General features: G+C 70.6%; 36 protein-coding genes, 6 tRNA genes and 1 riboswitch. Of the genes, 22 read left to right on the top strand and 20 right to left on the bottom strand.

Annotated elements, in window-relative coordinates; all coding sequences use genetic code 11:
- The 4 genes from ACZ7M3_RS46910 to purM all read left to right on the top strand — a co-directional run.
- Positions 1-181 (top strand): hypothetical protein (locus tag ACZ7M3_RS46910; protein WP_472072107.1); only part of this gene is annotated, 181 nt, incomplete at its 5' end.
- A gap of 84 nt (positions 182-265) precedes the next feature.
- The gene (locus ACZ7M3_RS46905; RefSeq protein ID WP_472072105.1) at positions 266-1,057 is read left to right on the top strand and encodes an META domain-containing protein; all 792 of its coding nucleotides are present in this window, start codon (positions 266-268) and stop codon (positions 1,055-1,057) included.
- A 61-nt stretch (positions 1,058-1,118) separates the two neighbouring features.
- Positions 1,119-2,645 carry an amidophosphoribosyltransferase gene (gene purF, locus ACZ7M3_RS46900; RefSeq protein WP_067377097.1) on the top strand — a complete coding sequence of 509 codons (1,527 nt, stop codon included), beginning with the start codon at positions 1,119-1,121 and terminating at the stop codon, positions 2,643-2,645.
- Between the two features lie 43 nt (positions 2,646-2,688).
- Positions 2,689-3,786 (top strand): phosphoribosylformylglycinamidine cyclo-ligase, encoded by a 1,098-nt coding sequence (purM, locus tag ACZ7M3_RS46895; RefSeq protein WP_472072103.1) that lies wholly within the window; start codon positions 2,689-2,691, stop codon positions 3,784-3,786.
- A 144-nt stretch (positions 3,787-3,930) separates the two neighbouring features.
- Here purM and ACZ7M3_RS46890 read toward each other — a convergent pair whose 3' ends face one another.
- Both ACZ7M3_RS46890 and ACZ7M3_RS46885 read right to left on the bottom strand, forming a co-directional pair.
- On the bottom strand, positions 3,931-4,182 hold the full coding sequence (locus ACZ7M3_RS46890; protein ID WP_067377246.1) for a DUF3073 domain-containing protein: 252 nt from the start codon (positions 4,180-4,182) through the stop codon (positions 3,931-3,933).
- A 321-nt stretch (positions 4,183-4,503) separates the two neighbouring features.
- On the bottom strand, positions 4,504-5,592 hold the full coding sequence (locus ACZ7M3_RS46885) for a Leu/Phe/Val dehydrogenase (RefSeq protein WP_261688647.1): 1,089 nt from the start codon (positions 5,590-5,592) through the stop codon (positions 4,504-4,506).
- A 245-nt stretch (positions 5,593-5,837) separates the two neighbouring features.
- Here ACZ7M3_RS46885 and ACZ7M3_RS46880 point away from each other — a divergent pair, with 245 nt between their 5' ends.
- Both ACZ7M3_RS46880 and bldC read left to right on the top strand, forming a co-directional pair.
- Entirely contained in the window at positions 5,838-6,686 is an 849-nt protein-coding gene (locus ACZ7M3_RS46880) for a DUF8083 family protein (protein ID WP_095853840.1), read from the top strand.
- Between the two features lie 705 nt (positions 6,687-7,391).
- A complete protein-coding gene (bldC, locus tag ACZ7M3_RS46875) occupies positions 7,392-7,598 on the top strand; it encodes a developmental transcriptional regulator BldC (protein WP_003949541.1) in 207 nt (68 codons plus the stop codon).
- Positions 7,599-8,046: 448 nt separating this feature from the next.
- Here bldC and ACZ7M3_RS46870 read toward each other — a convergent pair whose 3' ends face one another.
- The 9 genes from ACZ7M3_RS46870 to ACZ7M3_RS46830 form a co-directional block, all read right to left on the bottom strand.
- Positions 8,047-8,235, bottom strand: coding sequence for a DUF6274 family protein (locus ACZ7M3_RS46870; protein WP_452963847.1), 189 nt, complete (start codon positions 8,233-8,235; stop codon positions 8,047-8,049).
- A 370-nt stretch (positions 8,236-8,605) separates the two neighbouring features.
- Positions 8,606-8,680 (bottom strand) — tRNA-Asp (locus tag ACZ7M3_RS46865).
- 93 nt (positions 8,681-8,773) lie between these two features.
- Positions 8,774-12,751, bottom strand: coding sequence for an ATP-dependent RNA helicase HrpA (gene hrpA / locus ACZ7M3_RS46860; protein WP_472072100.1), 3,978 nt, complete (start codon positions 12,749-12,751; stop codon positions 8,774-8,776).
- A gap of 267 nt (positions 12,752-13,018) precedes the next feature.
- Complete coding sequence (locus ACZ7M3_RS46855) at positions 13,019-13,363, bottom strand: hypothetical protein (protein ID WP_472072098.1); 345 nt, start codon at positions 13,361-13,363, stop codon at positions 13,019-13,021.
- Positions 13,364-13,523: 160 nt separating this feature from the next.
- A complete protein-coding gene (locus tag ACZ7M3_RS46850; protein WP_472072096.1) occupies positions 13,524-15,152 on the bottom strand; it encodes a hypothetical protein in 1,629 nt (542 codons plus the stop codon).
- Positions 15,153-15,220: 68 nt separating this feature from the next.
- Positions 15,221-15,294 (bottom strand) — tRNA-Phe (locus ACZ7M3_RS46845).
- A gap of 24 nt (positions 15,295-15,318) precedes the next feature.
- Positions 15,319-15,393: transfer RNA gene (locus ACZ7M3_RS46840), tRNA-Asp, on the bottom strand.
- Between the two features lie 47 nt (positions 15,394-15,440).
- Positions 15,441-15,513 (bottom strand) — tRNA-Glu (locus tag ACZ7M3_RS46835).
- 80 nt (positions 15,514-15,593) lie between these two features.
- Positions 15,594-17,207: a metallophosphoesterase family protein gene (locus ACZ7M3_RS46830; protein WP_472072094.1), complete on the bottom strand. Its 1,614-nt coding sequence runs from the start codon at positions 17,205-17,207 to the stop codon at positions 15,594-15,596.
- Positions 17,208-17,301: 94 nt separating this feature from the next.
- Between ACZ7M3_RS46830 and ACZ7M3_RS46825 the strand changes: the two genes are divergently transcribed.
- From ACZ7M3_RS46825 to ACZ7M3_RS46805, 5 genes are all read left to right on the top strand, one after another.
- Complete coding sequence (locus ACZ7M3_RS46825) at positions 17,302-17,652, top strand: metallopeptidase family protein (protein WP_067377126.1); 351 nt, start codon at positions 17,302-17,304, stop codon at positions 17,650-17,652.
- Between the two features lie 1,015 nt (positions 17,653-18,667).
- The gene (locus ACZ7M3_RS46820) at positions 18,668-20,932 is read left to right on the top strand and encodes a DEAD/DEAH box helicase (protein WP_472072092.1); all 2,265 of its coding nucleotides are present in this window, start codon (positions 18,668-18,670) and stop codon (positions 20,930-20,932) included.
- A gap of 248 nt (positions 20,933-21,180) precedes the next feature.
- A complete protein-coding gene (locus ACZ7M3_RS46815; protein WP_472072090.1) occupies positions 21,181-24,267 on the top strand; it encodes an FG-GAP repeat domain-containing protein in 3,087 nt (1,028 codons plus the stop codon).
- Positions 24,268-24,325: 58 nt separating this feature from the next.
- A complete protein-coding gene (locus tag ACZ7M3_RS46810) occupies positions 24,326-25,861 on the top strand; it encodes an amino acid permease (protein ID WP_472072088.1) in 1,536 nt (511 codons plus the stop codon).
- Positions 25,862-25,970: 109 nt separating this feature from the next.
- Positions 25,971-26,043, top strand: a tRNA-Lys gene (locus ACZ7M3_RS46805).
- Between the two features lie 72 nt (positions 26,044-26,115).
- On the opposite strand, the gene ACZ7M3_RS46800 is transcribed toward ACZ7M3_RS46805, so the two are convergent.
- Complete coding sequence (locus ACZ7M3_RS46800; protein ID WP_351708955.1) at positions 26,116-26,742, bottom strand: GTP cyclohydrolase II; 627 nt, start codon at positions 26,740-26,742, stop codon at positions 26,116-26,118.
- Positions 26,743-26,948: 206 nt separating this feature from the next.
- Complete coding sequence (locus tag ACZ7M3_RS46795) at positions 26,949-27,452, bottom strand: MarR family winged helix-turn-helix transcriptional regulator (RefSeq protein ID WP_351312095.1); 504 nt, start codon at positions 27,450-27,452, stop codon at positions 26,949-26,951.
- Positions 27,453-27,524: 72 nt separating this feature from the next.
- Here ACZ7M3_RS46795 and ACZ7M3_RS46790 point away from each other — a divergent pair, with 72 nt between their 5' ends.
- From ACZ7M3_RS46790 to ACZ7M3_RS46765, 6 genes are all read left to right on the top strand, one after another.
- Positions 27,525-28,667: a dihydrofolate reductase family protein gene (locus ACZ7M3_RS46790; protein WP_351708961.1), complete on the top strand. Its 1,143-nt coding sequence runs from the start codon at positions 27,525-27,527 to the stop codon at positions 28,665-28,667.
- Between the two features lie 73 nt (positions 28,668-28,740).
- Positions 28,741-28,814, top strand: a tRNA-Met gene (locus tag ACZ7M3_RS46785).
- 149 nt (positions 28,815-28,963) lie between these two features.
- On the top strand, positions 28,964-29,155 hold the full coding sequence (locus ACZ7M3_RS46780; RefSeq protein ID WP_452963871.1) for a hypothetical protein: 192 nt from the start codon (positions 28,964-28,966) through the stop codon (positions 29,153-29,155).
- A gap of 176 nt (positions 29,156-29,331) precedes the next feature.
- A complete protein-coding gene (locus ACZ7M3_RS46775) occupies positions 29,332-30,459 on the top strand; it encodes a PP2C family protein-serine/threonine phosphatase (protein ID WP_472072162.1) in 1,128 nt (375 codons plus the stop codon).
- Positions 30,460-30,715: 256 nt separating this feature from the next.
- Positions 30,716-30,873: riboswitch (cyclic di-AMP (ydaO/yuaA leader) on the top strand.
- An 11-nt stretch (positions 30,874-30,884) separates the two neighbouring features.
- Entirely contained in the window at positions 30,885-31,922 is a 1,038-nt protein-coding gene (locus ACZ7M3_RS46770) for a M23 family metallopeptidase (RefSeq protein ID WP_452963873.1), read from the top strand.
- Positions 31,923-31,980: 58 nt separating this feature from the next.
- Positions 31,981-32,925, top strand: coding sequence for an aldo/keto reductase (locus ACZ7M3_RS46765; RefSeq protein ID WP_472072084.1), 945 nt, complete (start codon positions 31,981-31,983; stop codon positions 32,923-32,925).
- Between the two features lie 3 nt (positions 32,926-32,928).
- On the opposite strand, the gene ACZ7M3_RS46760 is transcribed toward ACZ7M3_RS46765, so the two are convergent.
- From ACZ7M3_RS46760 to ACZ7M3_RS46745, 4 genes are all read right to left on the bottom strand, one after another.
- Entirely contained in the window at positions 32,929-34,326 is a 1,398-nt protein-coding gene (locus ACZ7M3_RS46760; protein WP_388515164.1) for a PrsW family intramembrane metalloprotease, read from the bottom strand.
- A 67-nt stretch (positions 34,327-34,393) separates the two neighbouring features.
- Positions 34,394-35,233 carry a tRNA (guanosine(46)-N7)-methyltransferase TrmB gene (gene trmB, locus ACZ7M3_RS46755; RefSeq protein WP_472072082.1) on the bottom strand — a complete coding sequence of 280 codons (840 nt, stop codon included), beginning with the start codon at positions 35,231-35,233 and terminating at the stop codon, positions 34,394-34,396.
- Positions 35,234-35,629: 396 nt separating this feature from the next.
- Entirely contained in the window at positions 35,630-36,835 is a 1,206-nt protein-coding gene (gene lhgO, locus ACZ7M3_RS46750) for an L-2-hydroxyglutarate oxidase (protein ID WP_472072080.1), read from the bottom strand.
- Between the two features lie 173 nt (positions 36,836-37,008).
- On the bottom strand, positions 37,009-38,433 hold the full coding sequence (locus ACZ7M3_RS46745) for a hypothetical protein (RefSeq protein WP_060901701.1): 1,425 nt from the start codon (positions 38,431-38,433) through the stop codon (positions 37,009-37,011).
- A gap of 747 nt (positions 38,434-39,180) precedes the next feature.
- Here ACZ7M3_RS46745 and ACZ7M3_RS46740 point away from each other — a divergent pair.
- On the top strand, positions 39,181-41,280 hold the full coding sequence (locus ACZ7M3_RS46740) for an asparagine synthase-related protein (protein ID WP_472072078.1): 2,100 nt from the start codon (positions 39,181-39,183) through the stop codon (positions 41,278-41,280).
- A gap of 457 nt (positions 41,281-41,737) precedes the next feature.
- Positions 41,738-45,295, top strand: a complete 3,558-nt coding sequence (locus ACZ7M3_RS46735; protein ID WP_472072076.1) for an AfsR/SARP family transcriptional regulator — start codon at positions 41,738-41,740, stop codon at positions 45,293-45,295.
- A gap of 50 nt (positions 45,296-45,345) precedes the next feature.
- On the opposite strand, the gene ACZ7M3_RS46730 is transcribed toward ACZ7M3_RS46735, so the two are convergent.
- Together ACZ7M3_RS46730 and ACZ7M3_RS46725 are read right to left on the bottom strand one after the other, a co-directional pair.
- Positions 45,346-47,370, bottom strand: a complete 2,025-nt coding sequence (locus tag ACZ7M3_RS46730) for a sigma-70 family RNA polymerase sigma factor (RefSeq protein WP_472072074.1) — start codon at positions 47,368-47,370, stop codon at positions 45,346-45,348.
- A gap of 241 nt (positions 47,371-47,611) precedes the next feature.
- Positions 47,612-48,391, bottom strand: a complete 780-nt coding sequence (locus tag ACZ7M3_RS46725; RefSeq protein WP_472072072.1) for a TetR/AcrR family transcriptional regulator — start codon at positions 48,389-48,391, stop codon at positions 47,612-47,614.
- A gap of 374 nt (positions 48,392-48,765) precedes the next feature.
- On the opposite strand from ACZ7M3_RS46725, the gene ACZ7M3_RS46720 reads away from it, so the two are divergent.
- Positions 48,766-50,145, top strand: a complete 1,380-nt coding sequence (locus ACZ7M3_RS46720; RefSeq protein WP_382248789.1) for an NAD(P)/FAD-dependent oxidoreductase — start codon at positions 48,766-48,768, stop codon at positions 50,143-50,145.
- 242 nt (positions 50,146-50,387) lie between these two features.
- A complete protein-coding gene (locus ACZ7M3_RS46715; RefSeq protein WP_472072070.1) occupies positions 50,388-52,043 on the top strand; it encodes an ATP-binding SpoIIE family protein phosphatase in 1,656 nt (551 codons plus the stop codon).
- Positions 52,044-52,141: 98 nt separating this feature from the next.
- Here ACZ7M3_RS46715 and ACZ7M3_RS46710 read toward each other — a convergent pair whose 3' ends face one another.
- Positions 52,142-53,419, bottom strand: a complete 1,278-nt coding sequence (locus ACZ7M3_RS46710; protein ID WP_472072068.1) for an MFS transporter — start codon at positions 53,417-53,419, stop codon at positions 52,142-52,144.
- Between the two features lie 144 nt (positions 53,420-53,563).
- On the opposite strand from ACZ7M3_RS46710, the gene ACZ7M3_RS46705 reads away from it, so the two are divergent.
- Positions 53,564-54,124, top strand: coding sequence for a MarR family winged helix-turn-helix transcriptional regulator (locus ACZ7M3_RS46705; protein WP_472072066.1), 561 nt, complete (start codon positions 53,564-53,566; stop codon positions 54,122-54,124).
- Positions 54,125-54,616: the final 492 nt, after the last annotated feature.

Below are 54,616 nucleotides of genomic sequence, written 5' to 3'. Positions count from 1 at the left end.
TCCACCGGCTGGCTCCGCCCGCTGTCCTCACCTGCTGATCCCACCGGCCGACTCCACCCGGCGGCTCCACCGGCTGGCTCCGCCCGCTGTCCTCACCGGCTGGCCCCACCCGCCGACTCCACCCGCTGTCCTCACCCGCAGACTCCACCCTCTGACCTCACCCACCGACTCCACCCGCTGACCCCACCCACCGACTCCACCGGCGGAGCCCACCCGCACCGCCCCGGAGGGGAACCGGCCACCCCACCCCTCCCGTCACACCGTCATGGACAAGCAGCGACTGACCCTCAGCGTCCTGACCCTGCTTCCGCTCGCCGTGGCCTGCGGCACCGAGACGGCGGGCGGGGGCTCCGTGGGGACCGGATCGTCCCCGGTCACCGGCGTTCACTGGAGTGTCGACACCCTCACCACGCACGGCCGGACCCGGCAGGCCCCGGACAGCGCGTATCTGCGGATCGGCGAAGACGGTCGCGTCAGCGGCAACCTCGGCTGCAACACTTTCGGCTCGACCGTCACCCTCAAGGGTGACCGTGTGGACTTCGGGGAGATCGAGGCGACCGACATGGGCTGCCAGAAGGACCCCATGAGCTTCGAGCAGAGCCTCAGCCGCGCCTACGTCGACAACACGTTCACCAGCGAGGTCAAGGGCGACAAGCTGACGCTCACCACCGACGGCGGCGACCGCGTCGATCTCACCAAGGAACCGGACGCGCCCCTGTACGGCACGAAGTGGACGGTCACCTCCCTCGGGGACGGTGACGTGGCCCAGTCCCTTCCCGAAGTGGCCGACGCCCACTTCACCCTCGACAAGGCGAACGGCACCCTTTCCGGCCGTCTCGGCTGCAACCACGTCACCGCCAAGGCCACCGTCCGCGACGGACATATCACCCTCGGCGCCGCCAAGACCACCCGGATGATGTGCGACGGCTCACTCATGGACACCGAGAGGACCTTGCTGGGCCTCTTCGACAGCACGGTCGTATACGAGTTGAACCACCGATCCATCGCGCTGACCAGCACAAACGGAAAAACCGTCCAAGCCGTCGCCGACGAGTGATCCGTCAAAGATCCGTATCCCCAATTCGGACCAGTGGTCGATCTCGCCTACACTCGGTGGCGTGCCACGTGGTGACGGTCGACTCAATCATGATCTGCTCCCCGGCGAGAAAGGCCCCCAGGACGCTTGCGGCGTCTTCGGAGTCTGGGCCCCCGGTGAAGAGGTCGCCAAGCTCACTTACTTCGGGCTCTACGCCCTCCAGCATCGAGGCCAGGAATCCGCGGGTATCGCGGTAAGCAACGGCTCCCAGATCCTCGTCTTCAAGGACATGGGCCTCGTGTCCCAGGTCTTCGACGAGACCTCGCTCGGTTCGCTCCAGGGTCATATCGCGGTCGGTCACGCCCGCTACTCGACCACCGGCGCCTCCGTGTGGGAGAACGCCCAGCCGACGTTCCGTGCCACCGCGCACGGCTCCATCGCGCTCGGCCACAACGGCAACCTCGTCAACACGGCGCAGCTCGCCGAGATGGTCGCCGACCTCCCCAAGCAGGACGGCCGCACCACCCGCGTGGCCGCCACCAACGACACCGACCTGCTCACCGCGCTCCTCGCGGCCCAGGTCGACGACGACGGCAAGCCGCTGACCATCGAGGAGGCCGCTCACGCGGTCCTCCCGCAGGTCAAGGGCGCCTTCTCGCTCGTCTTCATGGACGAGCACACCCTCTACGCGGCCCGCGACCCGCAGGGCATCCGCCCGCTGGTCCTCGGCCGCCTGGAGCGCGGCTGGGTCGTCGCCTCCGAGTCCGCCGCCCTCGACATCTGCGGCGCGGCCTACGTCCGTGAGATCGAGCCGGGCGAGTTCGTCGCCATCGACGAGAACGGCCTGCGTACGTCCCGATTCGCGGAAGCGAAGCCCAAGGGCTGTGTCTTCGAGTACGTGTACCTGGCCCGCCCGGACACGGACATCGCCGGCCGGAACGTGTATCTCTCGCGTGTCGAGATGGGCCGCAAGCTCGCCAAGGAAGCCCCTGTCGAGGCCGATCTGGTGATAGCGACCCCGGAGTCCGGAACGCCCGCCGCGATCGGTTACGCGGAGGCCAGCGGCATCCCGTTCGGCGCCGGCCTGGTCAAGAACGCGTACGTCGGCCGGACCTTCATCCAGCCTTCACAGACCATCCGCCAGCTGGGCATCCGTCTGAAGCTGAACCCCTTGAAGGAAGTCATCAAGGGCAAGCGCCTGGTCGTCGTCGACGACTCGATCGTGCGCGGCAACACCCAGCGGGCCCTGGTGCGCATGCTCCGCGAGGCGGGTGCGGCGGAAGTCCACATCCGGATCTCCTCTCCCCCCGTGAAGTGGCCCTGCTTCTTCGGCATCGACTTCGCGACCCGCGCCGAGCTGATCGCCAACGGCATGACCATCGAGGAGATCGGCACCTCGCTCGGCGCCGACTCCCTCTCGTACATCTCCATCGACGGCATGATCGAGGCGACCACCATCGCCAAGCCGAACCTGTGCCGCGCCTGCTTCGACGGCGAGTACCCGATGGAGCTCCCGGACCCGGAACTGCTGGGCAAGCAACTTCTGGAGACCGAGCTCGCGGCGGGTCCCGCCGCCACGGCCGCGGCCGACGCGATCCGTCGCCCGTAAACGCCGCAGAGCCCCGTATCACCAACCCGAAAGATCTCAGGCAATGTCTGCTGTATCTGATCAGTCGACTGCGTCGACGGGCACATCCGGTGCTTCCTACGCGGCTGCCGGCGTCGACATCGAAGCGGGCGACCGCGCCGTGGAACTGATGAAGGAGTGGGTGAAGAAGACGCAGCGCCCCGAGGTCCTCGGTGGCCTCGGTGGCTTCGCCGGCCTCTTCGACGCCTCCGCCCTGAAGCGTTACGAGCGCCCGCTGCTCGCTTCTGCCACGGACGGCGTGGGCACCAAGGTCGACCTCGCCCGCCGACTCGGCGTGTACGACACCATCGGCCACGACCTGGTCGCGATGGTCATGGACGACATCGTGGTGTGCGGCGCCGAGCCGCTCTTCATGACCGACTACATCTGCGTCGGCAAGGTCCACCCGGAGCGCGTGGCGGCCATCGTGAAGGGCATCGCCGAGGGCTGTGTGCTCGCGGGCTGCGCCCTGGTGGGCGGCGAGACGGCCGAACACCCGGGCCTGCTCGGTCCGGACGACTTCGACGTCGCGGGCGCCGGTACGGGCGTGGTGGAGGCCGACCGGCTGCTCGGCCCGGATCGCATCCGTACGGGTGACGCGGTGATCGCCATGGCGGCCTCCGGTCTTCACTCGAACGGGTACTCGCTCGTCCGGCACGTCCTCTTCGACCGGGCGAACCTCAGCCTGGACCAGCACGTGGAGGAGTTCGGCCGTTCGCTCGGCGAGGAGCTCCTGGAGCCCACCAAGATCTACTCGCTGGACTGCCTGGCGCTGACGAGGACCACCGACGTGCACGCCTTCAGCCACATCACCGGCGGCGGGCTCGCGGCCAACCTGGCCCGGGTGATCCCGGACGGGCTGCACGCGATCGTGGACCGCGAGACCTGGACGCCGGCCCCGGTCTTCGACCTCGTCGGCAGGACGGGCGAGGTCGAGCGTCTGGAGCTGGAGAAGACGCTGAACATGGGCGTGGGCATGATCGCGATCGTCCCCGAGGAATCGGCGGACGCGGCGCTGGCCACCCTCGCGGACCGCGGCGTGGACGCCTGGGTCGCCGGTGAGATCACCGAGCGCGGCGAGCACGCGACGGGCGCTGCCCTGATCGGCGACTACGCGAGCTGAGGCCCTCGGGGCAGCACAAAACCCGGTCCGGCGTTGAGGCCCCGGACCGGGTGAAGTGCGGTTGCTACGAGAAATCCGCCAACAGAGATCTGCTCACCGCTACAGCTACGAGAGATCGCGGAAACCGCGAGGGACGCTGGTGCGTCAAGCGCCGCGACGTTGAGACTGTGGACCGGACTCGTCCTCATCCTCATCGTCGTCGTTGTAGAGATCCGCGTACTGGGCGTACGGGTCGTCTTCCTCGTCGTCGTCCTCGAACGGCTCGCCATTCGGCGGCTGGCTCGAAGTCGAAGCGCCCAGCTCATTGGCCAGACGCGAGAGGTCAGTCCCGCCGCTGCTGTACTTCAGCTGGCGGGCGACCTTCGTCTGCTTGGCCTTTGCCCGGCCGCGCCCCATGGCTCGACCCCCTCGGATACGGGGCTCGGTGGCCCCAGAGTCTTGACACGCGTTCATGATCTGGAACGGGCTCTCCATGGAGAGACCGGTCCGTAGGGCTTCCACGGTACCTGAGCCCGCGCCCATACGGTACGTCGCCCGCAGGACGCGCCTAGGCCCAGAACCTGCGAGGTGCCCTGTCCCCGCTGGTCAACCGCGATTTTAACCTCTTCTTGGCGGACGACCCGCCGACGGGAGTGAGAGTTCTCTCGAAGTGTCCCCTCGGCGGGTCCCTGACAAGCGTCGAGACACGCGTGGAATGCGACGGAACGGAGGGTTCCGTTATCCGCGGCGGCGCGCCTCCGCCATCCGCTGCTCGGCGATCCGGTCGGCCGCGGCGGCCGGCGGAATCCCGTCCTCCTTCGCACGTGCGAAGATGTCCAGCGTGGTGTCGAAGATCTTCGTGGCCTTCGCCTTGCACCGGTCGAAGTCGAAGCCGTGCAGCTCGTCGGCGACCTGGATGACACCGCCCGCGTTCACCACGTAGTCGGGCGCGTAGAGGATCCCGCGGTCCGCGAGGTCCTTCTCGACGCCCGGGTGCGCGAGCTGGTTGTTGGCGGCGCCGCACACGATCCGCGCGGTGAGCACCGGCACGGACGCGTCGTTCAGCGCCCCGCCCAGCGCGCAGGGGGCGTAGATGTCCAAGCCCTCGGTGCGGATCAGCGCCTCGGTGTCCGCGGCGGCCGTGACGCCCGTCGGGTGCTTGTCCAGGATCCGCCGTACGGACTCGTCGCGTACGTCCGTGATCACGACCTCGGCGCCGTCCTCGCGCAGATGGTCCACCAGGTGGTGTCCCACCTTGCCGACGCCCGCGATGCCGACCTTGCGGCCACGCAGCGTCGGGTCGCCCCACAGGTGCTGGGCACTGGCCCGCATGCCCTGGAAGACCCCGTAGGCGGTCAGGACCGAGGAGTCGCCGGCGCCGCCGTTCTCGGGCGAGCGGCCCGTCGTCCAGCGGCACTCGCGCGCCACGACGTCCATGTCGGAGACGTACGTACCGACGTCGCACGCGGTGACGTAGCGCCCGCCGAGCGAGGCCACGAACCGGCCGTAGGCGAGGAGCAGCGCCTCGCTCTTGATCTGCTCGGGGTCCCCGATGATCACGGCCTTGCCGCCGCCGTGGTCGAGACCGGCCATGGCGTTCTTGTACGACATCCCGCGCGAGAGGTTCAGCGCGTCGGCGACGGCCTCCTCCTCGTTCGCGTACGGGTAGAAACGCGTCCCGCCCAGGGCGGGGCCCAGAGCGGTGGAGTGGATGGCGATGACGGCCTTGAGGCCACTGGCCCGGTCCTGGCAGAGCACGACTTGCTCATGACCCCCCTGGTCCGAATGGAACAGGGTGTGCAGGACGCCGTCGGTTACGTCGGTCACGGTGGTGACTCCCAGGTAAGTAGCGGCGGTTGTGGACGGTGCCCGTGCGGATGGCGGGCTTCCGTGGGCATGAGATTAGAGCCTGTGCCCGGTGGCCATCCGCGCAGTGTTCAGGATCACCTCCTCCCGGAGTACGTTTCCGCACGGTCGTGGGACGATTTGCAGTGATTTCCCGGTCGCCCGTGTGCCGCTCGCCCGGGATCCCGTCCGGGTTTCGTGTCCGGTCCGTTGGGGAGGGAGCAGGGGTGCCCAAGGTGTCCTCGGTGATCGTCCCGTACGCGTCTTATCTGCGCGTGTACGAACCGCTGGCCGCCTTCCCGGAGCCTGAGCGAACCCACTGGGCGCGTTACGCACGGCGCGCCGAGCGTCCGTCGTACCAGGACGAGTTGCGCCGCTCCCTGGCCGACCTGCTGCCCACTCCGCCGATCCCCGTGCCGGTGCACGAGAGCGCGGACGCGTTCGTGCTGAGCGTCGACGGAGTGCTCTGCGTCTGTCCCTGGCGCACCCGGCTGCGTGGCTGGCAGGCGCTGGAGGAGCTGGCCGACGAACTGCCCGTGTCGGTCCTGGACGCGGTCCTGCCGCCGCTCGTACGCCGCCAGGCGGCCCTCGACTACGAGCGCTGGCTGGCCCGCAACCCCGACGCCCGCCCGTGGATCCGCACCTCGACCTGGCAGGTGCCGCTGAACTGGTTCGTGCTCGTCACCGACGAGGAGCGGCGGTACGAGAAGGGGGCGGGCGGCGACGGAGCCGCGCCCGCGCTGCGCTACCGGACGCCGATGGTGCAGGCGCGGCGGCGGACGGCACGCGCCCTGAAGACCCTGCGGGACACCCTGGACGAGGGACCCCTCATCGACGGCCTGGTGGACGTGGGGCGCTGGCTGGAGGAGTTCCATCCGCGCTCGCTGGTCGAGCTGGACTACGGAGGGCTCGTGCACGCCCTGCCGGCCGGGGACCTCGAGGACGACCACTCGGCGGCCGACGTCGCCGAGGGCATCGAGGCGCTGCGTCATGGGGACGGGGCGGCGGCGGGCGAGGCGTACGGACGGCTCGTGGAGCGCTGGCGCTCGGTCCGGGACCGGCGCTCGGCGAACTGAGGGGCGTCCAGGGCCTTCGGGCCCGCGGGGCGCGTGGGTCCTGTGTGTCGCGTGGGTTCTGTGCGCCCTGTGGGACCTGTGCGTCCTGTGGGGTGTCTGAGTACTTCGGGGTGTCTGAGCGCCTCGGGACGGCTGGGGTGGGTTTGCCGCACGAGAAGTGTGATGTGCTTCTCACTGGTGTTCGCCCGAACTGACGTATGGTCCTCGCACGCTGAAGAACCCTCACTGCGGGAGAAGACCACACAGGGCGGGACCTAGGTCCTGATCCGGTCTTTTGTGTCAACGATGCGTCAAGCGTGACGTATGGCACTTACCTGTCTCTTGCATCGCTTGCCCCTCCTCGTGCCAAAATAGGACAAGGAGCCCGGGGGAGGGCTCCATCCGTCCATGTCTGGGCGGGAATCTCGGTATTGCGCGCTATGGGGGGTCTGACGACTCCTGATCGTCCTGTGACTGATCGTCACAGTGGCGTGACTGTCCGCTATGGCATGGTCCATCGGCTTCCGTCGCTGATGAACACCTGGGAGGGCAATTCCATCGGTTTGGCCGACGCGGCTGGACGGATGGTGTAGTTGTAGTGCCGAGGACAAGCCGTTCGTCCTATAACCGACTCGACTCGCGTCCGCCATTTCGGGCAACGCGGGTCAAGGTGCAGAATTTAGAGGAAAGAACCGAGAAGGTTCGGTTCTCCCGAGGAGGCCGCTCATGACCGCTCGCACCCCTGATGCCGAGCCGCTGCTGACCCCCGCTGAGGTCGCCACGATGTTCCGCGTCGACCCCAAGACGGTCACGCGGTGGGCGAAGGCCGGCAAGCTCACATCCATCCGCACGCTCGGCGGGCACCGCCGCTACCGCGAGGCTGAGGTCCGCGCGCTACTCGCGGGTATCCCGCAGCAGCGCAGCGAAGCCTGAACAATCGCATAACCGGGCAATTCGGCGGGTCCCCCAACCTGTCAAGACGCCCGAACCACAGCTCCAAGCGACGCGGGTCCTGCCCCAACAGGGCTCACGCCCGACCCAGTTACACATGCGACAAGGGTGCGTCGTCGATCGCGCTGGACTCCGCCGGGTCCAGCGCGATTTTTTTGTGCCCTGCTCAGGCACCGAAGAGGCGCGGGTGTGAGTCGTGCGGTGGGTCTGTGAGCGGCCTTGTCGGAGTCTGGGGAGGGCTGTCGGATCTCCTGTGGGAGCCCTCGGAGAGTGGTGCAATTGCACATATTAAATTGACCAGTTGTAGGTGGGGTGTAAGTTCTGCCCTTCTGAAAACTTATGCGGTGACACCCGTCACACGCCAGAGTCCTTGTTGCCTGTGACGCGTCTGCGCTAAAGGAGTTGGGCGGATGTGCCCTCCCTCGTGAGGTCACGCATGGGAGGGGGTTTCGTCCTCGGCCGCCGTCTCGTCCTCCTCGCCGTGCGCGGAGGGCTCCATGGCCAGTCTCAGGAGCTGGTGGCAGATCGGGCAGTGCCGCGTCAGATGGCGATACCCGGAGGCGGCCGACAGATGGGCGCGGAGCAGAGCGCGCGTCTCGTGCCGAGCGAACGCCGCCATGAACCACCTCCGGGAGGTCGAGTGCCCTGGATTCCGGGGTACCCGCCGAATGTGACGGCGTCAAGGTGCGGGGAGCTCCGCCGGTGGGGGCGGGACTGCGTCCGGCGCTCGGTGGGAGGGCCTGGGGAGCGGCCGTGTGGTGGTGGGGGCGCGTGAGGCGCGTGAAGGGGCGTACGCGGCGCTCGGAGTCTGTGGATGCGCGCCCGGGGACCCGAACGTGCGCTGCCGGGCGCTCGGTCCGCGTGGGGGTGGTTCGCGCGCGGGTGGTCCGGGAGTCCAGAGGCGCGAGGGGTCCGTGAGTTCGTACGGCTGCGCGGAGCGCGTACGCACGAAAGCCCGGGTCCGAAGACCCGGGCTCTCGTATCTCTTGCGGTCCTGACGGGATTTGAACCCGCGGCCTCCACCTTGACAGGGTGGCGAGCACTCCAAACTGCTCCACAGGACCAGGTTTCGCAGTCACTTTCTTGCGTTGTGCTGCGAGAAGAGACTGTACAGGAGGGTGAGCCCGGGGTCGAACTCACCCACCGTGCAGGTCCCGTTACGGCACCGCCGCGTCGATCGCCTTCACGATGCGCTTGTCGGAGACCGGGTACGCCGTGCCGAGCGCGTGGGCGAAATAGCTGACCCGGAGCTCCTCGATCATCCAGCGGATGTCCAGGACCTGCTGCGGGACCGGCCGGCCCTGCGGCATCTGCTCCAGGAGCCAGGCGTACTCGTCCTGCATCTCGTGGACCTTCTCCATGCGGGTGGTGTCCCGCTGGACGCCGGTCGGCATCTGCTGCAGGCGACGGTCGGCGGCGACCAGATAGCGCATCAGGTCCGGGAGCCGGCGCAGGCCGGTCGCCGTGACGAAGCCAGGCTTCACCAGGGCGTTCAGCTGCGTCCGTACGTCCGTGAGGTTTGCCAGCAGGGTGGGGCTGCTGGTGGCCTTCAGACGGCGCTCACAGGCCTGCCAGGCGGCGAGGACCTGCTGCACCTGGCCCACCGTCCGGACCGTCGTGTCGACGATCTCGGCGCGCACCTTGTCATACAGCTTCCGGTACGACTCCTCGTCCCACGCCGGGCCCCCGAAGTCGACGATCAGCTTGTCCGCCGCCGCCATGGCGCAGTCGTCGAACAGGGCCTGCACGGAGCCGTGCGGGTTGGCGGACAGGGCGAGCTTCTGGGCGTTGGTGAGCTTGTCCGAGGCGAACTTGGCAGGGTTCACCGGGATGTTGCGCAGGATCAGCCGCCGGGTGCCCGTCCACATGGCCTGCGCCTGCTCGGCCTCCGTGTCGAAGAGACGTACGGAGACGGTGTTCGCCGTCGGGCCGTCGTCGACCAGGGCCGGGTACGCCTTCACCGGCTGGCCGGCCCGGCGCGTCTCGAAGACGTGCGTCAGCGTGCCGATCGTCCAGTCCGTGAGGCCCGTGCGTTCCAGGGACTCGCCGCCCTCGCGCTCCGCCGTCGCCGCCGCGGCCTGCGAGATCGCCTTGCGCGCCTTCGGCTTCAGCTGGAGCTGGAGGGTCGAGAGGTCCTTGTCCTCGGCCAGCTTGCGGCGCCGCTCGTCGACGATCCGGAAGGTGATCTTCAGGTGGTCGGGGAGGCGGGACCAGTCGAAGTCGTCGGCCGTGACCGGGACACCGACCATCCGCTTGAGCTCACGGGCGAGGGTCGTCGGCAGCGGCTCCTGAAGGGGCACCGCCTGGTCGAGGAACCGCTTCGCGAAGTTCGGGGCGGGGACGTAGTTGCGGCGGATGGGCTTGGGGAGGGAACGGATGAGCTCGGTGACCACCTCTTCGCGCAGACCCGGGATCTGCCAGTCGAAGCCCTCGTCCGTCACCTGGTTCAGGACCTGGAGCGGGATGTGGACCGTGACGCCGTCGGCGTCCGCGCCCGGCTCGAACTGGTAGGTCACCCGGAACTTCAGGCGGCCCTGACGCCATGAGTCGGGGTAGTCGTCCTTGCTGACGTCACCAGCTCGCTCGTTGATGAGCATCGAGCGCTCGAAGTCGAGGAGCTCGGGCTCGTCGTGGCGCTTGTGCTTCCACCAGGAGTCGAAGTGCGCGCCGGACACGACGTGGGCCGGCACCCGCTGGTCGTAGAAGTCGAACAGCGTCTCGTCGTCGACCAGGATGTCCCGGCGGCGGGCACGGTGCTCCAGCTCCTCGACCTCGGTCAGAAGCTTGCGGTTGTCGGCGAAGAACTTGTGGTGCGTGCGCCAGTCGCCCTCCACGAGGGCGTTGCGGATGAAGAGGTCGCGGCTCGTCTCGGGGTCGATACGACCGTAGTTGACCTTGCGTTGGGCGACGATCGGGACGCCGTAGAGGGTGACCTTCTCGTACGCCATCACGGCCGCCTGGTCCTTCTCCCAGTGCGGTTCGCTGTACGTGCGCTTGAGGAGGTGCTCCGCCAGGGGTTCGACCCACTCGGGCTCGATCCTGGCGTTCACCCGGGCCCAGAGACGGGAGGTCTCCACCAGCTCGGCCGACATCACGAAACGCGGCGGCTTCTTGAAGAGGGCCGAGCCCGGGAAGATGGCGAACTTGGCGTTGCGGGCACCGAGGTACTCGTTCTTGCCCGTGCTGCGCCCGCTCTCGCCCCCGGTCTCCTTCACGTCCTTCATGCCGACGTGCGAGAGCAGGCCGGCGAGGAGGGAGACATGGACGCTCTGCTCCGCCGCGTCGTCCTCGTTGAGGTGGATGCCCATCTGCTTGGCGACCGTGCGCAGCTGGGTGTAGATGTCCTGCCACTCGCGGATGCGCAGGAAGTTGAGGTACTCCTGCTTGCACATGCGACGGAAGGCCGACGAGCCTCGTTCCTTCTGTTGTTCGCGGACGTAACGCCAGAGGTTGAGGAAGGCGAGGAAGTCGCTCGTCTCGTCCCTGAAGCGGGCGTGCTGCTGGTCCGCCTGCGTCTGCTTGTCCGCGGGGCGCTCGCGCGGATCCTGGATGGAGAGGGCCGCGGCGATCACCATGACCTCACGCGCACAGCCGTTCTTGTCGGCCTCCAGGACCATGCGGGCCAGCCGGGGGTCGACGGGGAGCTGGGCGAGCTTGCGGCCGGTGTCCGTGAGGCGCTTGCGTACGTCCTTTTCGGACGGGTCGAGTGCGTTCAGTTCCTGGAGGAGCTGGACGCCGTCTCGGATGTTGCGGTGGTCCGGCGGGTCGATGAAGGGGAACTTCTCGATGTCGCCGAGGCCGGCCGCCGTCATCTGGAGGATGACGCTCGCCAGGTTCGTACGGAGGATCTCCGCGTCCGTGAACTCCGGGCGGGTGTCGAAGTCGTCCTCGGAGTACAGGCGGATGCAGATGCCGTCCGACGTACGGCCGCAGCGGCCCTTGCGCTGGTTGGCGCTGGCCTGCGAGACCGGCTCGATGGGCAGACGCTGGACCTTGGTGCGGTGGCTGTATCTGGAGATACGGGCGTTGCCCGGGTCGATGACGTACTTGATGCCCGGGACGGTGAGCGAGGTCTCGGCGACGTTGGTCGCCAGGACGATCCTGCGGCCGGTGTGGGGCTGGAAGACGCGGTGCTGCTCCGCGTGGGAGAGGCGGGCGTAGAGGGGGAGGACCTCGGTGAAGCGGTAGTTCTTTTTCGTGAGTGCGTCCGCCGTGTCGCGGATCTCGCGTTCGCCGGAGAGGAAGACCAGGATGTCGCCCTTGCCCTCGGCCTGCAGTTCCTCGACCGCGTCCGTGATCGCGGTGATCTGGTCGCGGTCGGCGTCGTCCCCTTCCTCCTCGAGGAGCGGACGGTAGCGGACCTCCACGGGGTACGTACGGCCGCTGACCTCGACGATCGGGGCGTCGCCGAAGTGGCGGGAGAAGCGCTCCGGGTCGATCGTGGCCGACGTGATGACGACCTTGAGGTCCGGGCGCTTGGGGAGCAGCTGGGCGAGGTAGCCGAGCAGGAAGTCGATGTTGAGGGAGCGCTCGTGGGCCTCGTCGATGATGATCGTGTCGTAGGCGCGCAGCTCGCGGTCCGTCTGGATCTCGGCGAGCAGGATGCCGTCCGTCATGAGCTTGACGAAGGTGCCGTCCGGGTTCACCTGGTCGGTGAAGCGGACCTTCCAGCCGACGGCCTCGCCCAGGGGGGTGTCCAGCTCCTCCGCCACCCGCTCGGCGACCGTGCGGGCGGCGATGCGGCGGGGCTGGGTGTGGCCGATCATGCCGCGGACGCCGCGGCCCAGTTCGAGACAGATCTTGGGGATCTGGGTGGTCTTTCCGGAGCCGGTCTCACCTGCGACGATGACGACCTGGTGGTCGCGTATGGCGTCGGCGATGTCGGACTTCTTCTGGCTGACTGGGAGCTGCTCGGGGTAGGTGACGGCGGGCACGCGGGTGCGGCGCTCGGCCATGCGGGCCTCGGCCTTGGTGACCTCCGCGTCGATCTCGGCGAGCACGGCGGTGCGGGCTTCGGGTTTGCGGATCCGGCGCGCGCCCTCGAGCCTGCGGCCGAGCCGGTGCGCGTCGCGCAGGGACAGCTCGGCCAGGCGGGGGGCGAGGTCGCCGAGGACGGGGGCAGGATGCGTAGACATACGCCGTCCAGGATCTCACCTCGCCGAAATTACTGGCGAGTGCTTTATCCGGGGACCCTGTGGGGTGCCTTGCGCCGGGTGCGCCGTCCGTCGGGGGCGGGGCCGTGGCGGTACGTCGAGCCCGTCGCCGCTGGATCAGACATGGGCCGGGCATGCGAGCCGCTGCTCGATCCGAACGTGAGCGACGGGCTTGCGACGCACCGCCACGGCCCCCTCGCGTCGTACGGCGACTGCGGGTGAGTGGGGCGAGCGGTCTGTGGTGGCGGGTCAGGGCGCGCGCGGGGACGGGGGTGTGGGGGTCGGGGTCTCGGTCGGGGGTGCTGGTGTCTCGGGGGGTGTCGGGGTGCGAGGGGAGGCGCCCCGGGCCATGGACTGGGCGGTGTTGGAGACGGCCTTGATGCCCAGGTAGGCGGTGGTCATGCCGCTCACCGCGGTGAACGCGGCGGTGAGCACGCCGACGATCACGGCCTTGTCGCCGTCGAGCCGCCAGACGCCGAAGATCGCGACGGCCGAGATCGCGAGAATGCTGACGACCACGGCGAACAGCCCGTACCGGGCCCGGTCCTTCTCCAATTCGGTGTCCTGAATCACTCTGGCCACGTTCCGGCTCATGTCTTCCCCACCCCGAAGAAACCTGCTGGACCGGCCAGAACATAGCGGCGGTCGAGCGCCGGTGCCAAGCGAGCCGCCCATCACCGGTCGCGCCCGTCCCGGCGCGAAGAAAGGGGCGGACCCCTTAGGGCCCGCCCCTCCTCAGCTGTCCGCGCGGGTGTCATCGCACGTCGACGTAGTCCTCCGTGCCGTCGCCCACGAAGTGCTTGCTGTCGGGATACAGGAAGACGGGTACCCAGGTGCCGTCCTGCTGGGCCTTGAAGCCCTTGCTGAAGGATCCGTTCGATTTCGTGGTGACGGTGGACATCAGGTACCAGGTCTTCTTGCCCTTGGGCCGGAAGAGGATCTCCACCTTCTTGGCGCCGTACGCCTTCCAGGAGGTGGTGCCGGCCTTGCGCTCCTGGAGCACGCCCTTGACGGTGATCGTCCGGCCCTTGGAGACAGGCTCGGGGGACGCGTTGGCGTCCTTGATCCGGGTGAGGGCGCGGTTCCTGCGCAGGCTGCCGCTGACGCCGCCCTTGATGTCCTTGGCGGTGGAGCCCGCGTAGTGCAGCCGCCAGTAGCCGTCCGTGTAGCCCGGCAGCTTCTCGACGATGAACTGCGAGCCGACGGAGGTCTGCACCGTCTTCTTGGTGCTCCAGTGCGTCCTGCCGTCGGGCGAGTACTGGATGTCGACGCCGATCCGGTCGTTGCTGTCGCGTCCGACCAGGTCGACGCTGCCGGTGATGTCCAGCTGTGCGTACTCGTCCAGTTGCGCCGTGAACTCGGTGAACTTCGTCGTGGCGGTGGCCGCGACGGTGACGTCGGCCTTCGCGGTGCGCTGGACGAAGGGGGTGTACGGGTACGGCGGGAAGCCGACCTGGTAGACCACCTTGCTGCCGTACGCGTACTTCGAGAAGGAGAAGCGGCCGTTCGCGTCGGTGGTCGACTGGACGGGGTTGCAGGTGGTGCAGTCCTTGTAGTCCATCTGCAGCGCGATGCCGGACAGCGGCTTCCACTCCGTGCCGCTCTGGTACTGGAGCGTTCCGGTGACGTTGAACTTGTCGTTCGCGGTGACGTGGAGGCTGCTCTTGTCCAGGACGATCCGGGTCGGCGCGGCCTTCGGGCTGACAGTGATCCAGGAGCTGTCGGCGTAGCCCAGGTCGCTCCGGTACTCGGCGAAGGTCCAGCCGCCCGACTTCGTCTCGTGGGAGGCGGAGAAATGGCCCGCGTCGTCCGTGACGGCCGTCGTGTCGATGTTCCCGTCGAACGTGAGGTTCACGGTGGCGCCGGGCAGCGGCACCGTCTCACGGGTGCTGGGGTCGCGGACGACCATGTCGCCGTTGGCCGTGACGGTCCTGTGCTCGATGTCGGGCTGCGTCGGGGTGACGGAGTAACCGGTGAACACGGGCTGCTTCTTGTAGTGCAGCGTGCCCGCGTCCTGCCGGACGGTGGTCCCGCCCGAGGAGTCCGTGGCCTCGATGTCGACCGTGTAGTCGCCCAGGGTGTCCAGATGGATGGGCTGCGAGGCCCAGGTGCCGTCCCACGAGCTGGTGAAGTACTTGTACGTGAAGTCGGTGATCGTGGCCACGGGCGCGGCCGACGGGTCGCTTCCGGCCGGGCGGAGCCTGGCCGTGATCTTGTCGATCGAGCCGCTGTAGTTCAGGCGGACGTCGAGCACCGACCAGTCGGCCTGGTCGCTGTAGGCGTCCGTGACGTTCGGCCCTGCGGCGTGGGCCGTGCCGGGTATCGCGAAGGTGCCGACCAGGACGGCACCGGCCGTCACCAGTCCTCTGGCGATATGTCTCAAGAACCCCCCTGGGTCTTGTGAGCGACGAAAACCCCCTCCAGTCGACCCGGAGGGGGTTTTCGTTCTTGTGGCTGGGGCCGGGGTCGAACCGGCGACCTATCGCTTTTCAGGCGATCGCTCGTACCAACTGAGCTACCCAGCCACGAGGTTTCCTGGGAAACCTCAGCGGTCCTGACGGGATTTGAACCCGCGGCCTCCACCTTGACAGGGTGGCGAGCACTCCAAACTGCTCCACAGGACCAAGCTGTTGCGTGCGACGCGTAAAACAGTGTCGCACACGGTGTTGCGTGCCCCCAACGGGATTCGAACCCGTGCTACCGCCTTGAAAGGGCGGCGTCCTAGGCCGCTAGACGATGAGGGCTATCGGCCCGCCTGGGCGCTTCTCAGCGCGTCGGGGACGTCTGAAGCATATGGGATGGCGGGAGGTATCGCCAAAACGGTTTACGGGGTGCTCGTGGAGGGGGTCGGGGAGGGGGTGGACGACTGGGGCGCGCCTGGTTGGTTCTCCTTCGGGAGGTGGCGGCTGACCTCGGCCGTCGTCAGGCCCAGACCGCCCAGTTTGATCTCGTCCCAGGCCTGGAGACGGCGGGTGTCACGGTCGACGTAGAGGACCGAGGCCTCGATGGGATCGGGGTACTTGCCCTCGATCGCGCGCAGGCCGCTGCCGCCCGTCGAGCCCTCGACGCGCAGGCGGGTTCCGTACTTCATGACCTCCGTCTGTTCGTGGTGGAGGTGACCGGCCAGGACGAGGGGCACCTCGCCGTCCGTCCCGCGGGCCGCCGACGGCTCGTGGGCGACGGCGATGTCGACGGGGGTGCCTGCCGTGCGCTGGTCGCGGAGGGCGGAGGCCAGGCGGGCGCCGGCCAGATCCTCCGCCGCGTCGCCGCCCGGGACGGCCGAGCGGTCGGGGGTGAACTGGGGGTCGCCGATGCCGGCGAAGCGCAGGCCCGCGACCGTGATCGCGCGGCCGTCGTCCAGGACGTGCACGTTCTTCAGACGTTCCAGGTAGCGCTGGGTGACGAGGCTGTCGTGGTTGCCACGCACCCAGATGTAGGGCGCGCCCAGGTCGGGGACGGGGTCCAGGAAGCCGTTCTCGGCCGACGTTCCGTGGTCCATGGTGTCGCCGGAGTCGACGATCACATCGATCGCGTACTGCTTCACCAGTGACGCGATGATCTTCCAGCTCGCGGGGTTGAGGTGGATGTCGGAGACGTGCAGGACCCGGATCGTGGACGGGTCGGGCTCGTACGTCGGGAGCGTGGAGGTGACGTCGTACAGCTTCGTCACGTTCGTCACCAGACGTGCCAACTCCTTCTGGTAGACGTCGAATTCACTGACGATGTTGCGGGCGTTGCCGACGAGGGAGGGGGCGGAGGAGAGCAGTCCGGAGAACCTCGGTTCCAGCACCGAATTCGGGTTCCAGGTGGCGAAGGCCGTCGCTCCGGAGGCGGTGAGCAGGGTGAGGGCCAGGCCGCCGGCGGCCAGGGCGCGGCGCGGGCGGCGGTAGACCGCGAGGCCGAGGGCCGTGGCGCCCGACACGACCGCGACGCAGGACCGTACGGCCAGGTCGAGCGTGCCGTGCTCGACGTCCTGCGCGACCTCGTCCTGCAGGCCCGAGAGCCGCTCGGGGTGGTCGACCAGGGCCTGCGCGCGGACCGGGTCGAGCTGGTCGACGTTCACGTCGAGGCGGACCGGGGCGATGTGGCTGTTCAGCTCCAGGGCGCCGAGCGGGGAGACGTTGATCTTGGTGCCGCCGGTGACCGAGGGGCGCAGGGTCATCGTGGTGTTCATGGGACCGACCGGGACGCGCACATTGCCCACGATCAGCAGGCCCAGCCAGGCGCCGAGGAGGACGACCGCCATCAGGCCGAGCGCCCGGGCGTACGGGTTCGGCTGCTGGACGAGTTCCTCGGTGACGGGGCGGAAGCGGCGGGTGCGGCGGAAGTGGCGGGAGCGGAGGGTGTGGTGCTTGCGGGTCAGGGCGGTGGTGACGGCGGATATGGCGGTGGTGACGGCGGATGTGGCGGTGGTGACGGCAGCGGGGACGCGGGCCATTGGTCCCGTATGCCCAAGTGCGGGGGTGGGTATGCGGGGTGTTCGGGGCTGTCGTCGACTCTCCTGCGAGGCGGTCGTACCGGACAATGGCCGTGTGCTGGAGATGACGCGCGAGGAGTTCGAGGAACTGGTCGCCGAGGCGCTGGACCGGATTCCGCCGGAGCTGACGCGGTTGATGGACAACGTGGCGGTGTTCGTCGAGGACGAGCCCGACCCCGCCGATCCCGAGCTGCTCGGGCTCTACGAGGGAACTCCACTGACCGACCGCGGGGAGTGGTACGCGGGGGTGCTGCCGGATCGGATCACGATCTACCGGGGGCCGACCCTGCGGATGTGCGAGACGCGGGAGGACGTGGTGGCGGAGACCGAGGTCACCGTGGTGCACGAGATCGCGCATCACTTCGGGATCGATGACGAACGGCTGCACGCGCTCGGCTACGGGTGAGTGAGCGGAGAGTGGGTGGCGGGGGCCGGCGCCCACTCGGACTCGGGACGCGTGTCATGTTCCCGCGTGTCCTCTTGCGGGCGGCGGGAGTTGGGCAGGGGGACTCCCCGATCCATCCCCAGGCTCTCGGCTTCGCCGAGCAGGGGAGACCCCCTCCGGAGGTGGCTGCCCGTGCGCGCCTTGTACGTACCCGTCCGTCTGGCCGCCACGGTCATCGTCGTCGCGTCCGCCGCCGGCTGTATGAGCGTGGGTGACGACGCGGGCCGGCCCGGGCCCGCGCACTCGGCGGGGCGGCACGGCGGTCAGCCTCCCGGCGGGGGGTCCGCGGGGGGCGGGGGTGGTGGCGGGTTCCACGGGGGGCCGGGTGTGAAGGGCGGCGCCTCCGCCAAGCCCGGTGAGCACGCCTCCGGGTCGGCGTCCGCGTCCGCGTCGGCCTCCGGCGGTGCGAAGCCGTCCGCCAGGGCGACGGGCAAGGGGGACGGCAAGGGGCAGCCGGAGCAGCCTCCGCCGTCGAACGGGGTGCCGAGTCCCACGCATGCCACGTCCGATTCGACTCCGCCGCCCCCTCCTCCGCCACCGCCCGTGACGCCGACGCCCGATCCGACCACGGCGGAGCCCTCGTCCTCGGCGCATGAGCAGACCACGCAACTGGTGAATCGGGAGCCGGCGCCACAGGCGGGCCAACCGGCGTGAACGGGGCGGTGGACGGGCGGCGGGAAAGTCGGCGGAGGGGGCGGGAATAGGCTCGGCCACCGCTGGTGTTGGAACCCGTGCCAGCAGACGTAAGACCTGCCCTGTGTGCCTGACCTGCCCCTTTGGGGGTCAGTTTGCCTTCAGGGGTGGGGGGTGCGTATGGTGGTAGATCGTTTGATCCCATTTGCCCGGCGCCATTGCAGAGAGCGCCGCGTGTGGCGCGTACTCTCCCTTGCCGTGGCCGGACCGCATAGAGGCGGTCGATTGCGACTTCACGGAGTTTGGGCGCGTGCCGAAGAACTCCGGAAGGTTCGCATTTCGCATGTCTGTTTCCAGTACTGATCACGTCGTCGTGCCCGAGAACAACGAGAACGACAACAACGAGGGCGTCCAGGCCGCCGTCGAGACCGTGGAGACGGTCGAGACCGTCGAGGCCGTCGACGCCGCCCCCGAGATCACCTTCGGCTCCCTCGGCCTCCCCGAGGGCGTCGTCCGCAAGCTCGCCCAGAACGGTGTGACCACCCCGTTCCCGATCCAGGCCGCGACCATCCCGGACGCCCTGGCCGGCAAGGACATCCTCGGCCGTGGCCGCACCGGCTCCGGCAAGACCCTCTCCTTCGGTCTGCCGACCCTGGCGCGACTCGCCGGCGGTCACACCGAGAAGAAGAAGCCGCGCGCCGTCATCCTCACGCCGACCCGTGAGCTGGCCATGCAGGTCGCCGACGCGCTGCAGCCCTACGGCGACGTCCTCGGCCTGAAGATGAAGGTCGTCTGCGGCGGTACGTCGATGGGCAACCAGATCTACGCCCTGGAGCGCGGCGTCGACGTCCTCGTCGCCACCCCGGGCCGCCTGCGCGACATCATCAACCGTGGCGCCTGCTCGCTGGAGAACGTCCAGGTGGCCGTTCTCGACGAGGCCGACCAGATGTCCGACCTGGGCTTCCTGCCCGAGGTCACCGAGCTGTTCGACCAGATCCCGGCCGGCGGCCAGCGGATGCTGTTCTCGGCCACCATGGAGAACGAGATCTCCACGCTGGTCAAGCGCTACCTGACCAACCCGGTCACGCACGAGGTCGACAGCGCCCAGGGCAACGTCACGACGATGTCCCACCACATCCTCATCGTGAAGCCCAAGGACAAGGCGCCGGTCACCGCCGCGATCGCCTCCCGCAAGGGCCGCACGATCATCTTCGTCCGCACCCAGCTGGGCGCCGACCGTATCGCCGAGCAGCTGCGCGACGCCGGTGTGAAGGCCGACGCACTGCACGGCGGCATGACCCAGGGCGCGCGGACCCGGACGCTGGCCGACTTCAAGGACGGTTACGTCAACGCGCTCGTCGCGACCGACGTCGCCGCCCGCGGTATCCACGTCGACGGCATCGACCTGGTCCTGAACGTGGACCCGGCCGGTGACCACAAGGACTACCTGCACCGCTCCGGCCGTACGGCCCGCGCGGGCCGCAGCGGCACCGTGGTGTCCCTCTCCCTGCCTCACCAGCGCCGTCAGATCTTCCGGCTGATGGAGGACGCGGGCGTCGACGCCGCGCGTCACATCATCAACTCCGGTACGGCCTTCGAGCCCGAGGTCGCCGAGATCACCGGCGCCCGGTCGATGACCGAGGTCCAGGCCCAGTCGGCCGGCGACGCCGCGCAGCAGGCCGAGCGTGAGGTCTCGCAGCTCACCAAGGAGCTGGAGCGCGCGCAGCGTCGTGCGGTCGAGCTGCGTGGGGAGGCCGACCGTCTGGTGGCCCGTGCCGCGCGCGAGCGGGGCGAGGACCCGGAGGCGGCGGTCGTCGCGGCCGCGGAGGCCCTGGCGGAGCAGGCGGTGGCCGAGGCCCCCGCCGAGACGCCGGCCGTGTCCGAGCAGCCCGTCGCCGAGCGTTCGTCCTACGAGCCGCGTCAGCGCCGTGACGAGCGGGGCAACTACGAGCGCCGCGACAACGACCGTGGTGACCGCGGTGGCTCTGGCTTCCGTCGGGACAATGACCGTCGTGATGACCGTGGTGGTCGTTCGTTCGAGCGTCGTGACGACCGTGGCGGTTCCGGTTTCCGTCGGGACAATGACCGTCGTGATGACCGTGGTGGTCGTTCGTTCGAGCGTCGTGACGACCGCGGTGGCTCTGGCTTCCGTCGGGACAATGACCGTCGTGATGACCGTGGTGGTCGTTCGTTCGAGCGTCGTGACGACCGCGGTGGCTCTGGCTTCCGCCGGGACAACGACCGTCGTGACGACCGCGGCGGCTTCGACCGCGACCGCCGTGACAACGACCGTGGCGCTGCCGGTGGTCGTTCGTTCGAGCGTCGTGACGACCGTGGTGGTTCCGGCTTCCGCCGGGACAACGACCGTGGCGCTGCCGGTGGCCGCTCCTTCGAGCGTCGTGACGACCGTGGCGGTCACCGTGGCAGCGACCGCCCCTTCAACCGCGACCGCCAGGACAACCGTCCCTCCAGCGGTTTCCGCGCCGGCAGCCACGACCGCCCGTACGGCCGTCGCGACGACCACCGTGGCACCGGCACCGGCACGGGTACCGGCACCGGTTCCTTCGGCCGCCGCGACGAGAAGCCCCGCTGGAAGCGCAACGGCTGACGTCCGATGACATCTGCTGACGTCCGCTGACGTCCGCGAGTGCTGAACGCCGTGGCCCCCACCGATCCGGTGGGGGCCACGGCGTTTTCCGTGCCCGTGACTGTGCCCCGAGCTGTTCGAAAAGACGTTCCCGGCGGCTGTGAACTCGCTGTAAGATCAGCCGACTTCTGAGACGGACGCGACGGCCGGGGGGCCGGGGGCATCGAGAAGCGGTGCGCGTCCCGTCTCGTTCTTCGGGGAGGGTCTTCTTGACTCGTCATGCCTTCGTGCGCCTGCGTCTCGTCGCCGCCTCCGCGGTGCTGGCGGCCGGCCTGAGCCCGTTGCTGCCGTCGCCGACGGCGGTCGCGGACGTGCCGCAGGAGACGGTGGTGCCGGCGACGCTGCGCTCCACCTACCCCGCCGCCGAGCTCTACAGCGGGTCGTCGCCCAGCGGCCACGACGGCGCGGGGCAGCAGGGCGTCTTCCACACGCTGGAGGGGTCCGGGCTGGTCTGGACGCGGTACGCGGACGGGACGTCCGTGCCCGTGACGCGGCCGACGGAAAACATGGGCGTCTGGGGGACCGGCGGCGATGTCCTCGCGTACCGCTACCCGGGAGACCGGGTCGACCTGTGGAACGCGGTCGACGGGACCACCCGCACCCTCCATGTGCCCTCGGGCCTGGGGCTGCTCACCGTGTACAGCGACCTGGCGGTCGCCTACCGAGGCGTGCCGGACGAGAAGGGCACGACCTGGCGGGAGATGCACCTGCTGCTCCCGGAGGCCGACGGCACCACGCGTGACGTGCCGGTCAGCGGAGTGCCCGCGGGAGTGCACCTCGGGGCGCCCGTGGGCGGGGACGCCGACGGGCTGCTGTTCCAGGGCTCGAAGGACGGGCAGTACCTGTCGCTCATGGTCGACCGGCACACGGGGCAGGTGCGGGACTGGACTCCGCTGCGCTCCAAGGTCTACCTCAGGGCTCAGGTCACCGCCGAGCACGTGGTCCTGTTCAACACCGGCCAGACCGCCGTGCAGGTGTTCTCCCGCTCCGATCTGTCGGCGGCCCCGACCGAGGTCCCGCTGTCGGGCAGCGGCGTGAACCCGGTGCAGGACCTCGCCGTGGTCGGCGACTGGCTGGTCCGCCGCTCTGGCGGCAGTACGGTGGTGACCGCCCAACCCATAACGGGCGGACCCACGGTCACCCTGATGCCCTCGTCGGGTGCCTACTTCTCCGCCGTCTCCGACGGCACCGCCGTCCTGATGGGCCGTACCACCGCCGACGACTGGGGCGTCCAGCGCATCAAGGCGGGCCCGGACGGCAGTCCGGTCGTCACCCAGGTCAAGGCGCTGCCCAAGCCGCCGGTCAAGATCCAGGGACTGTCCCTGGAACAGGGGCGGCTGCTCGTCGCCGACACCGGCGGCCCGGGTGGATACCGCGACGACTACGTACGGAACGTCGCCGTGACCGGCACCCCCGAGTTCGGCGCACGCTCGTCGTTCGACGGCACCGCGCTGAACCTCGGCACCTGCCCGGCGACGGAGGTCGGCTGCTCCCAGCTCCACGGCACGGCCGACGGTCGCGCCGCCTGGCTGACGAAGGACACCACGACCAGCGACCGCATTCGCGTCGCCGGGCCGGCCCCGTACTCCTTCTGGGAGCGCGGGGTCCCCGCCGGCGGCCGGATCACCGACGTGTCCGGCCGGTACCTGATCCACACGACGGACACCGCGCAGACCGTCTACAAGATCGGCAATGACGGCAACCCGGCGCTCACCCGCACGCCCGGCGCTGCCGCCCTCTCCGGCGACACCCTGTGGACCCCGGGCACCACCCCCGGCACTGTCACGGCGTACAACCTCACCACGAAGAAGACCACCGAGACCCTCACCATCGACGCCGGCTGCGCACCCACCGAACTGCGGGCCAACGGCCGCTGGCTGTACTGGGGTTGCGCCGACGGCACGGCCGGCGTCTACGACCGTACGGCGAAGAGGTCCGTGCCCGTCCCGGCCGGCGAGGCGGAACTCGGCGACGGATTCGTCGTCACGCACGACAGACAGGCCGGGCAACTGGTCCTCACGACGGTCGCGGACGGCACACCCGTGAGCCGCGTGATCGGCGCACTGCCCGACACCGGAATCTCCCAGCGCGAGGTGCGCTGGACGGTCGACGAGTCGACCGGGAACGTCGCCTACGTCGACGACCAGGAGCGCGTGCACCTCGTGCCGACCGGCGTCACCCAGCAGCCGCTGCGCCTGCTGGCCCCGGTCGACTCGGCGTCCGCCCTCGCCGCACAGGAGATCGACACGACGCCGTCCACGCTGACCACCCTGCTGCTGTCGAAGCCGACCGCGGGCTGGCGGCTGACCGTGCGCAGCCGCGCCACCGGCAAGGTCGTGGACGCGCGGGACGGCGGTGCGACACGCGGCGAGGTGAAGGTCGGCTGGTTCGGGACGGATGCCAAGGGCGCGTTCCTGACGAACGGACGGTACGACTGGACGCTGTCGGTCACTCCGGCCGACGGGGTCGGCGCCCCGGTCGCCACGAGCGGCACGGTCGCCCTGTCCGGTGCCGCTCCGGCCACCCACGACTACATCGGCGGCGGCGACTCCGTCGGCGACCTGCTCACTCTCAGCTCCTCGGGCACGCTGGGCTTCCGACAGGGCTCGGGCAAGGGCACGTTCTCCGTGAACCTCGGCACCAGCAGCGGCTGGACGACGACCAACAAGGTGGTGCCGTTCGGCGACCTGAGCGGCGACCGCTGCAACGACGTCCTGGTCCGGCTGACCAGCGGGGCACTGCGCGCGTACAAGCCGGACTGCTACGGCACGCTGAAGCCGTCGACGGCGTACACCTCGCTCGGCACCAGCGGCTGGAACCAGTACGACGTCCTGACCTCGCCCGGCGACATCAGCGGCGACGGCCGCCCGGACCTGATCGCCCGCAACACGGCGACCGGCACGGTGTACCTCTACAAGGGCACGAGCACGGGCAAGCTGTCCGCGTGCGTGAAGCTGTACGCCAACTGGAAGACGTACAAGAAGGTCGTCGGCGTCGGTGACCTGAACGGCGACGGCATCGGTGACCTGCTCGCCCAGGACAAGGACAACACCCTGTACCGCTACTACGGCACCGGCAAGGGGTCGTTCGGCGCGCGGACGAAGGTGTCCGCGGGCTGGGGCGGGTCGTACAACGTCGTCGTCGGCGCCGGGGACATCACGGGTGACGGCAAGGCGGATCTGGTCGCGCGGGACACCGCGGGCAATCTGTACCGTCAGAGCGGCACCGGCAAGGGGTCGTTCGCGGCGCGGGTGAAGATCGGGAGCGGCTGGCAGGGCTACAAGGGCCTTTTCTAGCCAACCCGACGTCTTGATCGGTGCATGTCGAGCCCCCGGCGAGGGAATCGCTGGGGGCATGACAGATGACGTCAAGGCGAGTGGGCTGTCGGACGAAGAACGGCTTGCCCAGCTCGGCTATACGCAGGTTCTCGCCCGCCGCATGTCGGCGTTCTCCAACTACGCGGTCTCGTTCACGATCATCTCGGTTCTTTCGGGGTGTCTGACGCTGTATCTGTTCGGCATGAACACCGGCGGCCCCGCCGTGATCACCTGGGGGTGGGTCGCGGTCGGACTGATGACGCTGTTCGTGGGGTTGTCGATGGCCGAGATCTGTTCGGCCTATCCGACCTCGGCGGGGCTGTACTTCTGGGCCCACCGGCTGGCGCCCGCGAGATCGGCCGCCGCCTGGGCCTGGTTCACGGGGTGGTTCAACGTCCTCGGGCAGGTCGCGGTGACCGCCGGGATCGACTTCGGTGCGGCGTCCTTCCTGGGCGCGTACCTGAACCTGCAGTTCGACTTCACGATCACGCCGGGCCGCACGATCCTGCTCTTCGCCGGGATCCTCGTCCTGCACGGGCTGCTGAACACCTTCGGGGTCCGGATCGTCGCCCTCCTCAACGACATCAGCGTGTGGTGGCACGTGCTGGGCGTCGGGGTGATCGTGGGCGCGCTGGCCTTCGTGCCGGACCACCATCAGTCGGCGTCCTTCGTGTTCACGCACTTCGTGAACAACACCGGCTGGGGCAGCGGCGTGTACGTCGTCCTCGTCGGCCTGCTGATGGCGCAGTACACCTTCACCGGGTACGACGCCTCCGCCCATATGACCGAGGAGACGCACGACGCGTCGACGGCGGGCCCGAAGGGCATCGTGCAGTCGATCTGGACCTCGTGGATCGCCGGATTCGTCCTGCTGCTGGGCTTCACCTTCGCCATTCAGTCGTACGACAAGGAGCTGGGCTCGGCGACGGGCGCGCCGCCGGCGCAGATCCTGCTCGACGCGCTGGGGGCGACGGCGGGCAAGCTCCTGCTCCTGGTCGTGATCGGCGCGCAGCTCTTCTGCGGGATGGCGTCCGTCACCGCCAACAGCCGCATGATCTACGCGTTTTCGCGCGACGGGGCGCTGCCGTTCTCGCGGGTCTGGCACACCGTGAGCCCGCGCACACGCACGCCGGTCGCGGCGGTGTGGCTGGCGGCACTGGGCGCGCTCGTGCTGGGGCTGCCGTACCTGATCAATGTGACGGCGTACGCGGCCGTGACGTCGATCGCCGTGATCGGGCTCTACATCGCGTACGTCATCCCGACGCTGCTGCGGCTGCGCAAGGGGGAGGCGTTCGAGCGGGGGCCGTGGCACCTGGGCCGCTGGTCGCGCGCGATCGGCGTCGTCTCGGTCGCCTGGGTCGTCGTGATCACGGTGCTGTTCATGCTGCCGCAGGTCTCGCCGGTCACCTGGGAGACCTTCAACTACGCCCCGGTCGCGGTCCTCGTCGTCCTCGGCTTCGCCGCGACCTGGTGGCTGGTGTCGGCCCGCCACTGGTTCCTCAACCCCGACCACGCCCGCTCGGTCGCCCGCGTGGCGGCGCGCGAGGACGCGCCCGAACCGGTTGATCCGTAGGGCTGTTCGCTGTTGGCGTGGCCGGGACGCGGATACCCGATCGGAGTCCCGGCCACGTCCGGCTATGCTCGGGGATGCAACGGCACGGGATCGATACGGGCCGGCGTGTGGACCCTTAGCTCAATTGGCAGAGCAGTGGACTTTTAATCCATTGGTTGTGGGTTCGAGTCCCACAGGGTCTACCGAAAAGCCCCAGGTCAGAGGGAATCTGACCTGGGGCTTCGGTGTGCTTGGGGAGCGTGGGGCCCGAGGGCTCAACCCGCCGTGAGTTCCGGCAGGGGGAGCGTGTGCTGGGTCTGCAGGACCTTGGCGCGCAGGTAGCGCACGTTGTGGGCGGTGGTGAAGACGCCCGTCGGGACGCGGTGGGAGACCGTGACGCCGAGGTCGCGCAGCTGCTCGGCCTTGTCCGGGTTGTTGGAGAGCAGGTCCAGGTCGTCGATGCCGAGGGCCTGGAGCATCTGGGCCGCCGCGGTGTAGTCGCGGCCGTCCTCGGGCAGGCCGAGGGCGGCGTTGGCGGCGTACGTGTCGAGGCCCTGGTCCTGGAGGGCGTACGCGTCGAGCTTGTTGTAGAGGCCGATGCCGCGGCCCTCCTGACGGAGGTACAGGAGCACTCCGCCGCGCTCCGCGATCTGCTCCACCGCCTCGCGCAGCTGCGGGCCGCAGTCGCAGCGGGCCGAGCCGAAGACGTCACCGGTCAGGCATTCGGAGTGGAGCCGCACCAGCGGGGTCGCGCCGGGCTTGCCGAGCACGACGGCGAGGTGCTCCTTGTCGTCGACGAGGCCGTGGAAGGTGACCAACTGCGCGTCGACCGAGTAGCCGTCGCCGAAGCGCAGGGGCACAGTGACGCGGGTGCGCACCGTGGCGGTGGGGAATTCGCGCATGTTGTCTCTCCGGTCCAGCGGGTGTGGTGCGAGTTGTGCCGGTGGTGCTTCAGTTTTGAAGCACTGCCTCGGAGACAGACAGTACACGGTGCTTTAAAGTTCAAGCAACGGCTTTGCTCGATTCTGTGTCGTACGGCTCACGAAGAGTGCTGTCGCACGGCTCACGAGGAGCGCCGTCGCCGACTACGAGGAACGCCGTCGCCGACTCACGAAGAACGCCGCCGCCACGGCAGATCTTCCCCGCAGGCCCCGGGATTCTCCCCCTGGATGCCGCGGGTGATGGCCCCGCAGATCTCCTCCAGTTGCCCCACCTGCTCCGGGGTCAGTCGGTCGAAGACCGCCGTCATGACCTGCTCCGCGTGACCCGGTGCCGCCCGCTCCAGAACGGCCATCCCCTCGTCCGTGAGGACCGCGACCTGGGTGCGCTTGTCGCTGTGGCAGCCTTCTCGGCGCACCAGACCGTCGTTCGCCAGCCGGGTCACGCCGTACGTCAGCCGACTGCGGGTGATCTTCAGGATCTCGGCGAGGTCGGTCATCCGCAGCCGCCGGTCCGGTGCCTCGGACAGCATGGCCAGGATGGAGTAGTAAAGGTGGGGCATGCCGGTCTCGGCCTGGAGCTGCCGGTCGATCGTGTCCTCCAGGAGCGAGCTGGCGGCGGTGTACGCGCGCCAGGCGCGCTGCTCGGCGGGGGAGAGCCAGCGGGTCGTCATGTCGCCAGTCTAGGTATTGTTTAAAACTTGAACCACTAGGAGCCCTGCGCTCGGAGCTGGAGAGTGCGCCCCATGCCCCACCCCTATGTCCTGTTGTCCGCCGCCGTCTCCCTCGACGGCTTCCTGGACGACACCGGCCCCGAACGCCTGCTGCTCTCGGGCCCGGCCGACTTCGACCGGGTCGACGAGGTACGGGCGTCCAGCGACGCGATCCTGATCGGCGCCGGCACCATCCGCGCGGACAACCCTCGGCTGCTGGTCAACTCCGCCGAGCGGCGGGCGGCGCGGGTCGCCGCCGGGCGCCCGGAGTACCCGCTGAAGGTCACCGTCAGCGGCTCCGGCGACCTCGACCCGGACGCCCAGTTCTGGCACACGGGCGGCGAGAAGGTCGTCTATACGACGGACAAGGGCGCCGAACGCGCCACCGACACCCTGCGCGGACTGGACGTCGACGTGGTCCCGACCGGCGCCGAACTGGACTGGCGCGTCCTGCTCGAACACCTCCACGACGTCCGCGGGGTGCGGCGGCTCATGGTCGAGGGCGGGGGGCGCGTGCACACCCAGCTGATGACACAGGGGCTGGCGGACGAGCTGCAGCTCGCCGTCGCGCCGCTCTTCGTGGGGGAGCCGGACGCGCCACGGCTGTTCGGACCCGGGGGATATCCGCCGGGCCGGATGCGGCTGGTGGAGACGCGACCGGTCGGGGACGTGGTCCTCGTCCGCTACGTCCCCACCGCACCCGGGGAAGGCGCCCTCGCCTCCGCCGCGGACCGGCACTGGCTGGGCGTCGCCTGCGAGCTGGCGGCGCTGTGCCCGCCCTCGGAGACGGCGTTCAGCGTGGGGGCGGTGGTGGTGGCGGCCGACGGCACCGAGCTGGCGCGCGGGCACTCGCGGGAGGGCGACGACCCCGTCGTGCACGCCGAGGAGGCGGCGCTCGCGAAGATCGATCCCGCGGATCCGCGGCTGCGCTCCGCCACCGTGTACAGCAGCCTGGAGCCGTGCGCGCGGCGGGCGTCCCGGCCCGCGCCCTGTGCGCGGCTGATCCTCGACGCGGGGGTACGGCGGGTGGTCACCGCGTGGCGCGAGCCCGACACGTTCGTGACGGAGGCCGACGGGAACGGTCTGCTCGTGGCCGCGGGGGCGGACGTCGTCGTACTGCCGGAGTTCGAGGAGCGGGCCGTGGCGCCCAATCGTCACCTTCTCGCGGCCGGCTAGGGGCGGCCCCGCGGCCGTCCGTGAAAAGCCTGGTGAATCGGGCCCCGCGGATGGCGTACACTAATTTCAACGACGCGGGGTGGAGCAGCTCGGTAGCTCGCTGGGCTCATAACCCAGAGGTCGCAGGTTCAAATCCTGTCCCCGCTACTGAAGGCCAAGGGCCGGAACTCGGAAACGAGTTCCGGCCCTTGGTTTTTCCCGTTCACCGTCTCGGTTTTCTTGCCGCCGGATTTCCCGATTGCCGTCCCGCCCCGATTTTCCCCGCCGCCCCGACTTTCTGTAGTCTTCCGCTCACTATGAGTTGTCATCGGTGGCTGGTCCGGCGCGCGCCGGCGCTCGCGCTGCTGCTCGCAGTGTCCGCGCTGTTCCTCGGGGCCTGCCACGGCGGTCATGACTTCGTGCCGGACGGCGGGACCGTCGTCGCCCCGGCCGGGCACCACCACGGGCGCGGCGGAGCGGGCGGCGTCCGGTGGTCGGCCTCGGACTGACGTGTCCCCCGGTCGGCCCCTCACCGCTCGCCCCCCGCCCCCGTGCCGGGAAGCCTGGACGGGTGGGGCAGCAGCAAGGAGGCGCGCAGTGGGCCGAGGAGCCGTACGGCGAGCCGGGCGAGGAGTCGTGTGACGAGCCGTACGACCGGTCCGGTGGGCGGTTGCCCGAGGACCCCGTGCCCGATCCCGGACTCGGGGACGGGTCGGAGCCCCGCCCGGCCGACGCGGACCGGCGTCGGATCTCCTGCGCGCGCAGCCTCGTCCGGGTGCTGCCCGCGCTGCTCATCCTGGTCGGCGCGTTCTACGACTACTTCACCCCGATGGCCTTCACCGCGGGCCCTCTCTTCACGGCCGCGCCGCTCGTGGCCGCCCCGCTCTTCTCGCTGCGCGGCACCGTGCTCACCGGCGTCGCGGCGCTCGTCGCGGTGCTCACGATCCACATCCGGCTCGGCATCGTCTTCAGGGTGGACGCGCTCACGGAGGTCGCCACCGTGGCGACCGTCGGCGTGCTGGCCGTGCTCATCAACATCCTCGTCCGCCGCACCGACGAGCGACTCGCCTCGGCCCACCAGATCGCCGAGGCGGCCCAGCGTGCCGTCCTGCCGGAACCCGACCAGCGGATCGGCGGCCTCGACGTCGCGGCGCGCTACGAGGCCGCGCAGGCGGGCGCGTTCATCGGCGGCGACCTGTACGCGGTGCAGGACTCCCCGCACGGCGTACGACTGGCCGTGGGCGACGTACGGGGGAAGGGCATGGACGCGGTGGCCGCCGTCGCGGTGCTCATCGGGGCGTTCCGGGAGGCGGCCGAGCAGGAGGCCACGCCGGAGGCGGTCGCGCAGCGGCTGGAACGGGCGCTGGCCCGCGAGGGCACCCGGCGCGGGGGCGTCGACGCCTTCGAGGGGTTCACCACCGCCGTCCTCGCGGAGATCACGCACGAGGGCGGCCTCGTAAGGATCGTCAACCGCGGCCACCCGCCGCCGCTGCTCCTGCACGCGGACGGAACACTGGTCACGCTCGCCTCCGCGAACCCCGCACTGCCGCTCGGCATGGGCGAGTTGGGCAACTGGCCGGACCGTGCCGAGGAGACGGAGTTCCCGCACGGGGCCACGCTCCTCTTCCACACGGACGGACTGTCCGAGGCCCGCGACGCGCAGGGGCGCTTCTACGATCCGGCCGCGCGGCTGGCCGGACGGACCTTCCCCGGCCCCGACGCCCTGCTGGCCACGCTCGTGGAGGAGGTCCGGCGGCACACGGGCGGCGTCCTGACGGACGACATGGCACTGCTCGCCGTACGGCGGCCGTAGCCACGGAAAGGGGCGTTCTTGATCGATGTCACGAGGGGTGATCGGCCGATGCCCCTCCGCATAACGACTGACGCACCGTCAAATAACTGCCAAGTAGGGACGTGCGGCCAACTCGCCCGAATTCCGCCGGTCGTGGGCGGTAAGTCCTGGCCGAAAGTCGTTAATGATCAGTACGAACAGCTTGGAATCCGGTACCCGCGTCTATTAACGTTCGATAACGCAGCGCGGTCGTCCCAGCCGTCACAAGAGTCGGCTCCGTGCGCACGCGCCGAATCCCGCGAGGGAACCGGGGAACCACCAACTTGGGGTGAATCGAGCGTCTTTCACGGTGGAGACACCGTGGGTTGACGCGCGTAGGAGACCTTCCTGCTCCGAACCCGTCAGCTAACCCGGTAGGCGAGAAGGAAGGAAAGGAGCACGCCCACGTGGCGTCCAACCGGCCTGCCCAGCCCACTTCGTTCCCGCCGAACGACACCCAGACTTTTGGCTACGCCTACGGCAAGGACGAGGGCCCCTGGGAGGAGTGGAACCCCACCGAGGATTCCATCCGTCCCCTCCGCGGCCGGCACCGCGTCTCCAAGCAGCGCGGCGGGGGACTCGCCCGCAGCTCCACGGTCCTGGGCGTCGGCGTCATCGCCGCCGTCGGCGCGGGCGGCATGGCCACCGCGGCGCCCGGCAAGCCGCCGGTCTCCATCTCGCTGCCCGACCTCTCCTCGGTCACCGAATCGGCCAAGGCGCTGATATCCGACGGCGGTCCCAGCACGCCGAAGGGCTCCGCCACCCCGCTCACCAGCGCCGGTGTGACCAACGCCGACGCCGCGCAGGGCAACACGGACGCGGGCGAGGCGCTGCGCGCCCGCATCATCCAGCAGGCCGAGTCGCAGCAGGACCAGATCGACAAGGCGGCCCAGGACGCCGCCGAGTCCGCCGCCGCGAAGAAGGCGGTCGCGCTGGCCGCCCAGCAGAAGGACGACGCCGAGGCCAAGGTCGCCGCCGAGAAGAAGAAGGCGGACGAGGCCGCCAAGCAGAAGGCCGAGGCCGCGCGCCTCGCCGAGCTCGCCAAGAGCTACTCGCTGCCGACCTCCTCGTACACCCTGACCTCCCGCTTCGGTGACGCCGGTTCCATGTGGTCCTCCGGCTATCACACCGGCCTCGACTTCGCGGCCCCCACCGGCACGCTGATCAAGGCCGTCCACAGCGGCACGATCACGGAGGCGGGCTGGGCCGGCTCGTACGGCTACCGCACCATCCTCACCCTCGACGACGGCACGGAGCTGTGGTTCTGCCACCAGTCGTCCATCAGCGTCAGCGTGGGGCAGAAGGTGGCCACCGGCGACGTCATCGGGCGCGTGGGCGCGACCGGCAACGTGACCGGGCCGCATCTGCACCTGGAGGTTCACCCGGGCGGCGGCAGCGCGATCGACCCGATGGCGTGGCTGCAGAGCAAGGGCATCAACCCCTGATCGTTCCCAGGGGCCGTGTGCGGAATACGGCAATCCGGTACGCCTGTTGAAATAAGGCATGACTTCCCTTCGCAAGCTCGGCTCCTCCGACCTCGAGGTCTTCCCGCTCTCCCTCGGCGGCAACGTCTTCGGCTGGACCGCCGACGAGGCGCAGTCCTTCGCCGTGCTCGACGCCTACACGGCCGGGGGCGGCAACTTCGTCGACACCGCCGACGGCTACTCCGCGTGGCTCCCCGGCCACAAGGGCGGTGAGTCCGAGACGGTCATCGGCAAGTGGTTCGCCGCGCGCGGCAACCGCTCCGATGTCGTCCTCGCCACCAAGGTCAGTACCCACCCCGAGTACAAGGGCCTGTCCCCGGCGAACATCAGGGCCGCCGCCGACGCCTCGCTGCGCCGCCTCGGCACGGACTACATCGACCTCTACTACACCCACTTCGACGACACCTCGGTGCCGGTCGAGGAGATCATCGGCGCGCTGGACGAACTGGTCCGGGCCGGCAAGGTCCGGGAGATCGCCGCCTCCAACATCTCCGCCGAGCGGCTCGCGGAGTCCGTGGAGTTCTCCGACCGCGAGGGCCTCGCGCGCTACGTCGCCCTCCAGCCCCACTACAACCTCGTCTCGCGCGACACCTACGAGGGCCCGCTCCAGGAGGTCGCCTCCCGGACCGGCCTGGCCGCCGTCCCGTACTTCGCGCTCGCGTCCGGCTTCCTCACCGGCAAGTACCGCCCGGGTACGACGGTCGACTCCGCGCGGGCCGCGGGCGCGGGCAAGCACCTCGCCACCGAGCGCGGCATCCGCGTCCTGGCCGCCCTCGACGAGGTCGCCGTGGCCCATGACGCCGAGGTCGCCACGGTCGCCCTCGCCTGGCTCGCCGCCCGGCCGACGGTCGCGGCGCCCATCGCCTCCGCACGGACGGTCGAGCAGCTGCCGGCCCTGCTGGCGGTCGCCGACCTGACCCTGACGGACGCGGAGGTGGCCAGGCTGACGGAAGCGTCCGCCTGAGACCTACGACTGGTAGGGGTTGTACGCGGGGTACGGCGTCGCCGGGGCGGGATACGGGGTCGTCGCGCCGGCGGGGTACGGGGGCGGGCCGGCGGGGTTCGCCTGGCCGGGCACCGGCGCGTAGCCGTACCCGGGCCACGGCGGCGGCAGCTGCGGCGGCACCGGTACGGCCGGGGCCGACGCGTGGGCCGCGTACGCGAGGGAGGGGCGGGCGATCTCCCGGCGGCGCCACAGCTCGTGCAGCAACTCCCGCTCCCGTACGACGAAGTCGGCGTTGGCGCGGCCACTGCGCCCCCGGTGCCGCAGAAACGCCAGCGAGGTCGCGTACGCCTCGTACTGGGCGACCGAACGCGCCGCCGCCCTGCCGAAGTGGTGGGCGGCGTACTCGCGGGCCAGCCGCCGCGCCCGCATCGAGCCGAGCACGTACGGCTCGGGCGGGGTGAGCCACCCGGCCGCCGCGTACGCCGGAAGTTCGGTCCGTACGGTCTTCAGCTCCCGCTGCCGCGTCCAGATGACGAGGAAGGTGAGCAGACCGAACGCGGGCACCATGAACGCCCCGTACACCGCGTAGAAGCCGTACTCCCCGAAGTTCGACGAGCCGTTCCACATGGAGTGCATGCCCATCGCGAGCAGCAGTCCGGTCAGGGGCAGCAGGACCCGGCGCGCATGCTGGCGCTCGGCGGACAGCGCCGCGATGCCGAAGCCGATGCCGGTGAGCACCGTGAACAGGGGGTGCGCGAAGGGCGACATCACGACGCGGACGAAGAAGGTCGCGGCGGTGACGGAGGCCAGGCCGCGGTCGCCGTTGAGCTGGTCCGTGCCGAAGGCGGTGCCGAGATAGAGGATGTTCTCGGTGAAGGCGAAGCCGGTCGCGGTGACTCCGGCTATGACGACCCCGTCGACGATCCCCGTGAAGTCCCGGCGGCGGAAGAGGAAGACCAGGAGCACGGCGGCGGCCTTCGCGGACTCCTCCACGATCGGCGCTATGACGGTCGCGCCGAGGGTGTCGGCGCTGGACGGGTCGGCGGTGGCGGTCGCTATCCATCTGGTCGCGAAACTGTTGGCGACGATCGCTATCAGCGCCGCCGCGCAGGCGCCCCACGCGAAGGCGAAGAGCAGATTGCGCCAGGGGCCGGGCTCCACCCGGTCCAGCCAGCGGAACGCGGCGACGAGGAGCGGCACGGGCAGCACGGCGAGGCCGAGTCCGACCAGGAAGCCCTCGGTGCCGGTCTGTTGGCGGACCAGGGCCAGGATGACGAGGCCGGAGAGCGCGAGCAGGGTGATCAGCGCGCCGTAGCGCACCCACTTCCGCTGCCACCAGTGCGCGTGCCGCAGTGCACCGTCGGCCGGCCCACCGGTGGGACCGCCGGGATACGTCGGGTACGGGGGAAAGGTGGCCACGGCATTGACCCTAACGAGGGAGGGGCGCTGCCCGCGACGGCGCCTGGTGGTGTTCGTCCGCGGGTCTTCAGTCGCCGGATGTGTCCTGGTCTCGGTGCTGTACGCGCCGGAACAGGAGGTCGTTCACCACATGACCCTTCTCCAGTCCCTGACCCTCGAAACGGGTCAGCGGCCGGAAGTCCGGACGAGGCGCGTAACCGCCGTCCGGCCTGGTGTTCTCGAAGTCCGGGTGCGCGCTCAGCACTTCCAGCATCTGCTCGGCGTACGGCTCCCAGTCGGTCGCGCAGTGCACGAGGGCGCCGGGCCTGAGGCGGGTCGCGGCGAGGCTGAGGAACTCCGGCTGGATCAGCCGCCGCTTGTGGTGCCGCTTCTTGGGCCAGGGGTCGGGAAAGTACACGCGCAGCCCGCTCAGGGAATCCGGCGTGAGCATCTCCCTGAGCAGAATGATCGCGTCACCGTTGCCGACGCGGATGTTGGTGAGTCCGCGCTGGTCCGCGAGATTGAGCAGGTTGCCCTGCCCCGGCGTGTGCACGTCGACGGCGAGGATCCCCGTCTCCAGGTCCTCCGCCGCCATCCGCGCGGTGGCCTCGCCCATCCCGAACCCGATCTCCAGCACGACGGGCCGCTCGCCCCCGAACAACTCCGCGAGATCGATCACCCGCTGCCCGTCGATGTCGAGCCCCCACTTGGGCCACAGCCGCTGCAACGCGTCCGCCTGGCCCGTGGTGACCCGGCTGCGCCGCGGCTGGAAACTCCGGATCCGCCGCTCGAAGTGCGATCCGGCGGGGTCGGCCTTCGGCCCGTCGGGGAACCGGGGCTCCCCCTTGGCCCGGACATGCCGATGGGGCTCACCTCCGGCGACGGAGCTGGACCGGGGCTCTTCGGGGGAGTCAATGGAGTCAGACACAATGAGGACGATTTTACGGCGCGGGCGGGTGGGGGCTGGTCGCGCAGTTCCCCGCGCCCCTGAGGCGGGGGCTTCGCCCCGCGTCCCCCGTCCGCCCGGGTTGGTTTGGCTGTGGGGCCGGTGGGGGTTTGGCGCGCAGTTCCCCGCGCCCCTAAAGGGCGCTGGCGCGCATCTTTCAGCCTGTCCGGCGTTTGAGGACGAGGCCGTTCAGGCCGATGCGGGGGTCAGGGGCGGAGCTTCACGGGGGTCCAGGGGGCGGAGCCCTCGGTGGGGTGCAGGGGCGGAGCCCCGCGGGGGGTTCGGGGGCGGAGCCCCCGGTGGGGTTGAAGGGGCGGAGCCCCTGGGGATGGGTTGGGTAGGGGCGGCGGGGGCGAGGAACTCAGGCCGGTCACCTCGTCACGTCCCCGCCAGCACCCCCAGTGCCCTCCGCGCAACCTCGCGCCCGATCGGGAGCGACGCCGTGGCGGCGGGAGACGGCGCGTTCAGGACGTGCACGGTCCGCGGGCCCTCCTCGATGAGGAAGTCGTCCACCAGGGTGCCGTCCCTCAGGACGGCCTGGGCCCGGACACCCGCCGAGGCCGGGATCAGGTCGTCCGGCGTCACCGCCGGCAGCAGCCGCCGCACGGCCCCGGTGAACGCCGCCTTGGACACCGACCGCCGCAGCTCCCCCGCCCCGTACCGCCAGTGCCGCCGCGCCATCCGCCAGGAACCTGGCCACGCCACGGCCGCGCCCACCTCGCGGGGCCGGACGACCCCCCACTCGTACCCCTCCCGGGCGAGCGCCGGCACCGCGTTGGGCCCGATGTGGACGTCTCCGTCGATCCCCCGGGTGAGGTGCACGCCGAGGAAGGGGAAGGCGGGGTCGGGGACCGGGTAGACCAGGCCGTGGACCAGCTCGGGACGCGCCAGGGAGTAGTACTCGCCGCGGAAGGGGATGATGCGCATGCCGGGCTCGTCCCCGGCCAGGCGCGCGATCTCGTCGCAGTGCAGCCCGGCGCAGTTGACCAGCACCCGTCCCCGCACGACCGCCCCGTCCCCTGTGCGGACGGCGACACCGAGCGCGGGCCGGCGGTCGATGCGGACGACCTGCGCCCCGTACCGGATCTCCGCCCCGGAGGACTCGGCGAGCTGCCGGGCCACGGCGACGAAGTCGCACACCCCCGTCGTGCCGACGTGGATCGCGGCGAGCCCGCGCACCTGCGGCTCGTACTCCGCTATCTGGGCGGGGCCCAGCTCCCGCACCGGAATCCCGTTCTCCCGGCCGCGCTGCACGAGCCCGTGCAGACGGGGCAGCTCGGCCTTCTCCGTGGCGACGATCAGCTTTCCGGTGACGGCGTGCGCGATGTCGTACTCCGCGCAGAACTTCACCATTTCGGCGGCGCCCCGCACGGCGTACCGCGCCTTCAGCGAGCCGGGCCGGTAGTAGATCCCGCTGTGGATCACACCGCTGTTGCGCCCCGTCTGATGTCGGGCGGGACCCTGCTCCTTCTCCAGCACCGTCACCCGCGTGCCCGGCGCGGCGCGCGTGATCGCATACGCCGTCGCCAGGCCGACGATCCCGCCGCCGATCACCAGCACATCGCAGTCGTAAGCGACCCGCACCTGTTCCACCTCCCGGCTTCAAGAGTGCACTGCGCCACTGACAACGCCTTCAAACCCGCGAAGCGCCGGAAGCAGTTCCCCGAGCCCCGCAGGGGCGCGAGGAACTGCGCGACCAGCCACGAACGACCCGCAGCCGAACCACCCGCGGTCGTACCGGTCCTCCAGCGGAGCGACTACGCTGGGGCCATCAGCAGCGGCCGTGCCCGCTCCCTCAGCTCCACCACACGCGGTTCGTCGCCGTAGGGCTCCAGACGGTGCAGAAGGTCCTTCACGTACTCCGTCGTGCGCGCGGAGGAAATCCGCCCGGCGACCTCCACCGCCCGTACGCCCTGCTCGCATGCCGCGTCGAGATTGCCCGACTCGAGCTCGGCGACCGCCGACACCACCAGTCGCAGACCGTGGGAGCGTACGAACTCCTCCGTCGGCTTCGACAGTGCCTGCTCGGTGAAGCGGCGCACCTGGCGCGGCGCCTTCAGGTCGCGGTAGCACTCGGCCGCGTCGGCCGCGAAACGGTCGTACGAGTAGAAGCCGAGCCAGCTCGGGTCGTGGTCGCCGTCCCGGGCCCGCTCCAGCCAGCCCTCGGCGGCCTTCAGGGCCCCGCCGGCCGCCTGGGCATCACCCGCGCGCGCGTGGGCGCGTGCCTCGACGAGACGGAAGAAGCTCATGGTGCGGGCGGTGGCGAGCCCCCGGTTGCGCTCCAGGGCGGCCTGGGCGAGGTCGACACCCTCGTCGCCGAAGCCGCGGTAGGTCGCCTGGAGGGACATGGAGGCCAGCACATAGCCGCCCAGAGGGACGTCGGCGGCGGCTCGGGCCAGGCGCAGGGCCTGGATGTAGTAGCGCTGGGCGGCCTCCTGCTGGCCGGTGTCGAAGGCCATCCAGCCCGCCAGGCGGGTCAGCTCGGCACTCGCCCCGAAGAGAGCTCTGCCCACTTCGTCGGAGTAGGCGCCGAGCAACAGCGGTGCCGCCTCGACCCGCAGACATTCCGGCACCATCGACGAACGCCAGTCGCCACCTCCGTACTTGGAGTCCCAGCGCCTGGCGTCCTCTGCTGCCTCGCGGAGCTTCTGCACATCGCTGTGGCCGACTTTCAGTGGTGCCCCGGAGCCCTCGGAAGGGTTCACGTCCCGCGCCACCGAACTGTCGGCCGGGGTTATCAGCCACCGTGAGGCGGGAGTCGCGTAAGCGCTCACTGCGAAGGATCCCGCCAGGGACTGCCAGATGCCGCCGCCACCGGCCCGGCGGCCGGCGAGGTCCAGGCGGTACAGCTCGGTGGCGGACCGCACCGCCTGCCCGACGTCACGGGGGAAGGCGAGGCCCACTTCGGGCGCGGGATCCGCGTCCGCCAGGCCGATCTCGTGGAGCGGCACCGGGCGGCCGAGCTTCTGACCGATGGCGGCCGCGATGAGATGCGGCGCCGCACCCTGCGGCACCATTCCCTTCGACACCCAGCGCGCCACCGACGTCTTGTCGTAGCGAAGAGTCAACCCGCGTTGAGCGCCAAGATCGTTGACGCGCCGCGCGAGTCCTGCATTGCTGATTCCCGCGAGGGCGAGAACGGCGCCGAGTTTTTCGTTCGGCCCGCGTTGCTCCCTGGACATGCGCCACCCCTCGACACAGACGGCTGCCGCGCTGGCATAACCATGCGGCATTCGTAAACCCAGCGTAGTTCGCCGCATCCCAAGCGTTAAGGGGCGTTGTTCCGGATGGCGGGATTGTGGTCCGTACGGAAGTACGGACGGTTGCATCGTGCTCCCGCTGTGTGGCTGTGCGCCCGTCCGTGCGCTCTTCTCCGGCCACCGGGGGAGCGCTTCCATGGATCGTGCGTGGGTCGGCCCGCTGTACTGGATCCAGTGGGCTGGGGGACACCGCCGCCTACATCCCCGCGGGCGGCGGACCGGTCCGGGAGGCGAACTCCGCCTCCCGGACTGTGCGTTGTCGGAGCGGTGCGCTCGGCCTGTACGGAGCGTGTGCACGCCTGTCCGCCCGCAGCCGATTTGGCCGAAAATCGACGGTGGCCTTTGCGGGCAAATAGCGCTCCCACCACGTCACTTGAGGGCGCATGAGGTGCTTTCGGGGAGCGTACCGGGGGCGCATTCGCGTCGCCGATCCACCCCCGCCCACTCGTCGTTCCTAGTGAATCCTTCGTGATCACCTTGCCTCGGGCGGGTGTTCGCATCTGCTTCGGATCGGCTTTGCAGTGGCCTCCCAACGGCGCGAACGTATTCGCGGGGGCGCATTCCAGGGGGCGCAAGCCGCCCCAGGGGCCCTCCCGTACGCGGTCTTCGTGGCAGCATGGAGCCGAGTTCGTACGGTGCACTGGTTGTCCACAGCCTGTGGAGGCGTCGATGCGGTGGTTGGTGGGGTGGAGCAGTACCGCCGCCAGAGCGCCCGAGATCGGCTTGGCGGGCGCCACCGGAAGCGACGGCGAGACCGTGCACCCGGTGGGCTCCCAACTCCTTTGGGGCGACCCCGATCCGCTCTGGGCGGTCGGCGACTGGCGCCCCGACGAGGTCCGCGTCATCAAGGCCGACGCGCAGAACCGGATCGCCGTCCTCGGCACCTGCGGGGCGAGCGACGAGGAACTCAAGGTCGGCCTCTTCGCCGCGCGCGGCGGGGCACTGCGCCACCTCACCGCCTGGTCCGGCAGCTACACCGCCGTCGTCCAGGTCGGCCGCCGCACCACCGTCGCGGGCGACCTCGCGGGCGCGCGACCCGTCTTCCACACCCCCTGGGCGGGCGGTACGGCCTACGCGACCGCGGCCCTCCCGCTGGCCGACCTCATCGAGGCCAACCTCGACTTCGGGCACCTGGCGGCCCTGCTCGCCGCCCCCGACGTACCGGCCGCGGTCCACGACTCGACCCCTTACGAAGGCGTACGACGCATTCCGCCGGGGCACGCGCTGATCCTGCGCGCGGGTGCCCGCGAGGTCGCCGGCTACGAGCCCGTCGCCTCCCTCGCCGTCGCCGCGCCCACCGCGGACCCCGACCGCGCGGTGGACGGCGTCCGGGACGCCCTGGTGGAGGCCGTACGCGCGCGCCTCGCCGCTCCCCGGCACGTACCCGGGACCGACATCGACCCCGGGCCCGTACCCGGGATGGGGCCCGCGGAGCGGCGCGCGGCGCGCGGGATGCCCGTACCGGGAATCGGGGCCGATCTCTCCGGAGGGCCCGCTTCCGGGACGCTGGCCCTGCTCGCGGCGGGGCTGCCGGGGGCGCCCGGCACGGTCCTCGGGCACGGCACGGGCGCCGGTGAGCGGCTCCTCGCCGTCACCTTCAACGACCTCGTCGTGCGCGGACGGGAAGCCGAGGTGGAGCGGGCCGGGACGCTTGCCGCGAACCCCCGGCTGCACCACGTGGTCGTCGCCGGGGGCGAGGAGACGCTTCCGTACGCCGACCTGGAGGGGCCGCTGACGGACGAGCCGGGGCCCTCGCTGGTGACGGCGGCGCGGCACCGTGCGCGGCTGTCCTCCGGCAGCGCGGACCACTTCACGGGATACGGGGCCCGGCAGGTCCTGGACGCGCACCCCGCGCGGCTGGCCGACCTGCTGATGGACCGCAAGAGACGCCATCTGGTCCGGCCCGTCGCCGCGTTGGCGAAGGCGGACGGGTCCGTCATGGTTCCCGCGCGCGTGTACGGCGCCGCGCGCAAGCTCGCCCGTACGCCGTACCGGACCGGCGTCGACGTTCTCGCCGACCGGCTGCTGCACCGGCGCTTCGACGAACCGGGAGGCGCGGTGGGTGCATCACTCGCTGCGCTCACCTGGGCCAGGCCTGGTCCCGCGGCGCGTTGGCTGACCGGTGAGGCGCTTGCTGAAGTATCGGTTCGCCTACAAGGAACCGCAGGTCGGACGGGGGTGGTCGGTCCCGGGCAGCGGCCCGGTGACTTCCGCGCCCGGGCGGCGCTCGCGCGCCACGCCGCCGATCTTCGCGTCCTGGAACAGGCCGCCGAGATCCGCTTCCAGCGGCTGCACGCGCCGTTCCTGGACAACCAGGTCGTCCGCGCGTGCCGTGAGTTGCCGGAGGCGCTGCGGGTCCAGCCCGGGGCGCGCGCCGCGATCCTCCGGACCGTCCTGGAGGGCGCCGGGGTGGCCGACCTGCCGCCCGGCTGGGGCGCGCCGTCGCACGCGTCCTCGGCGGCGGCCGCGCGGACCGGGTTGCGGGTGGCCGCGGATTCCCTGATCGCCTTGTTCGACACCCCTCTGCTGGCGCAGGCGGGGCTCGTCGAGGCACGGGTCGTCCGCAAGGCCCTGCGGGCGGCCGCGGCGGGGGAGCCGCTGCCGCTGGACGGGCTGGCGGATCTGGTCTCCTTGGAACTGTGGCTGCGCCGCCTGCTGGCCCGCCGCGGCACCTGCTGGACGGGCACGCCCGCCCGCCAACGGGCCGTACCCGCGGGGATCGTGCCGCAGGGGCGGGCGTTGGGGGCGGGGGCCGGGGGGCGGGGCTAGCCGCCGGATCGTCTCCGGGCCGTCGTTGGGTCGGGGCCGTGCCGGTACGTCGAGCCCGTCGCCGCCGGATCAGGCCTTGCCCTACAGGGAGCCGCTTCCGGACCCGAACGTGAGCGACGGGCTTACGACGCACCGGCACGGCCCCTTCCGCACGCGGACGACTGCGGGCCGGATCCCCCGCCCACCCGTTTCGTTCGGCTGCGGGCCGGTGGGGGGCTTGGGGCGCAGCCCCGGCCCCCAGGGGCGCGGGGAACTGCGCGAACAACCCCCACCGGCCCGCAGCCGACAAACTCACCCGGGGGTCTGGGGGCGGAGCCCCCAGTGGGGTTGAAGGGGCGGAGCCCCTGGGGACGGGACGGGTAGGGGCGGCGGGGGCGGAGAACCGGGTGTGGGCCGGAGTGGAGGCCCGCCGGGGAAAGCCTCGGCTCTGCGCACCGGGCGAGGTGAGAATAGGCGGGTGCGGTACAGAATCCTGGGGGTCGCCCAGGCGGAGGATGATCAGGGGGCCCCGGTCGCGCTGGGCGGCCCCCGGGTACGCGCCCTGCTCACGGCGCTCGCCCAACGAACGGACCGCACGACCACCCCCCAGACCCTGATCGACGAGGTATGGGCGGACGACCCCCCACTGGACGCCCCGGCGGCGTTGCAGGCCCTGGTCGGCCGCCTGCGCCGAGCGATCGGCAAGGACGCGGTCGCCTCGGAGGCGGGCGGCTACCGGTTGCGGGCCACCAAGGACGACGTGGACCTGTTCGTCTTCGAGCGGCAGGTACGGGACGGCAAGGCCGCCCTCGACCGCGGCGACGCGTCCACCGCCGCCCACACCCTGCGCGACGCCCTCGCCCTTTGGCACGGCCCGGCCCTCGCGGACCTCCCTGACCGAGACGCCGCCACCCGCTGGGACGCGCTCCGCCTGCAGGCGACGCACACCCGCATCGACGCGGACCTGCGACTGGGCCGCGCCCCCGACGTCGTACCGGAGTTGAAGGAGCTGACAACCGCCCACCCGTACGACGAGACCCTGCACGCCCTGCTCATCCGCGCCCTGCGCGACGCGGGCCGGGGAGCGGACGCGCTGGCCGCGTACGAAGGGGTGCGCCGCGCCCTCCAGGAGGGTCTGGGTGCGGATCCCGGCCGGGAACTGCAGAGGCTGCACGCGGTGTTGCTCGCCCCGGCGGGAGCGGGCGGGCCGGGGCCCATACCCGTGGACGCCGATCTTCGCGTACGGCGGGAGGGGGACGCGGCGGAGGCGGCCACGAGGCGAGGGCGTCGCGTCGACGCCGGCTCCTTCGAAGAGCGACCGACTCCGCACCCGACCGAGGACGGACGCCTCCCCGGCCCCGACCCCCGCTTCGACCCCGAACGCACCGGCAACCTCCGCCCCCGTCTGAACTCCTTCGTCGGCCGGGAACCCGAACTCGACGCGATCCGTTCGGATGTGCAGAGGGCACGCCTGGTCACGCTGACCGGACCGGGCGGTTCGGGAAAGACCCGCCTCGCCGAGGAAGCCGCCGCCGGGCTCCCGCAGGCCTGGCTGGTCGAGCTGGCCCCGCTCGACCGGCCCGAGGCGGTCCCGGGCGCGGTGGTCAGCGCCCTCGGTCTGCGCGAGACCGTGTTGATGACCCACGAGATGGCGATGGTCGGCCAGGACGACCCGCTCGGCCTGCTCGTCGAGTACTGCGCCCCGCGCAGCCAGCTCCTGATCCTTGACAACTGCGAGCACGTCATCGGCGCGGCCGCCGAACTCGCCGAGACCCTGCTCACCCGCTGCCCGGGGCTCACCATCCTCGCCACCAGCCGTGAACCACTCGGCGTCCCCGGCGAGTCGGTGCGCCCGGTCGAGCCCCTGCCGCCCGACCCCGCGCGCCGACTGTTCATGGAGCGCGCGGCGGCCGTACGTCCCGACGCCGACGCCGCGCTCCACGACTCCGAGGCGGTGGACGAGATCTGCCGGCGGCTCGACGGCCTGCCCCTGGCCATCGAGTTGGCCGCCGCGCGCCTGCGGCTGCTGACGCCCCGCCAGATCGCCAACCGGCTCGACGACCGCTTCCGGCTGCTCACCTCCGGAAGCCGCACGGCGCTGCCCCGCCAGCAGACCCTGCGCGCGGTCGTCGACTGGTCCTGGGACCTGCTCGACGAACGGGAGCGGGCCGTACTGTGCGAGGCATCCGTTTTCGCGGGCGGCTGGGACCTCACGGCCGCCGAAGCCGTCTGCACCGGTTCCCTCACTGATTCCCTCACCGGTCCGGTCGCCGGTGGGGTGGCCGATCTTGTCGGGGCGCTCGTCGACAAGTCACTGATCGTCGCGACCCCGTCCGCCCCGTACGACGAGGACGGTGGCGGCGGCATGCGGTACCGCATGCTGGAGACGATCCACGAGTACGCCACCGAGCGCGCCGCCGAAGTCCCCGAGCTGCGCGCCGCGGCCGAGCGGCGCCACCGCGCGTGGGCGCGTGACCTCGTCGAGGAGGCCGAGCCACTGCTGCGCTCGGCCGCGCAGCTGCCCTGGATCCACCGCCTGGAGACCGAGCTCGACAACATCCGGGCGGCGCTGCACCGCGCGATCGTCGCCGGTGCGGAGGAGGAAGCCGGTGCGATCGTCCTCGCCATGGGCTGGTTCTGGTGGCTGCGCAACTTCCGCGTCGAGGGCGGGGAATGGACGGACCGCCTGCTGCGGCTGGGCGCGGCGCTCGACGCGAGGCGCGTCGTGTCCGAGGCGAACCGGGCGCACGGCGGGGAGGGCGGCGACGGTGGCGACGGCGGTGACGGGTGCGAGGGCCGCGGCGGTGGCGACCTTCTCGCCGACCTGGACCGGTTCGACCCGCTGGCCGCCTTCCTCGACGCCCCGGACCACGAGGAGTCCCATCCGCTGCACGGCATGCGGATGCGGGTGCGCATGCTGCACCTGTTCATGCTGGTGGAGACCGATCCGTTGGACGTAGGGGCGTATCCGTGGATTCGGGAGTACATCCTGCGGGTGCGGGACTTCTTCGAGAAGGGCGGTCCGGCCGCGGCGACCATGCCGGGCATCGTCTGGCCGATGACCGCCTTCTTCCTGAGCGGTTGGCACGACGTGCGTCCGTCGATGGACGCGGCGCTCGCCAACTGCCGTGTGTACGGCGGTGAGTGGGAGATCGGCGTCACCCTGATGTTCCGTACGCACATGGTCGTCGACGCCCCGGGCGGCATGCCGGGCGTGGACGACGACCTCGCGGAGCTGCGGGTGCTCAGTCGGCGGGTGGGCGACCGCTGGGTGCGCGCCCAGGTGTGCAGCGCCGCGGGGGAGGCGGCCACGGCGCGCGGTTTCTACGATGAGGCCAAGGGCGAGTACGAGGAGGCACTGCGGCTGGCCTTCGAGGTCGGCGCGTACGCCGAGACGCCCTTCCTCATGGCGCGGCTGGCCGAGCTCGCCTACCGAGCGGGCGAGCGCTCGCAGGCGCTGACCGCCCTGGACGAGGCGAACGCGGCGGCCGAGCGGTACAGCGTCACGGACTCCGCCGCCTTCGTCCGTCTGCTGCGCGCCCAGCTGGCCCTGGACGACGGCGAGGTCGCCTTCGCGCGTGAACAGTGGGAGCAGGCGAGCGAGATGACCGTCCGCAACACCCCGCCGCCGCAGTTCATGGCGGCGCTGAACTGGGTCGAGGCGCTCGTGACGGCCGCCGAGTCCGGCCCGGAGCCCGGCCTGCGCAAGATGGTCGACGCGTTGGCCGGGGCGGTGGCGGGGCGGTGCGCCGACGTGGTGACGGCGAGTTTCGTCGAGAGTGCGGCGGGCCTGCTGTCCGAGCTCGGCGACCATCCCCGAGCGGCCCGTCTGCTCGCCGCGGGTACTTCCTGGCGCGGCGGTCACCCCCGTCCCACCCAGGAGCGCACCGGCGCCGAGCGCACGGAGACCGCCGCGCGTGCCGCTCTCGGTCCCGTCCGCCATGAGTCCGAGCGGGCGACGGGGGCGGCCTTCAGTCAGGCCGACGCCCTGCGGGAGCTCGCGGAGGCGCTGAAGGAGTACGAGTCAGGAGTATGAGTAGGGAGTACGAACAAGGAGCACGGGGCGGGGCGAGGGAGTAGTTCACGTCACTGGCACTGGAACTTGGACTCCGCCCAGTCCGCCAGGGCCACCGCGTCGAATCTCGTGTGCGGTTCGACGGCCAGCCTAATTGTTGTGCGGCCGGTGAGATTCACATGCACGGGGATCGCGGGTTCGCCGCCCTTGACCAGGGGCGACTGCCACAGGCGCGCTCCGTCGGCGTACACGGAGAAGCTCACCTGGCCGAGACCCAGCGTCAGGTCGTCCACGCCGACCAGCGCGTCGTACGCCGAGCAACTGCGGTTGAGATCGATGGTGACCGAGGACTCGCCGTGCACGGTCACGCCGTGGGTGTACCGCTGACCCGCGATCGAGACTCCCCACCGCTGCCACACCCAACTGCTCTCGCCGAGCCGCATCTCGGGCTTGGTGTGGTCACCGGTGACGTCGTACTTCAACTCGTTCCACTGGTAGACGATCGGTACGGGAGGCGGCGGCGGGGTGGGCGTCGGCGTGGGGGCAGGTGCGTGGGTGGCCGTGGGTGAGGGGGTGGGCTTCGGCTTCGCCCGCGGCGGGGTGGGTGTGGGCGACGGCTTGGGGGTGGGCTTCGGGGTGGGCCGGGGAGTCGGGGTCGGGCTGGACTTCGGTGCGGAGGCCACCACCGGGGCCCCTGGCGCGGGCTTCTTCGACGGAGTCGGAGTCGGAGTCGGCTGTGGCTGTGGCGCTTCGACCACCGGCGAGGTGGCCGACGGCTTGGCCTCGGGCTTCTTCTTGGCCGGGCTGCCGTTGCCGACGAGCGCCAGTGCCACCGCCGCCGCGGCCACCGCGACGACTCCCGCCGCGATACCGGCCTTGACCGGCGCGCCGAGCCCCTCCGAGGCGGCTGCGCCGCCCCCGGCGCCCGCCCCGCCCGAGCCGCCGCCCGCCGCTCCGGCCGCGCCCGCCGCCCCGCCCGAGACCGCCGCCCCGCCCGAGCCGCCGCCCGCCGCTGCCGCTCCGGCCGCGCCCGCTCCGGCGCCACCGGCGATGAGCGCGACGGCCTTCGCGTACCCGGCGGCACCGAACCAACCGATGACCGCGACCGGCACGACCGCGGGGATCCCGCCGGCGACTTCCTTGATCTGGCCCGCGGCCAGCCGGCACTTGGCGCACTCCTCCAGGTGCTTGCGCAGTCCGCGCTCGGCCCGGGTGCGCAGGCCGCCGCGGGCGTAGGCGCCGAGCCGGTCGGCGTAGCGCGCGCACTCCTCGTCCATGATGAGCGTGGCGCTGACGTGTGCCTGGAGGTAGGCCTGCTTGAGGCCCTCGCGGGCGCGGCTGGCCAGGACGCGGGTGCCGTTGGCGTCGAGCCCGAAGAGCGGGGCGACCTCGCTCGGGGACTCGTCCTCGACCTCCGTGTGCCACAGCACGGCCTGCCAGCGCTCCGGCAGCGACCGGAACGCCTGCATGGCCATCGACTGCTCGGCCTCGTGCATCGCCCGTACGTCGGCACCCAGGTCCAACGTTTCGTCGTCGGACACCTCGGAGGTGCGGGAGGACTGCGCGGCGAACACCGCGAAGTCGTCGACCAGTTGTTCCCGTTTCGCGGACTTCGTCCAGCTTGCGGCGACGCGGCGGACCGTGGTGAGCAGATACGCGCGCACGGCGTGCTCGGGGCCGTGGCCGCGGCGGACCGCCTGGAGCATGCGGGCGAACACCTCGGCGGTGAGGTCGTCCGCGGTGTGCGCGTCCCGGCAGCAGGTGCGGGCATAGCGACGGACGGCTTCGGCGTGCCGGCGGTACAACTCCTCGTACGCCGTGTCGTCGCCCGCCCGCATCCGCCCGATCAGATCGGCGTCGGAGGGCGGCAGCTCGATCGGGGGTGGCAGGACGGCGTCACGCCGGTCGAACCGGTCGCGCTGCGCCGGAACGCTGGCGTCCCTCGGGGCACCCGAAGTACCTGGAGCGCCCGGTGGACCCGAGGGTTCCGGGGTGATGCCCGACGGACCGCCCTGGCTCGGTACCTGCCGCGAGGGCGACCCGCCGGCCTCCGCGCCACCGTCACCGAGTGACTCGTCCCGCCCGTCAACGCTCATCGCGGAAAGCCCCCGCCTGCACACTCGGACCCGAATACCGGGACAGAGTGCCACACGCTTCAGGGACGGGACCCCACCGCACGGACCAACCACTCGTCCGTGGGGACTTGCCACACGACAGCACTAGTGGTCAGCCGTTTGGGGAATAGTCAATAAACGCTCCCCACAAGGCAGTTGCGCCACGGCCGGAATGCGCGGACCCCGAACCACGTCATCTCGGACTCCGCCACCCCGGCCGCCGTCACGCCGGCCGCGAGCGCAGCCCCTCCAGCAGGATGTCCAGCAGCCGGGCCGAGGCCGCGGCCTGCTGGACGGCATCCGGCAGCGAGGGCGCCGCCGTGGCTATGACCAGCAGTACGTCCGCCACGGTCACGTCCGCCCGCAGCTCGCCCGCCGCGCGCGCCCGATCCACCAGCCGACCCACCACGTCGAGCAGCGCGGCCGCACCGGCGTCGTCGGCCACCGCGGCCATGGCCTCCTCCTCGGGTGCCGACCGCTGCTCGACGAGCCGGAGCTCGGGGGCGAGCTGGGACCGCTGTTGCGGCACCCGCGCCTCGTCCGCCGAGGGTCCCTCCTCCGCGACGCCGACCCGCAGCACCTGCGGCGGCAGCAGCCGCCCGGCACCCGAGGCCACCGAAGTACGCAGGAAGCGCGAGAGCGCCGACCACGGCTCGTCCTCCTGACCGAGCGCCGCGCGCGCCTGGTCGGTCAGCCGGGAGGTCTCCTCCTCGGCTATCCGACGGACCAGGACATCCTTGCTCGGGAAGCGCCGGTACACCGTGCCGACGCCGACCCGGGCGCGCCGCGCGACGTCCTCCATCGGCGCGCCGTACCCCAGCTCGCCGAAGACCTCGCGCGCCGCGCGCAGTACGTGCTCCAGATTGCGCTGTGCGTCCACCCGTAGCGGCGCCGTCCGTGATCCGTCCACCGGACCGCGGCCGTTGCCGCCCGTTGCCGCGCCGACCGTGCCACCGGACGCGATGGCAGACGCGGAAGACCAATGAGCATCCTGAATGTGCATAAGCGTTCCCCCGGTAATGACGTCTCCCCCCGGAGACTCTCCCCGCCATTGGAAGCCGGAGCGAGCGGAACAAGCTTGATTCACGAACCCGTCGTGCGGACTCGTCGAGCGCATCCCCCTACACCCCGTCGACACACGAACATAGTTGAGTGGGGGTCAATTCAGAAGGGGCAGGTTCCGCACGGAGCGCCCCCCGATCGGAGTACGGGTCGGTTACCTCCCGATTGCGCCCCCTCCGGTCCCCCTGGGCACCCCCTCTGACCTGCGCACTCTTCCCGTACTCCGGCAAACCGGTCAACCCCTCGGGCCCCCGGCCGTCGGTCACACAAATTGTCGAGCCTGTGGACAAACTCAGGAGCGGGGTGCGTCATGGGATGGTGAAGGAACCTGTGCGCATTCTCATCGTCGGCGGCGGCTACGTCGGGATGTACACCGCCCTGCGCCTCCAACGAAAGTTGAAGCCGGAACTGAATCGGGGCGAGGTCGAGATCACCGTCGTCTCCCCCGACCCCTATATGACTTATCAGCCGTTCCTTCCCGAAGCCGCCGCGGGCCTGATCTCGCCGCGCCACGTGGTGGTCCCACTGCGCAGGGTCCTCGACCGGTGCCGGATCGTGGTCGGCGAGGCCCACAGCATCGACCACGCCAAGCGCACCGCGACGCTCAGCACGCTCGCCACCGCCGAGGAGGGCGCGGGCACGGAACAGATCACCTACGACGAGCTCGTCCTCGCCCCCGGCTCGGTCTCACGCGCCCTCCCGATCCCCGGACTCGCCGACTACGCCATCGGCTTCAAGACCATCGAAGAGGCCATCGGGCTGCGCAACCACGTCATCGAGCAGATGGACATCGCCTCCTCCACCCGCGACCCCGCGATCCGCGACGCCGCCCTGACCTTCGTCTTCGTAGGAGGCGGTTACGCGGGTGTGGAGGCGCTCGGTGAACTCGAGGACATGGCCCGCTACGCCGCCCGCTACTACCACAACGTCAACGCCGACGACATGAAGTGGATCCTCGTCGAGGCCTCCAACCGCATCCTCCCCGAGGTCGGCGAGGAGATGGGCAAGTACACGGTCACCCAGCTGCGCCGCCGCAACATCGACGTACGCCTCGAAACCCGCCTCGACTCCTGTGCGGACCGGATCGCCGTCCTCAGCGACGGCGCCCGCTTCCCCACGCGCACGGTCGTGTGGACCGCCGGCGTGAAACCGCACCCGATCCTGGCCGCCACCGACCTCCCTCTCAACGGGCGCGGCCGCCTCAAGTGCACCCCGGAACTGACCGTCGACGGCGCCCCGCACGCGTGGGCGGCGGGAGACGCCGCCGCCGTCCCCGACGTCACCGCCGGGGAGCCCGGCAAGGAGACCGCGCCCAACGCCCAGCACGCGGTACGCCAGGCCAAGGTCCTCGGCGACAACATCGCCCACTCCCTGCGCGAGGAGCCCCTGGAGACGTACTCCCACAAGTACGTCGGCTCGGTCGCGTCCCTCGGGCTGCACAAGGGTGTCGCACACGTCTACGGGCGCAAGCTGAAGGGCTATCCTGCCTGGTTCATGCACCGCGTCTACCACCTGAGCAGGGTCCCGACCTTCAACCGCAAGGCCCGCGTACTCGCAGAATGGACCCTGGCGGGGCTCTTCAAAAGGGAGATCGTGTCCCTCGGATCGCTCGAACATCCTCGAGCGGAGTTCGAACTCGCGGCCGGTGGAAAGCATCCTATCGACCCGAAGCTCGACCCGAAGGGGTCGTCCTGACCGGACCCAGGAACTCCACCGATCAGGCAGGCGTCTGACGGATGTCGGTCCGGTCGGCCAGACTGGTCCCGACCTTGGGCGGGCCGACGGTTCGCTCATCCGCACCCACAGGCTTCTTCCCCAGCGCCGCATTTCCCGGGTTCCGATCAGGGAGGCAGCGCTCCAGTGGCTCCGGCCGCGGGCCGGACCCCCGGCCGGATTCCGGAGCTGACCGGAGACGACAATCACGAGGCAAGGATTCGGTGAACTTCACCCGCTGGAGCGCCCGGCTCCCCGGAACGCAGCGCCGCACCGCGGCGCGGACCGAACACACGGCCTCCCCGGACCGTCGAGGCGAGGGCTCCGTGCCCGCGGCCCGCGGCGAGCAGCTGACCGACGACGCGCCGCCCGTCCCCGCCGTCGACGACCTGCCCGTGCGCGAGGTCCTCGACCGCGTCCCGGCCCTCGTCGCCCTCGTGCACGGCCACGACCACCGCGTGGCCTACGTCAACGACGCCTATGTGGCGGCCTTCGGCGCTCGACCCGTCGGCGAACCCGCACGCGAGGCGCTGCCCGAGCTCGCCGAGATCGGCCTGCTCCCGCTCCTCGACCAGGTGCTGCGCAGCGCCAAGCCGCGCACGGTCAAGTCCCGCAAAGCCCCCGGCGGCCGCTCGTACACCTTCACCTGTACGCCCGTCGACGCCACCCCGGACGGCCAGGACGGCGGCGTACTCGTCTTCGCCACCGACGTCACCGACCACGCCGAGGCCGCCGAGCGACTGCGCGCCAGCGAGCGCCGCCAGCGCGAGACCGCCGTCACCCTCCAGCGCTCCCTGCTCCCCCAGGAGCTGGAAGAACCCGACGACCTGCGCGTCGCCGCCACCTACCAGCCCGGCGGCACCGAGGCCGCGGTCGGCGGCGACTGGTACGACGTGATCACCCTCGGCGGCGGCCGCACCGCGCTCGTCATCGGCGACGTGATGGGCCGCGGAGTGCGGGCCGCGGCCGTCATGGGGCAACTGCGCACCGCCGTGCGCGCGTACGCCCGCCTCGACCTGCCCCCGCACGAGGTCCTGCAACTCCTCGACGGACTCGCCACGGAGATCGACGCCAACCAGATCGCCACCTGCGCGTACGCCGTCCACGACCCCAACGAGGGGCGGCTCGTGTACGCCTCCGCGGGCCACCTCCCGATCCTTGTCCGCGACGAGAACGGCACCGTGATCCGCGCCGACGAACCCACCGGACCACCGCTCGGCACCGGCGGCTGGATGCACGCCTCGGGTTCGGTCCCGCTGGGCCCCGGCTCCACGGCCGTCCTCTACACCGACGGCCTGGTCGAGCGCCGCAACGAGGACCTCGACGAGGGGATCGCGTCCCTGGAGCGCGCCCTCGCGGGGGCGACGGGCACGCCCCAGGTCGTCTGCGACCGCCTCGTCCGCTCCGCGGGCGTCACCGCCGACCACGACGACGACGTGGCCGTCCTCGTCCTCCAGCACCCCGCCCGCACGGGCCCCGACGGCGAGCTCTTCCGCAACGCGGCCCTGGAGCTGCTGGGCGGGGTGGAAGCGGCTCCCCGCGCGCGTGCCTTCGCCTCCGGCGTGCTGACGAGCTGGCGTTTCCCGTCCGACCTCCATGATCTCGGCGTCCTCGCCACCAGCGAGCTGGTCGCCAACTCCCTCCAGCACGGCACCCCGCCGATGCGCCTTCGGCTGCGCCGTACCGACCGCCGCCTCATCATCGAGGTCACCGACGGCGACGACCATCTGCCGCGTCGGCGTCGCGCCGAGCCCGCCGACGAGGCCGGCCGCGGTATCGCGATCGTCGCGACGATCGCTTCCGGTTGGGGGTCGCGGCGTACGCCAGGGGGAGGAAAGACGGTCTGGTGCGAGTTCGCCCTACCCCGCACCGCCGGCTGACCCCCTGCCCCCGGGTGTGTTCCCTGAGAAACAGGAGACGGCTGCCGCCACGGTGAAACGTGGTGACAGCCGTCGTACGAACGTCGTACGAATCTCCGTCAGGCGCTCGCCCGTACCGGCTCCGCGGGTACCGCCCCGCCCTGAGCCACCACCCGGCTCGTCGCCAGCCACGGCTGGTTCTGTACGGGGCTGAGCTGCCGCCCGAGCCGCAGCGCCAGGAACGTGATGCCGAGCGAGAAGAGCAGGAACGTCACGACGTACGGACCGTGCAGCGAGGCCCCCATCGGACCGCCCACCGCCGGACCGACCGCCAGCGCGAGCTGCTTCACCAGGGCGAAGGCGGAATTGTACTGGCCGGCGAGTCCCGACGGCGCGAGATCCGCGACCAGCGGCGCGACCGTCGGCGACAGCATCGCCTCGCCCAGTCCGAACAGCGCGTACGTCGAGACGAACGCCGCCGTCGCCATCGTCTGGCTGCCGTGTCCCAGCCCCGCGTATCCGGCGGCCAGCCACGCCACGGCCCAGATGAGGCCCACCGCAGCGATCACCCGCGACCGCTTCCGGCGCTCGACGAACTTCAGCACCGCGAACTGCGCCACCACGATCATCGCCGTGTTCGCCGCCATCGCCGTACCGAGCGCGGAGGTCGAGATCCCGGCCGCCTCGACGCCGTACGCGGACAGCCCCGACTCGAACTGCCCGTAGCAGGCGAAGAACAGGACGAAGCCCAGCACGGACAGCTGCACCATGGCCCGGTTGCCCAGCAGCTGCTTCCAGCTGCCGCCCTCGGCCTGCGGCGCGTCCCCGTCGATCCGCGGCGCGTGCGGCACCCGTACGGTCGCCATGATCACGACCAGCACCAGGAACATCGCCGCCTCGATCGCGAACAGCAGCGTGAACGAACTCGCGCGGGTCGTGTCGACGATGTGGCCGCCGATCAGGCCACCCACGCCGAGCCCGAGGTTCTGCAGGAAGAACTGAGTCGCGAACGCGCGCGACCGGGTGTCCGCCGTCGAGCAGTCCACGATCATCGTCGCCAGCGCCGGCTGCATGACCGCTTGTCCCGCGCCGAGCGCCGCCGCCGACAGCAGTACGGCCGTGGCGTTGCTCGCGAGCCCCAGGCTCAGCGCCCCGATGGCGGCGGTGACCAGGGCGGTGAGCAGGACCGGCAGCGGGCCGCGCAGGACGATGGCCCGTCCGGCGAACGGCAGCACCACGAGAGCGGCCACGGCGAAGACGGCGAGCACGAGGCCCGCCGTCATGGAGCCGAGTCCCCGTACCTGCGCCACATAGACGTAGAGGAAGGGGACGGTAAAGCCGAGCCCGAACGCTCCGAGTGCGTTGCCCACGTGGATCCGGCGCATCGCTGCGCCCATCGCCCTGGTCACTTTCACCTGCCTTGGTCGTGATGCTTCGGCGTGCATGGATGCAGGCCTGAAGACTTCGAAGATAAAGTTAGATGTTGAACTGTACAGCTTCAAGGACTTCAATGCCAAGCGAGCCCGTGCGATACTTCGGACATGGGCGACACCCCCGGCCTCGCTGCGCCGACAACCGAGCCGACACTCGACGAACAGATCGCCGCCTACCAGCGCGAGTTCCGGGACCTCGACCCCCAGGTCGAGAAGATCGTGGCGGCCCTCGGCCGCCTCAACCGCCGGATGAACGTCGCCTACGGCCGCCAGACCGCCACCCTCGGCATCAGCAACGCCGAGTGGGAGGTGCTCAAGGCCCTCGTCCTGGCCGGCGAGCCGTACCGGATGGGCCCCAGTGACCTCGCCAAGCGGCTGGGCCTGACTCCGGCCGCGATGACCCACCGGATCGACCGGATGGTCGCGGAGGGTCTGGTCACCCGGGAGCGCGACGAGTCGAACCGTGTCCGCGTGATCGTGGAGCTCACGGACGAGGGGCGCGAGAAGTGGCTGGAGGCCATGCGTCTCGCCACGGTCTTCGAGGAGGACCTCCTCCAGGACCTGTCCGCCGACGAGCGCGGTGTCCTCGGCGAGGTCCTGACGCGCCTCCTACGACGCGTGGAGCACGCCCAGCCGGACGCGGGCGGCCGGCTCAGCGACCTCGATTAAAAGATCTTGACAGAGATGGTTGACACCACCTTGATGGATCCGTAAGGTTCTTCGAGTTGCCACGGGGCCGTAACGGTTCTGCGGTAGCACCTCCGCCGCAGAAGCGGCACCCCAACCACCAGCACGATCTCCCAAACGGGTGAATTCGGCGTGCCCGAATTCAATTCGATTGGGGCGCGGCGGTCCGATTAGGAACTGCCGAGAGGATCCGCTAAAGTTTGGGACGTCGGAACGGCCCAAGGGCCTGGAAGACAAGCCCCGCTGACTGGGAATCAGGCCCGAAAGGATCTGATAGAGTCGGAACCGCCGGAAAGGGAAACGCGAAAGCGGAAACCTGGAAAGCGCCGAGGAAATCGGATCGGGAAACGGTCTGGTAGAGTCGGAAACGCAAGAACAAAGCAAGACCGAAGGGAAGCGCCCGGAGGAAAGCCCGAGAGGGTGAGTACAAAGGAAGCGTCCGTTCCTTGAGAACTCAACAGCGTGCCAAAAATC

Source organism: Streptomyces sp. NPDC111656 (genome assembly GCF_055656965.1).
Note: the sequence above shows the minus strand (reverse complement) of the source record. Positions and strands in the feature narration are given on the sequence as shown.

Coding starts and splice junctions, on each gene's coding strand:
- ACZ7M3_RS46830 (WP_472072094.1), bottom strand. CDS start 17,207: ATGGCCCGCGTCCCCGCTGCCGTCACCACCGCCACATCCGCCGTCACC.
- ACZ7M3_RS46810 (WP_472072088.1), top strand. CDS start 24,326: ATGACAGATGACGTCAAGGCGAGTGGGCTGTCGGACGAAGAACGGCTT.
- ACZ7M3_RS46745 (WP_060901701.1), bottom strand. CDS start 38,433: ATGTCCAGGGAGCAACGCGGGCCGAACGAAAAACTCGGCGCCGTTCTC.
- ACZ7M3_RS46790 (WP_351708961.1), top strand. CDS start 27,525: ATGCCCCACCCCTATGTCCTGTTGTCCGCCGCCGTCTCCCTCGACGGC.
- ACZ7M3_RS46730 (WP_472072074.1), bottom strand. CDS start 47,370: ATGAGCGTTGACGGGCGGGACGAGTCACTCGGTGACGGTGGCGCGGAG.
- ACZ7M3_RS46720 (WP_382248789.1), top strand. CDS start 48,766: ATGGTGAAGGAACCTGTGCGCATTCTCATCGTCGGCGGCGGCTACGTC.
- ACZ7M3_RS46740 (WP_472072078.1), top strand. CDS start 39,181: ATGCGGTGGTTGGTGGGGTGGAGCAGTACCGCCGCCAGAGCGCCCGAG.
- purM (WP_472072103.1), top strand. CDS start 2,689: ATGTCTGCTGTATCTGATCAGTCGACTGCGTCGACGGGCACATCCGGT.
- ACZ7M3_RS46890 (WP_067377246.1), bottom strand. CDS start 4,182: ATGGGGCGCGGCCGGGCAAAGGCCAAGCAGACGAAGGTCGCCCGCCAG.
- ACZ7M3_RS46710 (WP_472072068.1), bottom strand. CDS start 53,419: ATGGGCGCAGCGATGCGCCGGATCCACGTGGGCAACGCACTCGGAGCG.
- ACZ7M3_RS46795 (WP_351312095.1), bottom strand. CDS start 27,452: ATGACGACCCGCTGGCTCTCCCCCGCCGAGCAGCGCGCCTGGCGCGCG.
- ACZ7M3_RS46905 (WP_472072105.1), top strand. CDS start 266: ATGGACAAGCAGCGACTGACCCTCAGCGTCCTGACCCTGCTTCCGCTC.
- ACZ7M3_RS46780 (WP_452963871.1), top strand. CDS start 28,964: ATGAGTTGTCATCGGTGGCTGGTCCGGCGCGCGCCGGCGCTCGCGCTG.
- ACZ7M3_RS46705 (WP_472072066.1), top strand. CDS start 53,564: ATGGGCGACACCCCCGGCCTCGCTGCGCCGACAACCGAGCCGACACTC.
- ACZ7M3_RS46855 (WP_472072098.1), bottom strand. CDS start 13,363: ATGAGCCGGAACGTGGCCAGAGTGATTCAGGACACCGAATTGGAGAAG.
- bldC (WP_003949541.1), top strand. CDS start 7,392: ATGACCGCTCGCACCCCTGATGCCGAGCCGCTGCTGACCCCCGCTGAG.
- ACZ7M3_RS46800 (WP_351708955.1), bottom strand. CDS start 26,742: ATGCGCGAATTCCCCACCGCCACGGTGCGCACCCGCGTCACTGTGCCC.
- ACZ7M3_RS46870 (WP_452963847.1), bottom strand. CDS start 8,235: ATGGCGGCGTTCGCTCGGCACGAGACGCGCGCTCTGCTCCGCGCCCAT.
- ACZ7M3_RS46725 (WP_472072072.1), bottom strand. CDS start 48,391: ATGCACATTCAGGATGCTCATTGGTCTTCCGCGTCTGCCATCGCGTCC.
- ACZ7M3_RS46765 (WP_472072084.1), top strand. CDS start 31,981: ATGACTTCCCTTCGCAAGCTCGGCTCCTCCGACCTCGAGGTCTTCCCG.
- ACZ7M3_RS46820 (WP_472072092.1), top strand. CDS start 18,668: ATGTCTGTTTCCAGTACTGATCACGTCGTCGTGCCCGAGAACAACGAG.
- hrpA (WP_472072100.1), bottom strand. CDS start 12,751: ATGTCTACGCATCCTGCCCCCGTCCTCGGCGACCTCGCCCCCCGCCTG.